This is a genomic window from Jiangella endophytica (assembly GCF_003427025.1).
Taxonomy (GTDB): Bacteria; Actinomycetota; Actinomycetes; order Jiangellales; family Jiangellaceae; genus Jiangella; species Jiangella endophytica.
This window is the reverse complement of record NZ_QVAI01000019.1, coordinates 1-57,671: the sequence shown is the minus strand read 5'-3', so window position 1 is coordinate 57,671 and position 57,671 is coordinate 1. Positions and strand designations below refer to the sequence as shown.

General features: G+C 72.6%; 52 protein-coding genes (1 of these 52 running past the window's edge). 20 read left to right on the top strand and 32 right to left on the bottom strand.

Translation table 11 applies throughout. The annotated features are described in order from the left end of the window. Window positions 1-1,015 carry the 3' portion of a PQQ-dependent sugar dehydrogenase gene (locus tag DZA62_RS28835; protein ID WP_198664309.1) on the top strand. Its footprint begins 140 nt before the window's first position, so the window shows 1,015 of its 1,155 coding nt (coding positions 141-1,155); its start codon lies beyond the left edge, outside the window; the stop codon is at window positions 1,013-1,015. A 127-nt stretch (window positions 1,016-1,142) separates the two neighbouring features. Next, window positions 1,143-1,979, top strand: coding sequence for a DUF4097 family beta strand repeat-containing protein (locus DZA62_RS28830; protein WP_116952407.1), 837 nt, complete (start codon window positions 1,143-1,145; stop codon window positions 1,977-1,979). Between the two features lie 79 nt (window positions 1,980-2,058). Here the strand turns inward: DZA62_RS28830 and DZA62_RS28825 are convergent, their stop codons facing one another. After that, window positions 2,059-2,565, bottom strand: a complete 507-nt coding sequence (locus tag DZA62_RS28825) for a hypothetical protein (RefSeq protein WP_116952406.1) — start codon at window positions 2,563-2,565, stop codon at window positions 2,059-2,061. A 446-nt stretch (window positions 2,566-3,011) separates the two neighbouring features. Further along, on the bottom strand, window positions 3,012-3,644 hold the full coding sequence (locus DZA62_RS28820; RefSeq protein WP_157987972.1) for a hypothetical protein: 633 nt from the start codon (window positions 3,642-3,644) through the stop codon (window positions 3,012-3,014). A gap of 201 nt (window positions 3,645-3,845) precedes the next feature. Here DZA62_RS28820 and DZA62_RS28815 point away from each other — a divergent pair, with 201 nt between their 5' ends. The 6 genes from DZA62_RS28815 (at window position 3,846) to DZA62_RS28790 (ending at window position 9,545) form a co-directional block, all read left to right on the top strand. After that, entirely contained in the window at window positions 3,846-4,073 is a 228-nt protein-coding gene (locus DZA62_RS28815; RefSeq protein ID WP_116952404.1) for a ribbon-helix-helix protein, CopG family, read from the top strand. Further along, on the top strand, window positions 4,070-4,354 hold the full coding sequence (locus DZA62_RS28810) for a hypothetical protein (protein ID WP_116952403.1): 285 nt from the start codon (window positions 4,070-4,072) through the stop codon (window positions 4,352-4,354). The genes DZA62_RS28815 and DZA62_RS28810 overlap by 4 nt, the downstream gene beginning before the upstream one ends. A 387-nt stretch (window positions 4,355-4,741) precedes the next feature. Beyond that, complete coding sequence (locus DZA62_RS28805) at window positions 4,742-6,319, top strand: TROVE domain-containing protein (protein ID WP_116952402.1); 1,578 nt, start codon at window positions 4,742-4,744, stop codon at window positions 6,317-6,319. A gap of 132 nt (window positions 6,320-6,451) precedes the next feature. Continuing rightward, window positions 6,452-6,994 (top strand): PadR family transcriptional regulator, encoded by a 543-nt coding sequence (locus DZA62_RS28800; protein ID WP_116952401.1) that lies wholly within the window; start codon window positions 6,452-6,454, stop codon window positions 6,992-6,994. Continuing rightward, the gene (locus DZA62_RS28795) at window positions 6,991-7,722 is read left to right on the top strand and encodes an ABC transporter ATP-binding protein (RefSeq protein ID WP_198664308.1); all 732 of its coding nucleotides are present in this window, start codon (window positions 6,991-6,993) and stop codon (window positions 7,720-7,722) included. The genes DZA62_RS28800 and DZA62_RS28795 overlap by 4 nt, the downstream gene beginning before the upstream one ends. Window positions 7,723-7,727: 5 nt before the next feature. Then, on the top strand, window positions 7,728-9,545 hold the full coding sequence (locus DZA62_RS28790; protein ID WP_116952400.1) for an FtsX-like permease family protein: 1,818 nt from the start codon (window positions 7,728-7,730) through the stop codon (window positions 9,543-9,545). An 8-nt stretch (window positions 9,546-9,553) separates the two neighbouring features. Here DZA62_RS28790 and DZA62_RS28785 read toward each other — a convergent pair whose 3' ends face one another. Then, entirely contained in the window at window positions 9,554-9,940 is a 387-nt protein-coding gene (locus DZA62_RS28785; protein WP_116952399.1) for a hypothetical protein, read from the bottom strand. 51 nt (window positions 9,941-9,991) lie between these two features. Further along, window positions 9,992-10,831: an LLM class F420-dependent oxidoreductase gene (locus tag DZA62_RS28780; RefSeq protein WP_198664307.1), complete on the bottom strand. Its 840-nt coding sequence runs from the start codon at window positions 10,829-10,831 to the stop codon at window positions 9,992-9,994. Window positions 10,832-11,183: 352 nt separating this feature from the next. Here DZA62_RS28780 and DZA62_RS28775 point away from each other — a divergent pair, with 352 nt between their 5' ends. Then, complete coding sequence (locus DZA62_RS28775; RefSeq protein ID WP_116952398.1) at window positions 11,184-12,659, top strand: HNH endonuclease signature motif containing protein; 1,476 nt, start codon at window positions 11,184-11,186, stop codon at window positions 12,657-12,659. Between the two features lie 18 nt (window positions 12,660-12,677). Here the strand turns inward: DZA62_RS28775 and DZA62_RS28770 are convergent, their stop codons facing one another. From DZA62_RS28770 to DZA62_RS28730, 9 genes are all read right to left on the bottom strand, one after another. Further along, complete coding sequence (locus DZA62_RS28770; RefSeq protein ID WP_116952397.1) at window positions 12,678-13,739, bottom strand: FAD-dependent oxidoreductase; 1,062 nt, start codon at window positions 13,737-13,739, stop codon at window positions 12,678-12,680. 7 nt (window positions 13,740-13,746) lie between these two features. Beyond that, a complete protein-coding gene (locus DZA62_RS36570) occupies window positions 13,747-14,610 on the bottom strand; it encodes an NAD-dependent epimerase/dehydratase family protein (RefSeq protein WP_198664306.1) in 864 nt (287 codons plus the stop codon). After that, a complete protein-coding gene (locus DZA62_RS28760) occupies window positions 14,607-16,817 on the bottom strand; it encodes an FAD-dependent oxidoreductase (RefSeq protein ID WP_116952396.1) in 2,211 nt (736 codons plus the stop codon). Before DZA62_RS28760 ends, DZA62_RS36570 begins: the two co-directional genes overlap by 4 nt. Next, entirely contained in the window at window positions 16,817-19,138 is a 2,322-nt protein-coding gene (locus DZA62_RS28755) for a hypothetical protein (RefSeq protein ID WP_116952395.1), read from the bottom strand. Before DZA62_RS28755 ends, DZA62_RS28760 begins: the two co-directional genes overlap by 1 nt. 11 nt (window positions 19,139-19,149) lie before the next feature. Then, a complete protein-coding gene (locus tag DZA62_RS28750) occupies window positions 19,150-21,459 on the bottom strand; it encodes a hypothetical protein (protein WP_157987971.1) in 2,310 nt (769 codons plus the stop codon). Window positions 21,460-21,531: 72 nt separating this feature from the next. After that, the gene (locus DZA62_RS28745; protein ID WP_116952393.1) at window positions 21,532-22,401 is read right to left on the bottom strand and encodes a carbohydrate ABC transporter permease; all 870 of its coding nucleotides are present in this window, start codon (window positions 22,399-22,401) and stop codon (window positions 21,532-21,534) included. Then, entirely contained in the window at window positions 22,398-23,345 is a 948-nt protein-coding gene (locus DZA62_RS28740; RefSeq protein ID WP_116952392.1) for a carbohydrate ABC transporter permease, read from the bottom strand. The genes DZA62_RS28745 and DZA62_RS28740 overlap by 4 nt, the downstream gene beginning before the upstream one ends. Before the next feature lie 17 nt (window positions 23,346-23,362). Next, a complete protein-coding gene (locus DZA62_RS28735) occupies window positions 23,363-24,754 on the bottom strand; it encodes an ABC transporter substrate-binding protein (protein WP_116952391.1) in 1,392 nt (463 codons plus the stop codon). A 69-nt stretch (window positions 24,755-24,823) separates the two neighbouring features. After that, window positions 24,824-25,816 carry a LacI family DNA-binding transcriptional regulator gene (locus DZA62_RS28730; RefSeq protein WP_116952390.1) on the bottom strand — a complete coding sequence of 331 codons (993 nt, stop codon included), beginning with the start codon at window positions 25,814-25,816 and terminating at the stop codon, window positions 24,824-24,826. Window positions 25,817-25,991: 175 nt separating this feature from the next. On the opposite strand from DZA62_RS28730, the gene DZA62_RS28725 reads away from it, so the two are divergent. The 4 genes from DZA62_RS28725 to DZA62_RS28710 are packed head-to-tail and all read left to right on the top strand — an operon-like array spanning window position 25,992 to window position 29,577. After that, window positions 25,992-27,131 (top strand): mandelate racemase/muconate lactonizing enzyme family protein, encoded by a 1,140-nt coding sequence (locus tag DZA62_RS28725; protein WP_116952389.1) that lies wholly within the window; start codon window positions 25,992-25,994, stop codon window positions 27,129-27,131. A gap of 34 nt (window positions 27,132-27,165) precedes the next feature. Continuing rightward, entirely contained in the window at window positions 27,166-27,708 is a 543-nt protein-coding gene (locus tag DZA62_RS28720; RefSeq protein ID WP_157987970.1) for a GNAT family N-acetyltransferase, read from the top strand. After that, window positions 27,656-28,288, top strand: coding sequence for an ABC transporter ATP-binding protein (locus DZA62_RS28715; RefSeq protein WP_157987969.1), 633 nt, complete (start codon window positions 27,656-27,658; stop codon window positions 28,286-28,288). The genes DZA62_RS28720 and DZA62_RS28715 overlap by 53 nt, the downstream gene beginning before the upstream one ends. Continuing rightward, complete coding sequence (locus DZA62_RS28710; protein WP_116952386.1) at window positions 28,285-29,577, top strand: hypothetical protein; 1,293 nt, start codon at window positions 28,285-28,287, stop codon at window positions 29,575-29,577. The genes DZA62_RS28715 and DZA62_RS28710 overlap by 4 nt, the downstream gene beginning before the upstream one ends. A gap of 132 nt (window positions 29,578-29,709) precedes the next feature. On the opposite strand, the gene DZA62_RS28705 is transcribed toward DZA62_RS28710, so the two are convergent. From DZA62_RS28705 to DZA62_RS28675, 7 genes are all read right to left on the bottom strand, one after another. Beyond that, window positions 29,710-30,453 (bottom strand): M50 family metallopeptidase, encoded by a 744-nt coding sequence (locus DZA62_RS28705; protein ID WP_116952385.1) that lies wholly within the window; start codon window positions 30,451-30,453, stop codon window positions 29,710-29,712. 155 nt (window positions 30,454-30,608) lie between these two features. Then, window positions 30,609-31,358, bottom strand: a complete 750-nt coding sequence (locus DZA62_RS28700; protein ID WP_198664305.1) for a sugar isomerase domain-containing protein — start codon at window positions 31,356-31,358, stop codon at window positions 30,609-30,611. Next, window positions 31,355-32,566 (bottom strand): hypothetical protein, encoded by a 1,212-nt coding sequence (locus DZA62_RS28695; protein ID WP_157987968.1) that lies wholly within the window; start codon window positions 32,564-32,566, stop codon window positions 31,355-31,357. The genes DZA62_RS28700 and DZA62_RS28695 overlap by 4 nt, the downstream gene beginning before the upstream one ends. Continuing rightward, on the bottom strand, window positions 32,563-33,513 hold the full coding sequence (locus tag DZA62_RS28690) for an N-acetylglucosamine kinase (RefSeq protein ID WP_116952383.1): 951 nt from the start codon (window positions 33,511-33,513) through the stop codon (window positions 32,563-32,565). The genes DZA62_RS28695 and DZA62_RS28690 overlap by 4 nt, the downstream gene beginning before the upstream one ends. Continuing rightward, the gene (locus DZA62_RS28685) at window positions 33,510-34,406 is read right to left on the bottom strand and encodes a carbohydrate ABC transporter permease (RefSeq protein WP_198664304.1); all 897 of its coding nucleotides are present in this window, start codon (window positions 34,404-34,406) and stop codon (window positions 33,510-33,512) included. The genes DZA62_RS28690 and DZA62_RS28685 overlap by 4 nt, the downstream gene beginning before the upstream one ends. Further along, on the bottom strand, window positions 34,403-35,347 hold the full coding sequence (locus DZA62_RS28680) for a carbohydrate ABC transporter permease (protein ID WP_198664303.1): 945 nt from the start codon (window positions 35,345-35,347) through the stop codon (window positions 34,403-34,405). Before DZA62_RS28680 ends, DZA62_RS28685 begins: the two co-directional genes overlap by 4 nt. Beyond that, complete coding sequence (locus tag DZA62_RS28675) at window positions 35,344-36,636, bottom strand: ABC transporter substrate-binding protein (protein WP_116952382.1); 1,293 nt, start codon at window positions 36,634-36,636, stop codon at window positions 35,344-35,346. The genes DZA62_RS28680 and DZA62_RS28675 overlap by 4 nt, the downstream gene beginning before the upstream one ends. 146 nt (window positions 36,637-36,782) lie before the next feature. On the opposite strand from DZA62_RS28675, the gene DZA62_RS28670 reads away from it, so the two are divergent. The 3 genes from DZA62_RS28670 (at window position 36,783) to DZA62_RS28660 (ending at window position 40,560) form a co-directional block, all read left to right on the top strand. Further along, a complete protein-coding gene (locus DZA62_RS28670) occupies window positions 36,783-37,550 on the top strand; it encodes a GntR family transcriptional regulator (RefSeq protein WP_116952381.1) in 768 nt (255 codons plus the stop codon). Window positions 37,551-37,714: 164 nt separating this feature from the next. Beyond that, window positions 37,715-38,752: an endonuclease/exonuclease/phosphatase family protein gene (locus tag DZA62_RS28665; RefSeq protein ID WP_116952380.1), complete on the top strand. Its 1,038-nt coding sequence runs from the start codon at window positions 37,715-37,717 to the stop codon at window positions 38,750-38,752. An 11-nt stretch (window positions 38,753-38,763) separates the two neighbouring features. After that, window positions 38,764-40,560: a metallophosphoesterase family protein gene (locus DZA62_RS28660; protein ID WP_116952379.1), complete on the top strand. Its 1,797-nt coding sequence runs from the start codon at window positions 38,764-38,766 to the stop codon at window positions 40,558-40,560. Window positions 40,561-40,668: 108 nt separating this feature from the next. On the opposite strand, the gene DZA62_RS28655 is transcribed toward DZA62_RS28660, so the two are convergent. From DZA62_RS28655 to gatC, 5 genes are all read right to left on the bottom strand, one after another. Next, window positions 40,669-41,817, bottom strand: coding sequence for a Fic family protein (locus tag DZA62_RS28655; RefSeq protein WP_116952378.1), 1,149 nt, complete (start codon window positions 41,815-41,817; stop codon window positions 40,669-40,671). A gap of 97 nt (window positions 41,818-41,914) precedes the next feature. After that, on the bottom strand, window positions 41,915-43,414 hold the full coding sequence (gene gatB / locus DZA62_RS28650; protein ID WP_116952377.1) for an Asp-tRNA(Asn)/Glu-tRNA(Gln) amidotransferase subunit GatB: 1,500 nt from the start codon (window positions 43,412-43,414) through the stop codon (window positions 41,915-41,917). Further along, window positions 43,411-43,632 carry a hypothetical protein gene (locus tag DZA62_RS28645; protein ID WP_116952376.1) on the bottom strand — a complete coding sequence of 74 codons (222 nt, stop codon included), beginning with the start codon at window positions 43,630-43,632 and terminating at the stop codon, window positions 43,411-43,413. Before DZA62_RS28645 ends, gatB begins: the two co-directional genes overlap by 4 nt. Further along, the gene (gene gatA, locus DZA62_RS28640) at window positions 43,629-45,158 is read right to left on the bottom strand and encodes an Asp-tRNA(Asn)/Glu-tRNA(Gln) amidotransferase subunit GatA (protein WP_116952486.1); all 1,530 of its coding nucleotides are present in this window, start codon (window positions 45,156-45,158) and stop codon (window positions 43,629-43,631) included. The genes DZA62_RS28645 and gatA overlap by 4 nt, the downstream gene beginning before the upstream one ends. 5 nt (window positions 45,159-45,163) lie before the next feature. Continuing rightward, window positions 45,164-45,463 (bottom strand): Asp-tRNA(Asn)/Glu-tRNA(Gln) amidotransferase subunit GatC, encoded by a 300-nt coding sequence (gene gatC / locus DZA62_RS28635; protein WP_116952487.1) that lies wholly within the window; start codon window positions 45,461-45,463, stop codon window positions 45,164-45,166. 184 nt (window positions 45,464-45,647) lie between these two features. Here gatC and DZA62_RS28630 point away from each other — a divergent pair, with 184 nt between their 5' ends. Continuing rightward, window positions 45,648-46,094: a hypothetical protein gene (locus tag DZA62_RS28630; RefSeq protein WP_116952375.1), complete on the top strand. Its 447-nt coding sequence runs from the start codon at window positions 45,648-45,650 to the stop codon at window positions 46,092-46,094. Window positions 46,095-46,099: 5 nt separating this feature from the next. Here the strand turns inward: DZA62_RS28630 and DZA62_RS28625 are convergent, their stop codons facing one another. Genes DZA62_RS28625 through DZA62_RS28595 form a run of 7 tightly spaced genes read right to left on the bottom strand, consistent with a single transcriptional unit; the run spans window position 46,100 to window position 53,929 of the window. Next, entirely contained in the window at window positions 46,100-46,786 is a 687-nt protein-coding gene (locus DZA62_RS28625) for a response regulator (RefSeq protein WP_116952374.1), read from the bottom strand. Next, entirely contained in the window at window positions 46,783-49,290 is a 2,508-nt protein-coding gene (locus tag DZA62_RS28620; protein ID WP_116952373.1) for a DUF4118 domain-containing protein, read from the bottom strand. Before DZA62_RS28620 ends, DZA62_RS28625 begins: the two co-directional genes overlap by 4 nt. Continuing rightward, window positions 49,287-49,877, bottom strand: coding sequence for a potassium-transporting ATPase subunit KdpC (gene kdpC / locus DZA62_RS28615; protein WP_116952372.1), 591 nt, complete (start codon window positions 49,875-49,877; stop codon window positions 49,287-49,289). Before kdpC ends, DZA62_RS28620 begins: the two co-directional genes overlap by 4 nt. Window positions 49,878-49,897: 20 nt before the next feature. After that, on the bottom strand, window positions 49,898-52,006 hold the full coding sequence (gene kdpB / locus DZA62_RS28610; RefSeq protein WP_116952371.1) for a potassium-transporting ATPase subunit KdpB: 2,109 nt from the start codon (window positions 52,004-52,006) through the stop codon (window positions 49,898-49,900). Beyond that, the gene (kdpA, locus tag DZA62_RS28605) at window positions 52,003-53,664 is read right to left on the bottom strand and encodes a potassium-transporting ATPase subunit KdpA (protein WP_116952370.1); all 1,662 of its coding nucleotides are present in this window, start codon (window positions 53,662-53,664) and stop codon (window positions 52,003-52,005) included. Before kdpA ends, kdpB begins: the two co-directional genes overlap by 4 nt. Next, window positions 53,664-53,753: a K(+)-transporting ATPase subunit F gene (gene kdpF, locus DZA62_RS28600; RefSeq protein WP_116952369.1), complete on the bottom strand. Its 90-nt coding sequence runs from the start codon at window positions 53,751-53,753 to the stop codon at window positions 53,664-53,666. Before kdpF ends, kdpA begins: the two co-directional genes overlap by 1 nt. Beyond that, entirely contained in the window at window positions 53,750-53,929 is a 180-nt protein-coding gene (locus DZA62_RS28595) for a hypothetical protein (RefSeq protein WP_116952368.1), read from the bottom strand. Before DZA62_RS28595 ends, kdpF begins: the two co-directional genes overlap by 4 nt. 218 nt (window positions 53,930-54,147) lie before the next feature. Here DZA62_RS28595 and DZA62_RS28590 point away from each other — a divergent pair, with 218 nt between their 5' ends. Genes DZA62_RS28590 through DZA62_RS28580 form a run of 3 tightly spaced genes read left to right on the top strand, consistent with a single transcriptional unit; the run spans window position 54,148 to window position 57,631 of the window. Continuing rightward, window positions 54,148-55,128, top strand: a complete 981-nt coding sequence (locus DZA62_RS28590) for a hypothetical protein (protein ID WP_116952367.1) — start codon at window positions 54,148-54,150, stop codon at window positions 55,126-55,128. Next, window positions 55,125-56,423, top strand: coding sequence for a sensor histidine kinase (locus DZA62_RS28585; protein WP_116952366.1), 1,299 nt, complete (start codon window positions 55,125-55,127; stop codon window positions 56,421-56,423). Before DZA62_RS28590 ends, DZA62_RS28585 begins: the two co-directional genes overlap by 4 nt. Beyond that, window positions 56,420-57,631, top strand: a complete 1,212-nt coding sequence (locus DZA62_RS28580; protein WP_116952365.1) for a sensor histidine kinase — start codon at window positions 56,420-56,422, stop codon at window positions 57,629-57,631. Before DZA62_RS28585 ends, DZA62_RS28580 begins: the two co-directional genes overlap by 4 nt. Window positions 57,632-57,671: the final 40 nt, after the last annotated feature.

Below are 57,671 nucleotides of genomic sequence, written 5' to 3'. Positions count from 1 at the left end.
GGTGACGCCGTCGCCGTCGACACCCGCCGCGCAGCCCGGACCCGTCACGCCGTCAGCGGCGGAGGAGATCGTGACCGGGCTGGCCGCCCCGTGGAGCATCGCGTTCGTGCCCGGCAGCGACGGGCAGGCCCTGGTGACGCAGCGCGACGAGGCGACGATCGTGCTGGTCGACGCGGCCGGGACGGTGACGCCGGTCGGGCCGGTGCCCGGGGTCGACGGGAGCGGCGAGGGCGGGCTGCTCGGCCTCGCGTTCGACCCCGCGTCGCCGACGGATCTCTACGTCTACGCGACGATGGGGTCGCAGAACGTCGTGCAGCGGACGACGTACTCCGATGGCGCGCTGGGCGAGTTATCGGTGGTCATCGACGGCATACCCGCGGGGACGCGGCACGACGGCGGGCGGCTGGCGTTCGGGCCTGACGGCATGCTGTACATCTCGACCGGCGAGAGCGGCGATCCGGACGACGCGCAGGACCTCGGGAGCCTGGGCGGGAAGATCCTGCGGATCACGCCCGGCGGCGACGTGCCCGGCGACAACCCGTTCGACGGATCGCCGATCTGGTCCTACGGGCACCGCAACGTCGAGGGTCTCGCGTTCGACGACGACGGCCGGCTGTGGGCGTCGGAGTTCGGCGACCGGTCGGCCGACGAGTTGAACCTCATCCAGGCCGGCGGCAACTACGGCTGGCCGTTCGTCGAGGGCATCGGCGGCGCGCCCGACTACATCGATCCCGTCGTCGAGTGGCGGCCGACGTCCGAGGCGTCGCCGAGCGGGATCGCGTACGTGCGCGACACGATCTTCGTCGCGGCGCTGCGGGGCGAGCGGCTATGGCAGGTGCCGGTCTCCGGCGAGACGGCGGGCGAGCCGGCGGCCTTCGTGACCGACGACGGGCGGCTGCGCGACGCCGTCGTCGCGCCCGACGGGACGCTGTGGGTGCTGACGAACAACACCGACGGCCGCGGCGACGCCCGTCCCGGCGATGACCGGATCCTCCGGCTGACGCTGACACCTTAGGGTTCTTTGGCCTGGTCGGGGGACGTTTCGGACGTTCGTGGTCAGGGTGGTCCCCGGTCCGGGAATCAGGGGACGATCGTCACCGAGTCGGAGCCTCAGGTGATCGATTCGGTTCTAGCGTTGAGCCATGGCCAACGAGACGACGCCGGCGGTGAGCGGGCCGGTGATGAGCGGGCCCGGCGTGGAAGCGCCCGAAGGGCCGGGCGTTCGTCGCCGTCCGGTGCGACGGGGTCTGTCGTTCGCCGGCATCGCCGCCGCGGCGTTCGCCGGGCTGACCGCGGTGTCGTGGATCACCCACTCGCAGGACTCGGTGACCGTCGCTGAGCGGGTCGACCGCGTCGAGATCGACGTCTCCTCGGGCCGCGTCGAGATCGTCGGGTCGCCGTCGGGAGAGACCCGGCTGGACTTCTCAGTGAAGTCCGGCTGGAGCCGCGACGGCGGGATCGAGCACTCGGTGGCGGGCGGCGTGCTCCGGGTGACCGGCGGCTGCGACTCCGGCCTGTTCGGCGTCTGGTGCGAGTCCGACGTCACGATCACCGTCCCGTCGTCGGCTTCCGTCTCGGCCGAAGCGTCCGCCGGGACGCTGGTCGTGTCGGGACTGTCCGGTGCGACGTGGCTCGACTCGGACGCCGGCTCGATCGAGGTGTCGGACCATCGCGGCCCGCTGACCGCCCACTCCGACGCCGGCTCCGTCCGGGTGAGCGGACTGGATGCCGACGTCGTCAAGGTGACGTCGAGCGCGGGTGAGGTGGAGATCGAGGCGGTGTCGCCGCCGCGCTCGTTGGACGCGGAGTCCAGCGCCGGCTCGGTACGGGTGTCTCTGCCCGGCGACGCCACCTACGACGTCGAGACCGATTCGGCGGTCGGCAGCGAGCTCGTCACTGTCGATTCGGTGCCGGGCGCGCGCCACGAGATCCGCGCCTTCTCCAGCGCCGGCTCCGTCGAGGTGGTGAGCGCTCGCTGAGCGTGGTCTTCGTCCCCGGGCCGAGCCGGTCCGGGCGGGTGGCGTCCGGCTGTCCGTCCGGCGCCTGCCGGCTCGCGGTTCAGCCGGTCTCGATGACCTGACGTTCTCCGATGCGGACGTGGGCGGTGCTGGCCGGCTGCGGCGCCTCGAGCGTCCCGCTCGCGCCCGTCGACGCATCCCAGGTCGCCGTCCAGTTCGCCGTCGCCGTGACGGCGTAGGCGGTGCCGGGCTGGTCGGCGCTGGTCCGTGCGTAGACATGCCCGCAACTCGGCGACGGCCGGACGCCCAAGCCCTGCCGGTACGCCTCTCCGGGCGTCTCGCACATCACCCTCCCGCCGTCGCCCATGTCCCAGCTGACGCCCTCGACCGCTGCCGTCACGGTCACCGTCACCCCGCCGACCGTGACCGACTCCTCCACCGGTCCCCACGTCGTCGGCCCAGCGTTCGTCACCCACATCCACACCGGCGCGCCGACCAGCCCGATGCTGGTGGACGCTTGCTCCAGCGGACGCGGCGCCAACCCGAGCTCCAGCGGCTCGAAGGCCATGCCCTCGAGGACCTGCCGCGCCACCTCCTCCGGATCCACGACAACCGGCGTTTGCTCCCCTGGCGCCTCAGCCGCCCAAAAGTCTCGATACGATCCCCACGTCGGCTGGCCGCCGTCTCCCACGGCAGTCAATTTGATGCATCGGTAGACAGAGCCATCGCCCGGCGTGTGCCCCTCCCATCGCGGATCATCGGCAGGAACGTCACTTGATATGTCTCCGATGTAGCAGTCGAACGGCGCGGCCAGGAACTGGTAGTCGCCGACCAAGCACGGCGCATTCAGAACGAGCGGATCGCTTTGATGGCAATCAGTCGCAATCTCGTCGCCCGAGCCATCCTCATCGGGCACGCAGAACACGCCGTTCCAGCTTGACCCGAGAGGACAACCAGCAACGGCCGCCAAAGGAGCCGCTTCACCCGCGACCGAATTGAGGCCCCAAGAGCAAGCAGCGAGAGCATACACAATGGAAAATGCGGAGGACGCGCTCACTGACACGCCTCGGTCACTTCTATGTCGATCATCGTCATGAACCAGCCATCACGACCTGGTAGCAGCCTGCTCACAAACGTCCATTCCTGATACGCGCTTGGTTCGGTCGGAAGATCAGCCGAAGCTCCGCTGTAATTCACGAATGTCAGTCCACTCAGATCCAGGCATGCGTAGCCTTGGGCGCTGGCAGAACCACCATCACTCAACTCGATGCTGCGGACATCAAGGGCCGCGACCACCGTCTGGCCAACCTGTTCAATTTCAGAACTCAGGAATGCGTTTGTGCTGTTGAGGAACGCGATCTGCGCATCATCCAGCATCCGCATCTTCAACTCGACAAGCGCAAAATTCCAGGCAGGGTCAGCCGCAGCATCATCACCGTAGTCGCTGGCGCTGGCTTTGAAGTCGTCCCAGGCGGCGATGAGCTGTTCGAAGGTGGCCTCGATGTCGGCCGCGGCCTGCTCCTCAGGGGTGAGCGCCGGCGGCGCGGTGAGGGCGGGTTCGGTCGTCGACGCAGTGGGAGGCGGGGGCTGGGGGTCTCCGTCCCCGCCGCAAGCAGCAGTCAGCAACACGGCAACCGCGACCGCCGCGGCCACCGCAGGGGCCGTCGCCCGTCGTGTGGTGAACAAGGTGCACTCCTTCTGGGCGCGGCCAGGAACCGAGCGGATGATCTTACGGCGAGCGGCGGCCGGGCACGGGAAGACCGGCAACCAAGCGACGCGCGGCCGAGCACTCGCCGCAAACCGTCCTGTCATCTATAGGTGCCTCCCGAAGCCCGAACGTGACAGCCGCCCTGGCGCCGACCGTAAGACGACGGATAAGATGCTGGTATGGCCAAGGAGAAGATGACCGTCACCCTCGATCCGTCCACCCTGGCCGACGTCGACGCGGACGCGCGGCAGGCGGGGCTGAACCGCTCGGAGTTCGTCGAGCGGGCGCTGCGCCGCGAGCACTACCGGAGGCTCCTCGAGCGGGCCGGCCGGCCGGTCCGGCCCAAGGCCGCCGAGAGCGACCAGCAACTGCGCGACCTACTCGCCTGGCAGCGCAACCCCTCGTGAACCCGGGCGAGATCTGGCGGCTCGAGGACGGGTCGCTGCGCATCGTGCTGAGCAACGCGATCTACAACTCCAGCCAGCTGAACCAGGTCGTCACGGCCGTCGTCGGGCCGGCGCCGGAGCAGTTCGAGCCGTTCGCGGTCACCACCGGTGCGGGGACGGTGTTCGCCGACCGGCTGGCGATGCACCCGCGGCACTGGCTCACCCAGCACGTCGCGACGCTGACGGCGGGGCAGCTCGCCGACGCCCGCCGCCATCTGACGTTCCTGCTGCACGACGACTGAACGAGGGCCCGGCGCCCGAATAAACCGTTGCGCCCGGACGACGCCACCAGCAGCATTGTCATCATGCAGCGCATCGTGAATCCCCCGCGGACACCAGGCGACACTCGCCTGGCGATGCGGCTGCCCCAAAGCGCCAGGGCGATGCGCAGGCGAGGGCTACTTCGGAATCGTGTGTTCCGGGTTCGAGTCCCGGCGGTCTGCGGGCCGTAGCTCAACCGGCAGAGCGACGAGCCTTCGCCGCCTCTGTTCTCGCCCTGGCCCCACGTTCGCCGATGCGACGAGCCGGGCTACTTCACCGATGAGAGGGACGGCCACGCGGCCGCGTCCCGGCTCACCTCGAGTTCTCGGCAGCGACCCCGAAAGACGGCCCGGAAGGAGGGCACTCCCATGAGCAAGTTCGACCGCATCAGCAAGGCCACCGGTGTCACCGCGATGCTCACGAGCCCCGTCCGGGCGCTGCGAAACGTCCGCACCCGCACCCACGAGGGCGCACCCGCGTACGTCCGCGACGTGAAGAGCGAGCTGTTCCTGCTCGCCGTCACGAACCTCGCCGGTGAGGACACCTTCTACGAGAGCGCCGCCGACCGGGACGAGCGGTTCCGCGACCTCGTGCACGCGGCCACCAGCGAGGACCCGGAGTGGGTCACCCGGCTGGTGCCGTGGCTGCGCGACACCGCGAACCTGCGGTCGGCGCCGGTCGTCGCGGCGGTGGAGTACGTGCACGCCGGCGGGCCGTTCGGACGGCGGGTCGTCGACAGCGCTCTGCAGCGGGCCGACGAGCCGGCCGAGGTGCTCGCGTACTACACGTCGCGGTACGGGCGGGCGCTGCCGCAGCCGATCAAGCGGGGCGTCGCCGACGCCGCGCGGCGGCTATACACCGAGCGGGCGGCGCTCAAGTACGACGGCGTCTCGCGGGCCTGGCGCATGGCCGACGTGCTCGAACTGTGCCACGTGCGGCCGCGCGACGAGGCGCAGTCGGCGTTGTTCCGCTGGCTGCTCGACCGCCGGCACGGCCGCGCGGCGACGGCGACGGCGACGGCGACGGCCCGACTTCCGGTCGTCACGGCGCACACCGCGCTGCAGGCGATCCCGCCCGGCGAGCGGCGTCAGCACCTCGACGCCGACACGCTCGCCGCGGCGGGCGTGACGTGGGAGTCGCTGGCGGGCTGGCTCGGCGGGCCACTGGGCCGGACGGCGTGGGAGGCGATCATCCCGTCGACGGGCTACATGGCGCTGCTGCGCAACCTGCGCAACTTCGACCACGCCGGCGTGAGCGACGCCGTCGCCGAGCGGGTGGCGGCGAAGCTGGCCGACCCGGGCGAGGTGCGCCGCTCGCGGCAGTTCCCGTTCCGGTTCGTCGCCGCCTACCGCAACGCGCCGTCGCTGCGGTGGGCCTACGCGCTGGACCGCGCCCTCGAGGCGGCGACGGCGAACGTGCCGGCGCTCGCGGGACGCACGCTCGTGCTCGTCGACACGTCCGCGTCGATGCGGCGGGCGCTGTCGGCCCGATCGTCCATGTCGGCGATCGAGGCCGCGGCCGTCTTCGGCGTCGCGCTGGCCAAGCGCGGCAACGACGTCGACCTGTACGGGTTCGCCGACGGCGTGTTCGCCCACCGCGTCCCGCCGGCCGCGTCGCTGCTGACGGAGGTCGGACGGCTGTGCGGGCGGGTCGGCGAGGCCGGTCACGGCACGCGCATCGCCGAGTCGCTGCGGACGACGTACCGGGCACACGACCGCGTGGTCATCGTGACCGACCTGCAGACGTTCCCGGACGCCGGCGGCAACGACGCGGTCGCCCGCGTCCCGGCGCAGGTCCCGGTCTACGGGTTCAACCTCGGCGGGTATCGGCCGACGGTGCTCGCGGCCGGACGGGCGAACCGGCACGAGTTCGGCGGCCTCGGCGACGGCACGTTCACGATGATCGGGCTGCTCGAGGAGGGTCGCTCCGCCGGCTGGCCGTTCTAGGACGGCCGACGACGGGTGGTGTCGCCGCGGCGGCACCACCCGTCGAGGAATCGAACCGCGCCCGGGCCACGCACCCCTTGACCTCACATGGCTAACGGTTATAGTCATGGCTAACGGTTATAGGGAGGGTGGATGCAGCAGGAAGTGGTCCTCGCGCTGCTCGCGAAGGAGCCGTCGCACGGATACCAGTTGCGGGCGAGGCTCCGGCAGGCGCTCGGCCCGATCGGCGAGGCGATGAACGCCGGACAGGTGTACGTGGTCCTGACCCGCCTGGAGAAGGCCGGCCTCGTCACCACCGAGCGGCCCGAGCTGGCGACCGGCCCAGCCGCCGCCCCCACGGCCGACCGCAAGACCTACGCCCTCACCCCGAAGGGCCAGCAGCGCGTCGCCGAGTGGATGACCGAGGTGAGCTGGCCCAAGCCGGACCTCACGGAGTTCCACCTCAAGCTCGTCGCGGCCGCTGCGGCGGGGCTGGCCGATCCGCTGAGCATCGTCGACACGCAGCGACGCGAACTGCTGCGCCGGCTGCGGGAGGCGCAGCGCGCCGCCATGGCCGAGCCCGACGGAGCGGAGGCGGGCCTGTTGCTGGAGGGCATCGTGCTCCGGCTGCAGGCCGATCTGCGCTGGCTGGAGGCCTGCGAACGCAGCTGGACGACCCGAAGGAGCACCTCGTGAGCAGCATCCTCAGCACCCGCGGGCTGACCAGGACCTACGGCGACGGCGAGAGCCTGGTCCGGGCGGTCGACGGGGTCGACCTCGACGTGGCGGCGGGCGAGACGGTCGCCGTGATGGGACCGAGCGGCTGCGGGAAGTCGACGCTGCTGCACCTGGTCGGCGGGCTCGACCGCGCGAGCGGCGGCGAGATCCACCTCGCCGGCCGCCGCGTCGACCAACTCACCGAACGCGCCCTGGCCCGGCTGCGCCGCACCGACGTCGGCTTCGTGTTCCAGGCCTTTCACCTGATGGACGAGCTCACCGTCATCGAGAACGTGGAACTGCCCGCCCTGCTCGCCGGCCGCTCGCCGCGGGCGGCCCGCGCCCGCGCCACCGAGTTGCTGCGCCGGGTCGGGCTCGACGCGAAGGGCGACGCGCTCCCGACGGCGCTCTCCGGCGGCCAGCGGCAGCGGGTCGCCGTCGCGCGTGCGCTGAGCAACGAGCCGGTCCTCGTCCTCGCCGACGAACCCACGGGCAATCTCGACAGCGCCGCCACCCTCGACGTGCTGCGGCTGTTCGAGGACCTGCACGAAGCCGGCCAGACCCTGGTCATCGTCACGCACGACGAGCGCATCGCGGCGACGGCGGACCGGCTGATCTCGATGCGCGACGGCGCGTTCGTCGACGAGACGCGGCTGACCGGCGGAACGACCGGACACCTCGGCGCGCTCGCCGGACTCGAGGGCTGACGACCATGGGACGATTCCTGCTCGTCGCCCGCCTTGCCGCCCGTGACCTTCGACGGCGTCCGGCGGAGGCTGTGCTGTTGCTGCTCGCCATCGCCGCCGCGACGACGACGCTGACGCTCGGACTGGCGATCCACGGCGTGGCCAGCGATCCGTTCCAGAGCAGCCGCGAGACCACCGCCGGGCCCGATGTGACCGCCGTGATCATGCCGGACCCCGAGGGCGGCGCCGTCGACCCTGCGGTCCTCGACGGACTCACCGGCGCCGACGGCGTCGTCGACCACAGCGGTCCGTATCCGGTCGCCGGCGCCACGCTGACGCACGGGGACCGGACGATGGACGTGCAGGCCGTCGGCCGCGACACCGAGCCGGCCGCCGTCGACCGGCCGGCGGTGACGGACGGCGACTGGGTGCGCGGCGGCGGCGTGGTCGTCGAGGCCGCGTTCGCCGAGGCCACCGGCCTCCAGGTCGGCGACCCGGTCACGCTGGCGGGCCGCTCGTTCGAGGTCGCCGGCATCGCCGTCACCACGGCCCTCGTGCCTTATCCGTGGACGACGTGCCTGGTCCACTGCGTCCTCGGTCAGCTGCCCGAGGGCATGCGGTCCGCGCCCGGCGCCGTGCGGGAACCCGGCACGGTCTGGCTCACCGTCACCGACGTCGAGGAGATCGCGTCCGGACCGCTGTCCTACGTCAGCTACCTGAAGCTCGCCGACCCGGACGACGCGCAGGCATTCGTCGACGCGCACAACCAGGACCAGCCGGGTGCGCCGCGCCTGGAGCCGTGGCAGCACACGTTCGAGCAGGTCACGCACCTGGAGCGGAACAGCCAGCGGGTGCTGACGACCGGCGGCTGGCTGCTCGGCATCCTGGCCGTCGCCAGCGTCGCGGTCCTCGTCGGCGGACGGATGGCCGACCAGACCCAGCGGGTCGGGCTGCTGAAGGCCGTCGGCGCCACGCCAGGCCTGGTGGCGGCCATTCTGCTGACCGCGCATGTCGCCGTCGCTCTCCTCGCGTCCGCGGCCGGGCTGGTCGCGGGTCGGCTGACGGCCCCGTTGCTCAGCGAGCGGACGCCGGGCCTGATCGGCGCGGCCGGCGACCCCGCGCTCACGCTTCGGACCATCGCCATCGTCACGGCGGTCGCGCTGGGCGTCGCCGTGACCGCGACGCTCGTCCCGGCGATCCGCTCCGCGCGGACCAGCACGGTCGACGCTCTCAACGACGCCGCGAGGCCACCGCGCCGCGTCGGCTGGCTGGTCGCGCTCTCCTCGCGCCTGCCGGTCGCCCTGCTCATCGCCCTGCGCGTGGCGGGGCGGCGGCCGCGGCGGGTCGCGCTGAGCATCGCCAGCATGACGGTCACCGTCAGCGGGGTGGTCGCCGCGATGGCGGCGAACGCACAGCTCGCCGCGCAGCCGATCCTGGACGCCGACACCGAGACGCAGCGGCTGGGCGAGCTGCTGCTGATCATCACCGTCACGCTGATCGCGCTCGCGGCGGTCAACACGATCGTCGTCACCTGGGCCACGGTGCTCGACGTCCGGCACGCGTCGGCGCTCACCCGGGCGCTCGGCGCCACGCCGGCCCAGCTCAGCGCTGGCCTCTCGTTCGCGCAGGTGCTGCCGGCCTTCGTCGGCGCGGTGCTGGGCGTCGGCGGCGGACTGGTGCTCTACACGGCCGTCGACCCCGACGAGGTCCCGCTGCCGCCGGTCTGGTGGCTGGCCGCGCTGGTCCCCGGTGTGATGCTGGCGGTCGCGGCGCTGACGGCGGTCCCGGCGCGACTCGCCGCCCGCCGTCCGGTCGCGCCGCTGCTGCAGGCCGAGCTGGCCTGAACGAGCCGTCAGACGACGGCGTTGCCCAGCACCGAGGCGGCGGCATCCTGGTCGTCGACGCACAGGACGGCGACGAACTGCGAGTCGGAGACCCGCACCGGCAGGAACACCTCGACGTTGACCCCGGCGTCGGCGAGCTTGCGGAACGTCGCGGCGCCGGCGCCGGGAGCGTTCTTCAGCCGCACCGTCAGCGCCTCGCGCTCGGTGGCGTCGAAGTCGGCGTCCTGCAGTGCCGACCGTGCCGCCGCCTCGTCGTCGGCGATGAACGCCACCGTGCCGGCATCGCCGTGTACCACCCCGCAGATGACCAGGTTGACGTCGCGCGCCGCCATCACCTCACACAGGTCGGCGAGCCGCCCGGGCTGGTTCTCGAACTCGACGGTGAAGGCGCTCATGGCGCTCACCTCCTACGACAGGAGTCATCACGGCCAACGTACCCCCGGACGTCAGCCGATCGACCGCAACCGCGGCAGCAACTCGGCCACCGCCGTGGCCTGCACCTCGGCCGTGCCCGCCTGGGTGATGAGGATGATGTCGTCGGCGCCGGCCCGCGCGTAGGCCTCGACCACCGGGAGGACGTCCTCGGGCCGGTCGCCCAGCCGCAGCTGGATCGTCCGCCGGATCTGCCCGGGGTCGCGCCCGACGTCGGCACAGTGGGCGTCGAGCACACCGGACAGCTCGGCGAACGTCTCCGGGTCGGCGTCGCCGGTGGCGTTCCAGACGTCGGCGTACTGCGCGGTGATGCGCAACGTCCGCTTGCGCCCGCTGCCGCCGATCCAGATCGGCGGGTACGGCGACTGGACCGGCTTCGGCTCGGCGACGGCGTCGTCGATGCGGTAGTGCTCGCCGGCGAACGTGGTGCGCTCCTGCGTCCACAGCGAGCGGATGATCTGGCAGGCCTCGTCGAGGCGGTCGAGCCGCTCGCCCGCGGTGCCGAACCGCAGCCCGAACATCGTGTGCTCGTACTCGGCCCACGCGGCGCCGAGGCCGAACTCGAGCCGGCCGCCGGAGAGGTGGTCGACGGTGACGGCCAGCTTGGCCAGCACGCCGGGGTGGCGGTACGTGTTGCCGGTGACCATGCAGCCGATGCGGACCCGGGTGGTGGTCTCGGCCATCGCCGCGAGCAGCGCCCACGCGTCGAAGATGTCGCCCGTGGTGTCGCCGCCGATGGTGGCGAAGTGGTCCATGTTCCAGACGTGGTCGAAGCCCGCGTCGTCGGCGACCCGCCACACCGCCCGGTACTCGTCGATGGGGGCATGCTGGCTCAGCTTCAGTCCGTAGCGCACCGCGATAGTCAACCACGTCCGGTCGCAGTGGAGCGACGTCTCCGCGGCCGGCGTCCGAGTGAACGTCCGGCAGGCCTGGAGGTCCCGACCGATGGCGACTGAGACTCAGCCCACCAGTTGCAAGCCGCACACATGTTCGATAAGATCAACTGCAGATCGGGCCGTCACCGGGAGCGGCAGCAGTGGGTTCCCGGACATCGAAGCAGGGCACCGCACCAGGTGTCCTCACCTCGTCCACGGTCGCAGCGAGTCCGTCTGCGGTCGTCCTCCCCAGCCCGACGGGCCAACGCGGGTGGCGCGCGTCCCGGACACAGGGACCGCAACCTCATCGTGGACGAGAAGGGGACGTGTGATGTCCGATCCGATCGACCGCCTGGCCACGGCGCCTCCGGGTGCCGAGCTGGCCTCCCTGCTCGCGTGCGTCGACGTCACGAGCCTGTCTCCGCACCACCTGATCGCGGTGGCGCTGGCGCGGCAGCGTCAGGTCGCACACGAAGAGGCCGCGCTGTTGCGGGTGTTCGCCGAGTTGGCGGCCCGGCCGCAGTACCAGCGGTGCGGCGCCCCGGACGACCTCGGCGCGGGGCACACCCACCGGGCGGTCGGGGCCGCAGGCGACGAGGTGTCGCTGGCCCTGCGCTGGAGCCCCGGCCGCGCGACCGCGCGGGTCGCGCTGGCGGTCGAGCTGCTCGAGGACCTCCCGGACACCTTCGCCGCACTCGCCGCCGGCCACATCGACGCGGACAAGGCGCGACTGATCGCCGATCGCACCCGCTGCCTCGCCGACCCCGCGGTGCGCCGCCGCGTGGAGGCCGTCGTGCTGCCCGATGCGCAGGCCCGCACCCGGTGGGTACTGGACCAGCGACTACGCCGCGAGGTCATCGCCGCCGACCCCGCCGGAGCCGAAGGCCGCCGCCGCCGGGCCGCCGAGCACCGCTACGTCAGCCGTCCCGAGCCCGCCGCGCCGGGCGGCGAGGACGGCATGGCCACCCTCACCCTCTGCGGACCGGCCGAAGACGTCACCGCACTGTGGGTGGCCACCGACGCCGCCGCGCGGCACGCCCGCACCACCGGAGACGACCGCACGCTCGACCAACTCCGCTTCGACCTCCTCACCGGCCTGGCCTGGACCGCGCTCGAATCCGGGCACCTCGGCTGCTGTCACCCCACCTGCACGACCCACCCGCCCACCAGCGATGCGGAAGCCAGGAGCGATCCGGCGCCCACCCAACCGGGCCACCCCGGCACGCCGGGCGCTACCGCAGGGCCGCTGGTGCTCGGGCGGCGCCGCGGCCGGGCGGCCACGGTGCACGTCACCGTGCCCATCAACGCGCTGGCAGGGACCGACGCGACACCGGGCGAGCTCGACGGGTACGGCCCCGTCACCGCCGCTGCCGCCTGCCACCTCGCCGCCGATGCCACCATGCGCCGGCTGCTCACCGACCCCGCCGACGGCCGACTGCTCGAGTACGGGCGCAACACCTATGCCCCACCCGCCCACCTCGCCGCCCACATCGTCACCCGCGACCGCACCTGCCGCTTCCCCACCTGCCACCGGCCGGCCACCGAGGCCGAGATCGACCACCAGGCGCCCTACGCACACGGCGGCACCACCGGCGCGGACAACACGTGGGCACTTCACAGCGGTCACCACCGGGCCAAGACCTGGCACGGGTTCGCCGTCACGACGGACTCCCACGGCGCCACATGGTGGATCACCCCCGCTGGGCGGTGTTACCCGGTCGACCCCGAAATCATCGGCCCGATCTGCGCCCGATCGCCCGGACGACGACCTGCTGGCGACACACACCCCGGATTCGTTCCGTTCTGATGCGTGATCGCCGTGAGATCACGCGGCCGGGCGGGTAGAGGCGGCCGTGACGAGGTCCTTGATCTCCAGCGCGGCGGCGCGACCGGCGCGGTTGGCGCCGACGGTGCTGGCGGAGGGGCCGTAGCCGACGAGGTGGATGCGGGCATCGCTGACGACGCGGGTGCCGTCCATGCGGACGCCGCCGCCGGGTTCGCGCAGGTGGAGCGGGGCGAGGTGGCCCAGGGCGGCACGGAAGCCGGTCGCCCACACGATGACGTCGGCGGGCTCGACGGCGCCGTCGGCGAACTCGACGCCGGACGGGACCAGCCGGGCGAACATCGGCCGCGGGTTGAGCACGCCCTTCTCCATCGCCTCGCGGACGACGGAGGTGTAGCCCAGCCCGGTGACGGCGACGACGCTCAGCGGCGGGAGGCCGGCCCGGACCCGGGCGTCGACGTCGGCGATGACGGAGCGGCCGTCGTCCGGGGTGAAATCGCCCCCGCGGAACTCCGGCGGCCGCCGGGTCACCCAGGTCACCGATGCGGCGACGTCCGCGACCTCGGAGAGGACGTGCGCGGCCGAGTGCCCGCCGCCGACGACCACCACGCGCAGCCCGGCGAAGGCCGAGGGTCCGCGGTAGTCCGACGAGTGCAGCTGCCACCCGCGAAACGACGACGCGCCCGGGTAGTACGGCCAGTGCGGGCGGGTCCAGGTGCCGGTCGCGTTGGCCACGGCCCGCGCGGTCCACGTCCGCCCGTCGGAGCCGGCGACCCGCAGGCGACCGTCGGGCAGGGACGACACCGAGGTCACCGACACGGGGCGCAGGACGGGGAGGGAGAACTGCCGCTCGTAGCCGGCGTAGTACCGGCCGACGATCTCGGAGGCGGGCAGCGCTGGGTCGTCTGGCGAGGCGGCACGGTGCGCGCCGGGAAGGTCGAACACTCCGTGCACCTTCGCCATCGTCAGCGTCGGCGGCCGCGACGCCCACGCGCCGCCGGGCCGGGCGGCGCCGTCGAGCACGACGAACGACAGGCCCGACCGGCGCAGGTGGTACGCCGTCGACAACCCCGCCTGGCCGGCTCCGATCACCACCACGTCCATACAGACGTCAACCAGGGCCGGCCGGGAAACCATCCTCGAAGGGGTGCCGTGCGGCGAAGCCGAACAGCCGCGAGGCCGCCGACGTGTCGATGGGGACGGCGCGGCCGGGCAGCGGGCGGCGCAGCTCGACCCCGGGCAGATACCGACGCAGCAGGTCAGCGGTCGGCATCGGCACCAGCGTCTCCGGCGCCGCCACCAGCACGACGTGCGCGGCGCCGTCGTCGACGGCCAGCGCGTCCAGCGCGGCCAGCGCCGCGTCGCGCACGTCGAGGTACGACCACAGGTCGCGCACCCCGCGCGCCGGATCCTCGCGCAGAGAACCCGCGTGCGCGGCCAGCCGCTCGTCCACGCCGCCGACGAACGGGTACCGGATCGCGACCACGGTGAGCCCGTGCCGCCGCGCCATCATCGCCGCGGTCAGCTCGTCGGCCTGCTTGGACAGCCCGTACGGATCCTCGACGACGGCCGGCAGCGCCTCGTCGACGGGCAGGTAGGCCGGCGGGATCAGCGCCCGCGACCACGGCAGCCCGGTCGCGCCGTACGAGCTCGCGATCACCGCCCGCCGCACCCCCGCCTCACCCGCCTCCTCCAGGACGGTGTACGTCGCGCGGGTGTTGCCGGCGAACACCTCGACGGGGGTGTCGTAGTGCGGCGCGGGGCGGGCAGCCAGGTGGATGACGGCGTCGACGTCAGTCACCGCGGCACGCACGGCTACGACGTCCTCGGCCGACCCCACGACGACCCGCTCCGCCGGCAGGTCGCCGGGGTCCTCCAGCACCAGCGCGGTGGCGGCGACCCCGCGCGAGGCCAGCAGATCCAGCACGGCCCGGCCGATGCGCCCGGCCGCGCCGGTCACCAGCACCTGCTTCACGGCGCGTACGCCCGCAACGCGACGACGTGCGCGGCCGGCGCGCCGTTGCTCGCCGTCACGGTCACCCGCAGCGCGGTGCACGTCACCGGCGACGCCAACTCGTGCACCCGCCGGCGTCGCCGGTTGTCGACGACCGACGCGACCGGCGCCCACGAGCCGGCGACCAGCGCCTCGACGACGTAGTCGCGAACCAGCGGCGGCGGCACCGGGTACGGCGTGCGGTGCCGATGCAGGTTGATCAGATCCTCGTCGACGTCGTCGTCGCCGATCAGTTCGACCCGGCCGATCGTCACCGGCGCCGGCCAGGTCAGCCGCAGCCAGGCCGGCAGCCCCGACGACACCCAGGTGTGCGGCCCGGCGTGCGGCCGCAGGAGCCCGTCGACGGCCTTCTCGGGCGTGAACGCCGAAGTGGCCCCGGCGCGGAAGCAGAACGTGCGCCGCAGCAGGTCCCGGTTGGTCCACTCGCGCAGCGGCTGCGGGCGCTCGTCCTGCGGCCGCAGCGGGCGCCGGGTGAAGCTCAGCACGCCCGGCGTGGGCCGGTCGGCGACGTACAGCGCGACCGACGACGACGCCTTCACCAGCACGAACGCGTTGCGTGGCGTCGTCGGCGACCAGTCGAGGTCGAGCCGCACCCATTGCTTCGACCCGGCCGGCACCGGCACCGTCGCCGACGTCACCAGCGTCCGCGGCACGTAGTTCTGCCCCGGCCCGGGGTCGTACAGCTCGACGGTGAGCGACGTGTCGCGCTCGGCGTCGGCCAGCAGCTCCAGCACCGGCAGCGCCGGGTCCACCGGCAGCACCAGCCCGGCGTCGGCCTCCAGCGGCCAGCGCGCCGACCCGTCCTCGACCTCCAGCGACGCCAGCGCCCCGGACGCCGTGACGGTCGCGGCGCCGGCGAGGTCCGCGGCATCGACCAGCGGCAGCCCGACGATCGACGCGTCCTGCCGCAGCAGCGTCCGCTGCAGCTCGCCGACGTCGACCGACCGCGGCGGCACACCGCCGGCGACGCTCAACGCCGCCGCCGTGCCGGCCGCCTCGCCCATGACCGCGGTGGTCGCCTGCACCCGCGTGGTCCCGAACGCGACGTGCGACGCGGACACGTTCCGGCCGGCCAGCAGCAGGTTCGTCACGTTCTTCGAGTACAGGATGCGGTACGGGATGTGGTAGATGCCGTCGGCGTAGCGCTGCTTGGCGCCCTCCTCCTGCGCGTACATGCCGCCGGGCGGGTGCAGGTCGATGGACCAGCCGCCGAACGCGACGCGGTCGTCGAACTCGGTCTGCCCGAGCACGTCGTGCTGCGTCAGCACGTAGTCGCCGATGAAGCGGCGGTACTCCCGCTTCCCGGGCACCGCTCCGACCCACTCCAGCGTGAGGGTGTCCGCGTCGTAGGCACCGGAGTTCTTGATGTGGTCCCAGATCCCGTAGACGACGGCCCACAGCTCGTCGCGGATCGCCTCGTTGTCATGGACGGTGTCCAGCTCGCCGCCGAACTCGATCCACCAGTAGGCGCACCCGTTGTCCTCGGCGCGGATGATCCGCCGCGCCGGTATCGACGTGGCGGTGATGTCCTTGGTGAAGTCCGGCGGCACGAACCGGACCGGCTCGCCGGCGTCCTTGGAGTAGAACAGCAGCGTGCTGCCGAGCGTGATGTCGTCGGCCACCTCCGGCGCCCACGGCTCGTCGTACTCCGACCGCGCCTCGCGCCCCAGACGGAACGAGGCGCCGGCCAGCGCGCCGACCAGGCCGTCGCCGGTGCAGTCGAGGAACACCGGCCCGGTGAACGTCGTCAGCAGCTCCGACCCCATGGTCCAGCCGGTCGCCGACTCGACCCGCCGTGCCTCCGGCGACCCGGACGCGGCCACCTCACGCACGTCGGTGTTGAGGTACAGCGAGATGTTCGGCTCGGCCCGGACGGCGTCGAGCACGACCGCGTCCCAGTAGTACGCGTTGCCCTCGGGGTTGCGGTACTGGTTCTCGACGAACAGCTCGCCCATGATGCCGGTCTCGCGGGCGTGGTGGTTGCGGCCGTGCGCCGTCGCGCCGACCACCCACACCCGGATCTCGCTGGAGGAGTTGCCGCCCAGCACCGGGCGGTTGTTGATCAGCGCGACGGAGCGCCCGAGGCGGGCGGCGGCGATGGCGGCGCACACGCCCGCCAGCCCGCCGCCCACCACGGTGACGTCGTGCCGGACCTGTTGTTCCCGCATCAGCCCTCCACTGGACGGTGAGTGATCGACGAGACCCGGCGCTCCGGCTGGTCGCCGAGGCCGTAGTAGACGCGCGGCGTGCCGTCCAGGACGACGTCGACGGTGCCGCGCGACCCGGTGACGCCGCGCTCGCGGCCGAGCACGTCGACCTCACGCAGCCGGGCACCGCGGAACGCGACGTCGGTCTTGGTCGGCCAGTCGTCCTCCCACGCCTCCGGGTGCGCGTAGTACGGGCTGGCGTCGTCGTGGTCGGCGTTGAGGAAGTAGCCGTCCTTGCGGGTCCACAGGACCGACATCGGCCCGTCCGGGGTGTCGAACTGCAACCCCTTGACGTCCGGATCGGAGAACGACAGCCAGCGGACGAACTCCGCGCCCTCGAGGACGCGGGTGGCGGTGGCGTACGCGAGCAGCGACGGCTTCACGCTGGTGTCGCGGTTCATCAGTCCGAAGTGGTACTCCGGGTTGGTCGGGTTGGCCTTCTGCGGCTGATGGATGATGCTGTCGTGCAGCTGGTACCAGTTGACGCCGTCGACCCCCTCTGACTTCGCCAGCGCGAGCGTGAGCAGGACGTTCTCGGCCGACTGGCGCATGGTGTCGTTCCACCAGTGGTTCGGCCGGGTGCACGAGTAGGCCTCGGTCAGCCACAGCTCCTTGTCGCCACCATACTCGTCGAGCCGCCGCCGGGCCTCGCGCAGGCCGCCGAGGAAGTTCCAGTAGCTGCCGTTGCTGCCCTGTTCCCACTCGTCCGGCGTCGGCGCGTAGTCGGGGGTGAAGTTGCCGCGCCCGGGGTGGAACGCGAACACGTCGATGAGGTCCCAGCCGCCGTTGGCGTGGAAGTTGTCCAGCCAGTTGACGTCCATGCCGCCGAGGCCGGTGTTCATCACCTTGACGTCGTAGCCGACCTCGGCCAGCCGCTCGACGACGGGACGCAGGCCGTCGCGGATGTACTCCTCGGTGAAGCGGCCGGACATCCACGGCTGGTTGCGCTCGTTGTCGACCTCGAAGTAGTGCGCGCCGGCGTCGACGACGACGTCCACGAGTTCGGCCGCCCAGGCCTTCACCTCCTCCGGCGACGCGTCGAACACGACGTCGCCGTGCTGGATGTTCGGCATGATGCCCATGGCCTCCAGCTCGGCCGGCGCGATGCCGGGCGCGCCGTTGTAGGCGATGCGCACCGACGCGACGCCGATGCGCTTCAGCAGCGCGGCGACGTCGTCCTTGCTCGGCTGCAGCAGCCACGGGTAGTTCGCGATGCCGAACATCCCGCCCGGCTGGTACTGGTACTGGCGCAGCGACGCCAGCGTGGTGCGGGCGAACGCCTCGTCGTCACCGGCGGCGACGCGGACCTCGACGAACACGATGCCCTGCTGCGGCGACGGGAACTCGACGCTGCGCTGGGCGACCCCGCCGGCGTCCAGCCGCAGCGTCTCCTGCCCGCTGGCGACGACGGCGCCGTCGAAGTCGCGGCCCCACCAGCTCAGCTCGACGTCGCGCGCGGCGGCGCCGCCGTTGACGGCCTGCGCGTGCACCGTCATGCGGTGGCCGGCGCCGTCCCACAGGTTGAACGGCTGGTCGGTCCAGATGTCGATGCCGAGCGGACGGGCCTGGGCCAGCGCGTTCGCCGCGGCCGGGCGCAGGTCGCCGATCACCACGTCGACGTCGTGCACCAGCACGTTGCCGTCGTACTTCCCGGCGACGTGCACCCAGTCGCCGGCGCTCCAGGCCGGGTTGCTGTCGGCGATGCGCAGGAACCCGGCGGTGTCGGGCCAGCTGCGCGCGTAGATGACGCCGTCGTTGGTCTCGTACGGCACGCCGCCGCCGCCGTCGCGGTTCCACCGGGTCAGCGCACGGGTGCTCTCCGGCCCGGCAGAGCCGATCGCGACGCGGTGGAACTGCGAGTTCAGGTACATCTCGTTGCCGCTGGTGGCCTCCCAGCGCGCGTGCAGCCGGCGCGCGGTGACGTCGAACGTGCCGCGGACGGCGATGCCGACGCCGGTGCTGCCCATCCGGTAGTCGACGCGGATCGCCGGGCGCCCGTCCGGCAGCGTGATCGCCGACGGCGTCCCGCTGAAGGTGCGCTGCTGCCCGAGCACGGTGTCCTTGACCATGAAGTGCGCCAGCCGCAGCCGCTGCGCGCCCGTGCCGTCGGCGACGACCACGGCGCCGTCCGTCCCTGCGGTGACGACGATGCCGTCGGCGCTGATCGTGACCGGCTCGGCGGCGGCCGCGCGGGTGGCCACGGCGGGCAGCAGCCCGGCGCCGACGGCCACCGATCCCGCGGCGCCGACGAACGTCCGGCGGGTCAGGTGGTGCTCAGCCATGTCAGGTCCCTTCAGTTCACGGGGTAGGTGTCGGTGGTGGTGAGGTCGAGGCCGACGAAGATGCGCGGCGCGCCGTCGAGGGTGACGGTCACCCGGCTGCCGGCGGCGGTGTGCAGGGTCTCCTGGCCGATGCTGTTCAGCTCGCGGACGGTGGTCGTCGCCGCAGGGGTGGGCAGCGACACCGGGGTCTTGGTCGGCCAGGGGTCCAGCCACGGCTCCGGCGTCCGGTAGTACGCCGCGTTGCCGGGGTCGCGGCGGGCCGGGTCGTTGTTGAGGACGTAGCCGTCGCGCCGCGTCCACAGCACCGAGAACCGCCCGGTCGGCGTCGTGAACAGCAGCCCCTTGACCTCGGGGTCGGAGAACGTGACCCGCCCGAGGTAATCGGCCTGGTCGAGGAACCGGGCCGCAGTGGCGAACGCCAGCAGCGACGGCTTCGGGCTGCGGTCGCGGACCAGCAGGCCGAAGTGGTACTCGATGTCGCCGGGGTCGGCCTCCCTCGGCTGCTGCTCGATGCCGTCCTCGAGCGTGTACCAGGTGACGCAGCGCACCCCGTGCGCCTTGGCGAACATCAGCTGGAGCAGCACGTTCTCCGCCGCGTGCCGGTAGGTGTCGGTCCACCAGCGGTTCGGCTGCGTCGAGGCGTACGCCTCGGTCAGCCACAGCTCCTTGCCGCCGTCGGCCGCCCGGGCCGCGTCGGCCTTGCGCAGCGAGCCGATGAAGTTCCAGAACTCCGGCTTGCGGGTGCCGTCGGGCCGCAGCCACGGCTCCGGCGGGCTGTAGTCGGCGACGTAGTTGCCCCGGCCCGGGTGGTACGCGAGCACGTCCACCTCGCTCCACCCGCCGGCCGCGCCGAACCCGTCCAGCCAGACCGAGTCGAGGCCGGCCAGCCCGCAGGTCATGACCTTGAACGTGGCGTCCGGCCGGGCCGCCATGGCGGCCCGCAGCGGGCGCAGCCCCGCGGTGACGTACTCAGCCGGCGTGCGTTCGGTCTCGATGAGGTTCAGCTCGTTGCCGCACTCGTAGTAGCGGGCGCCGGCGGTGACGCAGCGGGCGACCATGGCGTCGGCCCATGCGCGCTGGTCGGTGGCGGTCTTGCCGTACGGGATGCCACCGAGCTGGACGTTGTGCAGCAGCCCGTGGCGGTCGAGGTCGGTGGGCGGGATGCCGGGCGCGCCGTCGTAGGCGGTGCGGACCCACGTCATCCCGATCAGCTTCATCAGCGCGGCGGTCTCGTCCGGCCCCGGCCCGCTGAGCAGCCACGGGTAGTTCGACACGCCGAACCCGCTGGTCTCGCCGGCCTGGTAGGTGTGAGACGACAGCACGGCGAGGTTGGTCCGCGAGAACGCCATGACGCTCGCGTCGGCGGTGTCGGTGACCACGGCCTCGACGAACGCGATGTCGCGGCCGCCCAGGGTCACCTGGAACGTCGGGTTCCACACCGACCGCGCGGCCACGGACACCGGACCGGCCGACCCGCTCTGCACCGCGCCGTCCCAGGTCCGGGCGGTCCAGGCGAGGCGCACCTGCCGGGCCGTGGTCTCGGCGTTCACCACCTCCGCGCGCACCGTCTTCGCCCCGCCGGCAGGCCACACGTGGAACGGCTGGTCGGTCCAGAGCTCGACGCCCAGCGGGGTGACGATGTCGCGGGCGATGACGCCGGCCGCGTGCGGCCGCATCGAGCCGGGCACCAGCACCGCCTCGGTGACCCAGCCGCCGCCGGTCGCCGCCACCCCCGGCGCGTGCAGCCAGGTGTCGTCGCCGAACCCCTCCGTGCTGTCGCGCAGCCGCAGCAGCAGCCGGTTGTCGGCGTACGTCATCGCGTACCCGGCGCCGTGCGTGGTCTCGTACGGGATCCCGCCGCCGGCGTCGCGGTTCCACAGCGCGACCGGCCGGTACGTCTCGGTGCCGTCGACGATGGCGCGGGCGATCGCGAACTGGTCCGGCACCGCCTCGGCCCCGCTGACATCCCAGCGGATCCGCGCCTTGCGCAGCCCGGCGACGATCGACGCCGTCACCGTCACCCCCGGATGCTGGGTGACGTACTGGATCACCAGCTCGGTCGCGCTGGGTTGGCTCACCAGCGACGCGCCGAACGTTCGGGCGGTGTTCGAGTACTTGAGGTGCGTGATCGTCAGCCGGTGCACGCCGCCGGCGTCGAGCACCCGGATGGTGCCGGTGGCGGTGTCCGCGGCCACCCGGACGGTGCCGGCGGGGTCGGCGGCGGTGAGTTCCGCCGCCTGAGCGGTCGCCGGCAGCGTCGTCGCCAGCAGGCCGGTGCCGCCGGCCGCCAGCGAGCCGCGGACGAAGGTGCGTCTGGACAACTCGGGCATGGTGCGTCCCTCCTTCTTCGTCGAAGTGCGGAACGTGCGTCAGAGCACGGGCTCGGGCTGCCCCTAGCCCTTCACCCCCGTGAAACCGAGTCCGGCGACGATCTGGCGCTGGAAGGCCAGGAAGACGATCACCGGCGGGACCAGTGCGAGCACCATCGCGGCGATCAGCTGGTCCTGCGGCGCCTGGCCGGCCAGCACCGTCAGCGCGACGGCGATCGGCTGCTTCTGCGGGTCGGCGATCGCGACCAGCGGCCAGATGAAGTCCTTCCACGAGTGCATGACGGCGAGGAGGCTGATGACGGCGAGGATCGGCCGGCTCATCGGCAGCACGATGCTCCACAGCAGCCGCCAGGTGCCGGCGCCGTCGACCTTCGCGGCATCGAACAGCTCCCCCGGCAGCGCGTCGAAGAACCCCTTCGCCAGCAGCACGTTGAACGCGTTGGCGCCGGCCGGCAGCCAGATCGCCCAGTACGTGTTGGCGATGTTGATGCCCAGGAACGGCAGGTCGATGATCGTCAGGAACAGGCTGACCATCGACACCGTGTAGGGCACGAACATCGTCGCCAGGATCGCGCCGTACACGTACGGCCCGATCCTCGGCCGCAGCACCGACAGCGCGAACCCGGCGGTGGCGGCGACGAACAGCTGCACGGCCCACGAGCCGAGCACGATCCAGAAGCTGTTCAGCACGTACCGGCCGACCTGCAGGTCGTCCCACGCGAGCGAGAAGTTGCCCCACCGCGCGTCGCCCGGCCACAGCGCCAGCGGGTTCGTCACCAGCTCGGTCGGCGACGAGACCGCGCCCTTGGCCGCCCAGTACAGCGGCCCGAGGCCGATCAGGACCAGCGCGATCAGCGTGAGGGCGTGGACGGTGAACAGCGCGCCGCGGGTGCGCTGCCGGCGCCGGCTGGTCTCGGAGACGAATCCGCTCATGACTTGCTCCAGCTCCGGGTGGCCCGCAGGTACACCGCCGACATCAGGGCCAGCGCGAGGGCGAGCAGGAACGCCAGCGCCGCGGCCTGGCCGTAGTTGCCCTGCTGGAACCCGTACCTGAAGATCAGCAGAAGGACGGTCGTGGTGGCGTTCTGCGGCCCGCCGCCGGTGAAGACGTACGGCTCGGTGAACACCTGCACGGTGTTGATCAGCTGCCAGAGCAGCAGCAGGGCGATCACGGTGCGCAGCTGCGGCAGCATGACGTGCCAGATGCGCTGCCAGAGGTTCGCGCCGTCGATCTCGGCCGCCTCGTACAGCTCCTGCGGGATGCCGACCATCGCCGCCAGGTAGATGAGGACGGTGCCGCCCATGCCCGCCCACGTCGACTCGAGGACGAGGCTGAGCATCGCGGTGTCCGGCGACTCCAGCCATGGGTACGGGCCCAGCCCGACCTTGCCGAGCAGCTCGTTGAACAGGCCGGCGCCCGGGTCGTAGAACCACTTCCACAGCAGCACCGACACCACCGGCGGGATCACCACCGGCAGGTAGACGAGGAACCGGTACACCCCGCCGAGCCGGCGCACCGTCGACAGGACCGACGCCAGGATCAGCGGCGCCGGGAACCCGATCAGCACGCCCAGCCCGACGAACAGCAGCGTGTTCTGCACCGCCGTGCCCAGCAGCGGGTCGGCGAACAGCGCCTGGAAGTTGTCCAGGCCGACCCACTCGCTGGTGCCCATCAGGTCGGTCCGCTGGAAGCTGATGATCAGCCCGCGGACGATCGGCCACCACGCGAACAGACCGAAGATCACGATCGCGGGGAGCAGGAACAGCAGCCCGGCGAGCTCCCTGCGCCCGCCGGCCCGCCACCGGCGGGAGCGGGCGGCCCGGCCCTGCTGGGCCGCCTGCTCCTCGGTGGGACGGGTGACCGTCGCCGTCGTCACTGGATCGAACCTCCGGATTACTGTGCGGCCGCGAGCTGGCGGTTGGCCTCGTCCTCGGCCGACGCCAGCAGCGCGTCGATGTCGGCGTCGGCGTCGGTCAGCACGGCCTGCACGACCGGGTCGAGCACCTGGTAGAGCGCCTGCGCGTTGAGCGGCGGCTCCGGCTTCAGCTCCAGCTCCGGCGTGCCGGTCAGGTACGGCTGGAAGTTCTCCAGCTCGACGTTCACGAACGGCGCGATGGCATCGTTGATCAGCTGCTGCTGCGCGTCGTCGAACATCGGCAGCACCGGGACGCCGACGGCGGCGGCCGGGTCCTGCGCCAGCGCCTCGGCCTCGGCGGCCGCGGTCTCCGGGTCGTACTGCGGCTCGGCGTAGTAGAACACCATCCACTTCACCGCGGCCGCGGCACGGTCCTCCGGCACCGACGCCGGGACCATGAAGATCTCGCCGCCGCTCATCGTGGCGTCGCCGCCGGCCTGCGGCATCGACGTGACGCCGTAGTTCGCGGTCTCCTCCATGCCGAAGTTCTGCTTGGCCACCCGGTAGGTGCCCGGCGTGCCCATGAACATGCCGACCTGCCCGGCGGCGAACTGGCGGATGACGTCGTCCTGGTTGAGCAGCTGCGTCTCGCCCATCGACTGGTCGGTCCAGCGCATCTCGCGCAGCAGTTCCAGCGAGTCGCGGACGGCGTCGTTCTGGAAGTCCGCGACGTAGGTGTCGCCGTCGGGCTTCTCGAGGTCGCCGCCGTGCGCGTACGCCAGCATGGTCAGCTGCCAGCCGCCGGTGCCGTCCTTGGACTCGTGCACGAAGCCGGCCGCACCGGTGGCGGCGCTGATCGCCTGCGCGGCCGTACGGACGTCGTCCCACGTCGCCGGCGGGGCGTCGGGGTCGAGGCCGGCCTGCTCGAACAGCGCCCGGTTGTAGACCAGGCCCAGCGCGAACGGCGAGCGCGGGATGCCGTAGACCTCGCCGTCGGCGTCGGAGATCGGCTCCAGCACCTGCGGGTTGATCTCGTCGGCGTGCTCCCACTCGTCGAGGTATTGCGTGATCGGCTGCACCTGCCCACGCTGGATCAGGCCCTGCGGCTCGGTCAGCGGGACCCGGATGACGTCCTCGACGCCACCGCCGGCCAGCAGCGCGGAGAACGTCTGCGGGTCGTACTCGTTGGTGGACGCCTCGATCGTGATGTCCGGGTTCTGCTCCTCGAACTCGGCGATCTTCGCGTTGAACTGGTCCTGCCCGGCCTGGTCGGTGCCCGGCGGCAGGCCCTGGACGCGGATGGTGACGGTGCCGCCGTCGCCGCCGCTCCCGCCGGCGTTGTCGTCGCTGCCGCAGGCGGTCAGCAGGCCGGCGCCGGCGATGCCGCTGAGCAGCAGCGCGGCGACGCGCGACAGGCGTGGTGTGGCCATGGATGTCATGTGCGCTCCCAAGGACTTCCTCGTACCTGGAGGTGGAGGGTGCCGACGATGCGTCGGCGGCTACTGCTGCGGATCGCGCCGGACCGGCCCGGTCGTGCCGCGGGGTATCAGCCGCGACCCGATCTGGACCACCGGCGTGGCAGGCGGACGTTCGTGGACCAGGCCGATCAACAGGTCGACCGCGCGGCTGGCGATCTCGTCCGGGTCGATGCGGATGGTGGTCAGGGACGGCGTGGACACCGACGCCAGCAACGTGTCGTCGATGCCGACCACGCTGATGTCGCCGGGCACCGAGGCGCCGAGTGCGGCGAGCTGGTGCAGCACGCCCATCGCGACGAGGTCGTTGTGCGCCAGCACCGCGGTCGCCTGGTGGGCGAGGACGAGCGGCGCGGCGTGCACCCCGGTCTCGAACCGGGGCTCGTACGGGCCGATCTCGACCAGCGACATGCCGTGCGCGTCGAACGCCTCGCGGATCGACTTCGACCGCGACTGGTCGGGCCGGTTGCCGTTGCCGTCGACGAAGACGCACCGCTGGTGGCCGTACGCCTTGAGGTGCTCGGTGGCCTGGGCGATGCCGTCGGTGAGCGAGACGTGCACCTCGCTGACGCCCGGGACCTGGCGGTTGACCAGCACGACGGGCATCCGCTCGGCCAGCTCGGCGAGCCGGTTCTCCGGCAGCATCGACGCCCAGAGGACGAGGCCGTCCACCTTCTTCGACACCGCGGCGATGGTCTCGAGCTCGTCCGCCTCGCGCTCGTCGCTGTCGGCGACCAGGAGGGTGTAGCCCTGCCGCTTCGCCCGCTCCTGCATCGCCTTGAAGATCGGCGGGAAGAACGGGTTGGTGATATCGGGGATCAGCAGCCCGAGCGACTCGGTGCGACCTTCACGCAGCGACCGCGCCGCCGGGTTGGGCGTGTAGCCCAGGCGTTCGGCGGCGGCCACGACCCGCTGCCGGGTGGCGGCGTTGACGAGGTCCGGTGTGTTCAGCGCGCGGGACACGGTCGAGACGGACACCCCGGCGGCCTTGGCGACCGAGCCGATCGTGACGGCCATGTGGCTCCTCCTCGACACTGCGGTGGACTGATGACGCGGCGGCAGCATTGCAAACGTTTCTGATGTGTGTCAAGAGGTATCTATGCAGTGAACTCGGACGTACGCTACGGTACTGACCGCCGCGATGAGTGATTTGCGGGATCGTTTTCACAGCAGCGAAGGGACGCCGTAGCCCATGAAGATCACCGGGTGCGAAGTGCTCACCCTCCCCGACCACGGCGACAGCATGATGCTGGTCGTGGTCGACACCGACGAGGGCATCCACGGCCTGGGCGAGGTCGGCATCCGGACCCGGCAGGGTGCTGTCGCAGGCGGCATCGAGCACCTGGCGGAGCTGATCGTCGGCGAGGACCCCACCCGCATCGAGCACCTGTGGCAGGTCATGTTCCGGCGCGGCTTCTTCCCGTCCGACCGGTTCCTCTCCGCCGCGATCGCCGCCATCGACGTCGCGCTGTGGGACATCCGCGGCAAGGCGCTCGGCGTCCCGGTGTACGAGCTGCTCGGCGGGCAGGTCCGCGACGCCGTGCCGTGCTACGTCCACGTCGGCGACCAGTACCGGGAGTTGCCGGCGTTCCTCGACCGGTGCCGGCAACTGGTCGAGGAGGGCTGGCGGCACCTGCGCTTCGCCGCGCCGCACGACGACGGCGTCCTGGACCAGCGGGCCAGCATGCGCGCGTCGATCGCCATGATGCACGCCGCCCGCGAGGCGCTGGGTGATGAGATCGAGCTGATCCTCGACGTCCACACCCGGCTGGACCCGCCGGAGGCGGTCACGCTGTGCCGCGAGATCGAGGCGACCCGGCCGTACTTCGTCGAGGACCCGCTGCGGGCGGAGTCGCTGGACAGCTACGAGATGCTGCGCCTGCGCACCGGGGTGCCGCTGGCCACCGGCGAGGTGTACGGCTCGAAGTGGGAGTTCCAGCGGCTGATCGAGCGCGACCTCATCGACTACGCGCGGGTCGACGTCGCGGTGGCGGCCGGGCTGACGGAGGCGAAGAAGATCGCCGCGCTGGCCGAGACGCACTACGTCAAGCTGGCCACCCACAACCCGCTCGGCCCGGTCACGGCCGCCGCGTCGTTGCACCTCAACCTGGCCTGCCCGAACGTCGGCGTCCAGGAGCACCAGGTGGCGCCGGAGCCGGCCACGGCCGCGCTGTTCACCGTCCGCCCGACGGTGCGCCCCGGCTGGGTGGAGCGCAGCGAGGCGCCCGGCCTCGGCGTCGACATCGACCGCGCGGCGGCCCGTGAGCTGCGCGCCACCCCGGCCGAACGGCCGCACCTGCGCACCCCGGACGGCGCCTACACGAACTGGTGAGCCGGGGGCGCCATGGCTCTGGCAGGATCGTGACGTGGAGATCGGCGCGGTGACGGGCGAACGGACGACTCTGCGGCCGTGGCGCGCCGACGACGCCGCCTGGTACGTCGCGGCCCGCGACGACCAGGTCCTCGCCTTCACCACCGAACGGGCCGACCTCACGGTCGCCGAGGTCGTCGCGGCCATCGAGGCCGCACACGCGAGCGACTCGACCGCGGCGTTCGCCATCGAGGACGAGCACCACCGCCTGGTCGGCAACCTCGCCGCCGAGATCACCGGCGACACCGCAGAGATCTCCTACTTCCTCGCCCCCGACGGCCGCGGCCGCGGCCTGATGATCGACGCCATCCGCACGTGGTCGGCTGGCTCCGGTCGCAGCCGGTCACCACGGTCCGGGCCGTCACCGCCCGCGGCAACGACGCGTCGGCGGCCGCGCTCGTCCGCGCCGGCTTCCAGCCGGCCGGTGAGACCGAGCATCCGCGCCTCGGGCCGTCGACACGATGGGAGCTCGGGTTGGCGCCCGCATGAGCCCGGCTCCGGTGCTGAGCGCCGCCGGGCTGCGCAAGACCTACGGTGAGCTGGTGGTCGTCGACGACCTCACGTTCGACGTCCCGGGCGGCGGCGTCGTCGCGTTGGTCGGCCCCAACGGCGCGGGCAAGTCGACCCTGCTGGAGTGCCTGGCCGGCGCCGCGCCACTCGACGCCGGGGCCATCGCCGTCGGCGGCGTGCGGTCGGACCCGTCGTCGGCGGCGCACTGGCGCCAGGTGTTCGGCATCCTCGACGACTTCACGTGGCTGCCGGACCTCACCGTGGCCGACCACCTCGTCCTCATGTCCGGCGACCGTGGCGCCGAGGCGGTCGACGCTGCGCTGGAGCGCTTCGGCGTGGCCGGCCAGCGCGACCGGCTGCCGGAGTCGCTGAGCGCGGGCCAGCGGCGCCGGGCGGCGCTGGCGGCCGCCCGGGTGCGGCCGTGGCGGGTCCTGCTGCTGGACGAGCCCGAACAGCACCTCGACGCCGACGGCATCGACCTGCTCGCCGACGAACTGGTGTCGATGGCGACGCCCGATCGCTGCATCCTGCTGTCCAGTCACGCCGCCGGCCTCGTCGACCGCCTCGGCTGCCCCGTCCTCGACCTGACCCGGTCGGGCCGGACGTGAGGCCACGCACCGCCACCGGCTGGTACGAGCTCGCCATCGGCGCCGCCCTCACCGCCATGGTGCTGTACGCCGTCGGCGCCGGCGGCGTCCCGCAGGTCCTGGCCCGGGCCGAGGACCGCGGGCACTCCCCCGGCTGGGTCGCCGCGTCGCTGCTGTGCTTCGTCGTCGGCGCCTGGATCGCCGGCTGGTACTTCGCCGGTCCGCTCGCCGTCCCCGCGGCACGCCTGCACTGGCTGATCGGGCGCGAGCACCCGGCGCGGCTGCTGCGCCGCGCGGCGGTCCAGGTCCTGCTGGTGTCGGCCGCGCTCGCGACCGTCGTCGCCGTCGTGGCCGGCCTCGCGCTCGCCTCCGTCGGGCTGCCCTCCGTCGTCCCGGCGCTGGCCGTCTGGGTGGCGCTCGTCGTCCTGGTCCTCGTGACGATGCACCTGCAGCGCCGCGACCTGGACGGGCCGGCCCGGTGGACGGCGTTCGCGGCCGGCGCGGCCGGGGTGGTCGTCGCGGCCGGGGAGGCCTGGGGACCGGCCGGGGTGGCGGCCGCCGGGGCGATCGCCGGTGGCGGCGCCCTCGGCAGCGCCGTCAGGCGCGGTGCCCGCAGCCGGCGCGGAGTGACCGCCGAGCTGACGCCGCGCTGGCAGCTGCAGCGTGGCGCCCGGCACCGCTGGGCGGTGAGCGCCGGCTTCACCCTCATGGAGGGCGAGGTCGTGCGCCTGGCCCGGCAGCGCGACCAGAAGTCGCGCAGGCGGCCGGTTCCGGCCGCGGTGTACCGCCTGCCGCGACCGCTCGCGCTGGGCGCGGTGGCTCTGCTGCGCAGCGCCCGGCCGGTGGCGGCCATCGGCGTCCTCGCGGTGCCGCTCGCCTTCGCCACCTACGACGTCCTCGGCGCCACCCCGGCCGTCGTGGTCGTGGCGCTGGCACAGTTCGCCCTCGTCATGACGACGGCGCGGGCCGCGGAGGCCTGGCTCGCCACCGAGCAGCTGCCGCGCGTCTGGGGCATCGGCACGCACGAGGCGGCGGCCGCGCTGGCCGCGCCGTGCGTCGTCGTGGGCCTCGTCCTCGCCGCCACCGCCGTCGCCGGGTTCTCGCTGCCGCCGGTCGCGGGAGTGGCGCTCGCGACGCTACCGGTCGCGATCCTGCTACGGCGGCGGTCCGCACGGCGGCCCGTCGCCGGCCTCACGCTGGTCTCGACCCCGATGGGCGCCGTGTCGGTGCAGTCGCTCAACAAGGTCGCCGCCGGACCGGACGTCGTCCTGCTCACGATCCTGCTCGCGGACGGACTCGGCGAGAAGTAGTTCGTCCGATTGAGGCTCTCCGCTCCGGTTCGGGATGCGTACAACACCAGGCGTTCTCCCGCTCTACCAGGCATGCATGCCTCGTGATGCACCAGAACGCCTCATGATGGCCCGACTCAGCGGTGCCTGGTGCTAGTCCAGCGCGGTGATCACGGCGTCGACGTTGAACCAGGCGCAGGCCCCGATGACGACGGCGAACGTGAACAGCCAGATGCCGCCGGGCACCACCGACCGGCGGCCCATGAGGTAGGCGTCGGACTGCTGGACGCCGCGGCCGCTGGTGTGCGCCCGGACGACGGCCCACAGGCCGCGCACCGCGCCCACCGTCAGCAGCCACGCGAACGCGTAGACGACCACCGTGCACAGCCATGCCGACCCGTACCAGCCGACCAGCCCGAACGCGGCCCCCGTCGTGAGCACGACGGCCACCGTCAGCCAGCTGCGCGACAGGAGGAACACCAGCGCGAGGCAGGCCACCAGGATGCCCAGCGCCAGCCGGGCCCACCCGTGCGCCGCCGCCCACACCAGCGCCCACCCGACGACGGCCGGCGCCGGGTAGCCCCACCACGTCGTCCAGAGTGTTCCCGCCGTGCTGTGCGACCAGAAGTTCGTCGCGCCGGACAGGTCGCCGCGCACCGTGACGCCACGCAGCCGGAACCCGGCGGTCAGCGCGGCGACGACGTGACCCAGCTCGTGCACGATCGTGACCGGGTAGCCGGCCAGCCGCCAGGCCGGCCCGTACACCGCCAGCACGACGCCGGCCAGTGCGAACCCCAGCACGACGGACGGCGGCATGGTCGCCAGCGTCTCGTCGACCCGCACGTTCGCGAACCAGTCACGCACGCCGCCGGTCATCCCGCCACTCGCCTCTGCCATCACCGCCCGACCCTACCCACGCCCTCCCAGAGGTCGTCGAACCCGTGGCAGACCTGCGGCCGGAAGGCCGGCAGCGCCGCCCGGAGCGCGCCGGTGCGGCCCGCTCGTCCGGCCCGGCGGCCCCCGGTGGTGCGGCGTCGCGCCTACGACCTCTCCTAGGGCTCGATCGGGCGCACCCGCTCGTGGTAGCGCTCCAGGATCATTCGGTTGTGCTCGTCGCCCGCCGCCAGGTTGGCGGAGAGGTAGACCGGCGGCCGTTCCCCCAGCTCCAGCAGCTCCCGGCAGACCAGCTCGGTGAGGATCTGCGCCGCCAGCACCCCGGTCAGCGACGACACCGCGCCGATCCGCACTCCCGGCGTCAGCTCGATGGCGGCATCGCCCTCCGGTGCGCCGTTGTCGATCACGACGTCGGCCAGATCGGCGAGGCGCGGCCCGTCCGTGCTCCGGGCCGCCGCCGACCGGGTGTGCGCCAGCGACGTGATGGCCACCAACCCGTGCCCGCGATCGCGCACCAGGTGCGCCATCTCGACGACGGCCGCGTTGATGCCGGAGTTCGACACGATGAGGAACACGTCCTGGGGCCGCGGCCGGGCCAGCGCGTAAATCCGGCCGGCCAGACCGGACTCGCGCTCGTAGGTCGGGTCGAGGATCGCTGCGGGATCCTCGCCCCCGAACATCACCAGGTCCTTCACGGCGAGCATGCCGACGGGCACCAGCCCGCCCGCCCGGCCGGCCAGCTCGAGCGTGACGATGCGCGAGTGGCCGGTCCCGAACGCCTGCAGCACGCCGCCGCCGGCGATCGAGGCCGCCACCATCGACGCGGCCTCCCGCAACGCGGGCAGCTGCGTCTCGACGACGTGCTCGACCAGCCCGGCGGCCCGGGCGGCGTACTCCGATGCGATCACGTGTTCTCCTCACCGTGTATGACGGACCGCGCCACCTCGACGGCGGCGTCGACGACCTGCTCGCCGCTGCCCGGCCGGACCGGGCTGACCAGCGTCTCGTACGTGGGCGACGTGCTCAGGCTGGGCAGGTAGCCGAGGTAGCCGTTGGCGTAGCCGAGGACGACGACGTCCGGCCCGGCGCCCGCGCGGATCGCCTCGCCCAGCTCCAGGAACAGCTCACCGGGGATCGCCACCAGTGTCACGCCGCCGAGCCGGACCGCCTGGAGGTCGACGTCGTACGGCTCACCACGGCGGCGGGCCGCGAGGTCCCGGGCGATGCGCCGGCCCTGCTCGAACACCTGCCGGGTGCGCGCGTCGACGGCGTCCGCGGCACTCGCCCGGGTCGCCGCGGTCACCTCCGCCGCGGTCTTCGGCGCCAGCCGCACCGGGTGCGACACCGGGGGCCGGACCGCGTCCGGGCCGGACTCGCGGGCCGGCTCGAGCCGCAGGTCGCCGGCCACCAGGCCCGCGAGCCGGTCCAGCTCCGCGGTGCCGCGGCCGCGGCGCGTGTGCCGGGTGCTGATGTCGCCGGCGGCGCCGGTCGCCGCGACCACCCATCGCCCCGGCGCCGCGAGGGCCCGGCGGATCGCCCCGGTCAGGTCGGCGCTGACGTCGCTGTTGCCGGCGGGCAGCACGGTGGGGTGCACCGGCGAGACGGTGACGACGCCGGCGATGCCCTGCGCGGTCGAGACCACCAGCGCGTCGACGGGGACGTCGAGCCGTTCCGAATCGCCGGCGGTACGCCGGCCGGCGAGACCCGCGACGTGCGCCCGCGTGCTGGTCAGCGTGGCCTCACGTTCGTCCGCGACGGCCGCCTTCGCCGCGCCGGCGGCGGCCGCGAGCAACCGCCGTCCGACGTCCGGCGGGGTCGCCTCGCCGCCCGGTGTGCAGCCGGCCTCCGGGCTCGCGTGCGTGTGCGTGGCGGCGACCCAGCACGAGTCGATCCCCAGCTCGCGCAGCGCGACCCGGATCCGTACCGCGATGTCGGCGTTCACGCAGATCAGGTCGGCCACGACCAGCGCGAACCGGTGCCCGCCGGCGGCGAACGTCACGGCGTGGACCTCCAGCGGGTCCAGCACGCCACCGACGCCGTGCGCCCGGTCGGCATAGCCGCCCATCGGCTCCCCCGGCAGCACGTCGAGCAGCACTGCCCCGTGCCCGATCCTCACCCGTCGTCCCCCGTCCGTCCTGGGTATCCGTGCTCGCGCAGGCGCTCCAGCACCCCCGCGTACGGCGCCTCGCCGCGCAGCAGCCGCAGGCCGCCGTCCAGCGACGAGCCGGCCGGCGCGACCAGCTCCAGCCCGCGCTCGCGCAGCCCGTCGCCCAGCCTCCGCCGCAGCGGCTCGCCGGCGTCGAGCAGCCGGCCGGACCAGGAGACCCGCGGGCCCGCGTCGGGTTGCCGGCCGGCGACCGACGCCGCGAGCGCGACCAGGTCGTCCACCGCCGTGCGGCAGATCGCCAGCGCGACGGCGTCGTGCTCGGCCGCCTCGACGACGACCGGCGCGAAACCGGCGATCCGCGCGACCAGCTCCGGGTCGCGGTAGAAGCGCTGCAGCGCGGCCAGGCCGGCGCCGCCCACGGCGTCCGGGAACGGCTCGGTGAGCGCGGTCGGCGGGCCGACGCCGTCGAGCGCCGCGGTCGCCGCCCGCAGCCCGGCCAGGCCGATCGCGTACCCGCTGCCGCGGTCGCCGAGCGCCGGGCCCCAGCCCTCGACCGTGCGGTACGTGCCGCCGGCGCCCATGGTCAGGACGTTCGTGCCGGTGCCGATGCACAGCACGGTGCCCGGTCCGGCCAGCGCCCCGGCGTGCGCCAGGTGCACGTCCTCGGCGACCAGCGCCGGGCCGCCGAACAGCTCGCCCAGCCGCCGCGCCAGCTCCCGCCGCGGGCCGGCGTCGCCGGGCACCGCCGTCAGCCCGGCGATCACGCCGGCCACGCGCTCCGGCAGGTCGACCCCGGCGGCCGCGGCGCGGACGGCGTCCGCCGTGCGCTCGACGCCGTCCTCGCCCGGCCGGTAGCTCATGCCCGGGCCGATCCCGGTCCGGCGCCGGTCGCCGGTCACCGCGAGCAGCCGGAGCGCCGACTTCCCCCCGTCGATGCTGATGAAGGTGTCCGTCACCGCGACATCCCCGCCGTGAGCCCGGTGATGATGTGCTTCGTCGCCAGCGCGAACACGATCGCCAGCGGCACCAGCGCGATGACCAGCCCGGCGAACAGCGTCGCCCGGTCGGCCGCGAACTCGCCGAAGAACCGGGTCAGCCCGACCGGCACCGTGTACTTCTCGTCGCTGCGCATGAGCACCAGCGGGTAGAAGAAGTCGTTCCACGTCGGCGCGAACTGGAACACGGTGACGACGGCGAGCGCCGGCCGCATGAGCGGCACCACGATCGAGACGAACATCCGCCCCTCGTTGGCGCCGTCGAGCCGGGCCGCCTCCTCCAGTTCCGTCGGGAGCCCGCGCATGAAGCCCATGATGACGAAGACGGAGAACGGGATGCCGCTGGCCGCGTAGAGCAGCACCAGGCCGAGGCGGCTGTCGATCAGCCCCAGCGACTGGTACATGTAGAAGACCGGCAGCAGCCCCAGCTTCGCCGGGATCATCAGCCCGGAGATGAACAGCGCGGCCAGCACCGCCCGGCCGCGGAACCGCCAGCGCGACAACGCGTAGGCGGCCATCGCCGACACCGTGACGCACAGCGTCACCGACGCGACCGTGACGAACAGCGAGTTCACGAAGTACGTTCCCAGCGACGCGGTCTCCCACGCCCGCTGGTAGTTCTCCAGGCCCAGCGACGTCGGCAGCCCGACCGGCTGGCGCAGGATGTCGGCGTTCGATCGGAACGAGCCGATCAGCACCAGCACCAGCGGGCCGAACGCGAGCGCGGCGTAGAGCCACAGCAGCAGCTGGACGCCGGCCCGGCGCAGGCCGCCGCCCGGCTGCGCCGCCCGCGGCCCCGGCCGCGCCGGCTCCGGCCGCGAGCGCCGTTTCGCGGGAGACAGCGTCGACGTCACGAGGTCACCTCCCGGCGGCGCAGGAACCGCTCGAGCACGATCGCGACGCCGAAGATCAGCACGAAGATCATCATGGCCAGCGCCGACGACTCCCCGATCGCGTTGGTGCCGCCCTCGAACGCGGTGCGGTAGTAGAGCAGGCCGAGCACGTCCATCGCGCCTCCGGGGCCGCCGTCGGAGCCGCCCAGCGCGTAGACCAGGTCGAAGATGTTGAAGCAGCCGATGAAGGTGAGCACCGTGATCACACCGACGGCCGGCCTCAGCAGCGGGAAGCGGACGCTCCAGAACGCGCGCGCCGACGAGGCGCCGTCCAGCGCCGCGGCCTCCTCCAGTTCCCGCGGGATCCCGCCGAGCGCGGCCAGGAAGATCAGCATCGGGCCGCCGATCCACTGCCACGCGTTGACGAGGATCAGCACCGGCAGCGCGGTGCCGGGGTCGCCGAGCCACGGCCGCGCCCACGAGTCCAGCCCGACCGACTGCAGCACGTAGTTGACCGGCCCGAACGACGGGCTCAGCAGCAGCGACCACAGGTAGCCGACGATCAGCGGGCTGATCAGGTACGGCAGCGAGAAGACCGTCTGGAAGAAGCGCTTGAACCGCGGGTTGCGGTACAGCAGCACCGCCAGGCCCAGGCCGACGGTGTTCTGGATCGCCATCGTCCCGACGAAGAACAGCACGTTGTGCCAGAGCGCGACCGGGATCTCGTCGCCCAGCGGGTAGCGGGTCAGCACCTCCTGGTAGTTGCCCAGGCCCGCGAAGCCGGCCCGCTGGGTGCCCTCCCAGTGGAAGAAGCCGTAGTAGAACGCGGTCACCAGCGGGACCACGATGAGCAGGCCGTACAGCGTCAGCGCTGGCAGCGTGAACCCGGCGATCCAGCCCAGGCCCGTGCGGCCGGCGCGGTACCGAGAGGCCCGCGCCGGCCGCCGTGGCCCGGACGTCACGACTGCGGCTCGAACCACTGGTCGACGCCCTGCTGGATGTGGCCCGCGGCCTCCTCGGCGGTGGCGCCGCCGAGGACGAAGTCGGACAGGGCCTCCGAGGCGAGGTCCCACGCCGTCGGCTGGTCGCTGGAGAAGTACGCGTAGGTGACGTACGGGCTCGGGTTGGCCAGATGCGCCTCGAGCGCCTGGGCGAGCAGCTCGTCGGCCGGCTCGATGCCGGGCACCGCGCTGATCTGGCGCAGCTCGTCGGTGAACGCCTGCCCGAACTCCTCGCCGGCCATCCACCGCACGAGGTCCAGCGCCGCCTCCTGGTCCGGCGACGCCGCCGACACGCCGAACGAGCCGTCGACGTAGCCGGGCACGAGCGTCTCCTGGACGGCCGCGCCGGGCGGCGGCGGGACGTTGAAGATGCCCAGCTCGAGGTCGGGGTTGGCCTGCGCGAACACGGCCAGCTCCCAGATGCCGCCCGGGAACATCGCCGCCTGGCCGGACGTGAACAACGCCTGCGCGTCGGCGTACGTCACGCCCTGGTACTGCGGCGCCCAGAACTCGCTGGTGCTCTGCCAGGTGGTCAGCGAGTCGAGCCACGGCTGGTCGGTGAAGCCGGCGGCGCCGGCGAGCATCTGGTCGAGATAGTCGTAGCCGCCGTACGTGCTCGCGCCGAAGATCTCGTGCTGGATCGGCAGCATCCAGGTGTCGGCGACGGTCGCCGCCAGCGGCGTGACGCCGGCCGACTGCAACGTGCCGAACGCCGCGATCATGTCGTCCCACGTCTGCGGTGCCGTGATGCCGTGCTCGTCGAAGATCGCCTGGTTGTAGATGACGTGCAGCGTCTGCAAGGCGAACGGCACGCCGTAGACCTGGCCGTCGGCGACGCCGCGGGCGCCGTCCATCACCGAGTCGGGGAAGTCGGCCAGCGCGTCGACCTCGTCGTCCAGCGGGACCAGGCTGTCCGCGGCGACCAGCGGCTGGAGCAGGCCGTACGACCGCAGCTGCGCGACGTCCGGCCCGCTGGCGTCACCGAGACCGGTGCGCAGGATGGTGTCGTACTCGTCGGCCTTGTACGGGACGTACTCGACGGTCACGCCCGGGTTCGCGTCCTCGTACAGCTGGAAGATCTTCTCGTAGGCGGCGACGTCCTCCTGCCGCCACCCCCAGACCTCCAGCGTGACCTCGTCGCCGTCCCCCGTCGTGCCGGAGTCGCCCTCCGACGCACTGGGACTGCATGCCACGAGGCCGAGCGTCAGCGTCCCGAGGATGGCGAGCGCGCCGCATCGTCTGCCGATCATGTGGGTCTCCTGGTCGGATGGGTGAGACTGTGAGACGCAGACCGTAATACCGGTCTATACCGCTGTCAATCCCCGGCGCGTCCACCTGCGCCGGAGGAAGCGGTCCGTAGGATGACGTCAACCTGGTCGAGCAAGGGAGCCGCACCGTGCCAAGGCCGCGACATGAGCCGAACGACGTCGCGCCGGACGTGTTCACGACCGGAGACCGCGCGAAGGGCGCACACATCAAGGACGTGCTGGCGTCGCTGGTGCAACGCTCGCGCGACGGGTCGCTGCTGCCGTCCGAGCGCGTGCTGGCCGAGCGGTTCGGGGTGGCCCGCATGACCGTGCGCGGCGCCATCAACGACCTGGAGGCACGCGGGCTGGTCCGCCGGGTCTCCGGGCGCGGAACGTTCGTGCAGCGGCCGACGCTGACGCACTCCGAGATCTTCCGGTCGTTCAGTCAGGACATGCGCAACCGCGGCATGAACCCCGGTTCGCGCAGCTACCGGGCCCGGACCCGCCCCGCGACCCGCGACATCGCCGACCGGCTGGGCGTCGAGACCGGCGCGCCGGTGCACTCCATCGAGCGCATCCGCACCGCCGACGGCACCCCCATGGCGCTGGAGCGGACCAACCTGTCGGCCGCCCGGTTCGGCAACCTGCTCGCGGTGATGAACCGGGACGAGTCGCTGTACGACGTGCTGGCCAGGGCGTTCGGCGTGCGACTGGAGTCGGCCGAGCAGACCGTGTCGATCGCGCGGCTCAGCCCGGCCGAGGCCAAGCGGCTGGAGGTCCCGGAGTACGACCCCGCGTTCCTCATCGAGCGCGTGTCGGTCGACAACATGGGCAACGTCGTCGAGTTCGGCCGCTCCCTCTACCGCGGCGACCGCTACGCCATCCAGATGCACGTCAGCCGCCCCGCCGGCAGCTGAGCGGCCGGCGAGCGAGCTCGCCCGCACGTCCTCGGATCGGCGCCGCCGATCGCGCCGCGAGTTCCCGCCCGCCCGCTCCCGGACCTCTGGTCAACTCCTTCACCGCCTGTTACGCTCCGCCGAAAATACCGGTCTAGACAGGAATCGAGACCCCTGGAGGCGGAGTGAGGATCACGCTCGTAGCGCTGGCGGCAACTGCCTGCGCAGCCCTGGTCGCCCCGATCGCGGCCACGGCCACGGAGGCGCCGGCGGCCGCGAGGCAGCAGGAGACGAACGTCCGCATGCTCGACTTCAACTTCGCCGGCAACGGGTTCAACGGCGGCAGCACCGGCGCCCCGGTGACCGACGCGGTGCGGAAGGTCGTCGACGAGCAGGCGGAGATCGTCGGCCTCAACGAGATGTGTTACACGCAGTGGGTCGCGATGCGCGACCAGCTGAAGGCCGAGCCCGGGTACGAGGGCCTGACCGAGCACGTCGTCGTCACCAACTACAACATCCCCAACTGCTACGACCCGGTCGTCAACCCCGGCGGCTGGTACGTGATGGGCCTGTTCAGCAAGTACGACTCCGACGAGGTCATGTTCGGCGACACCCCGTACCTCGACCTCGGGTACCACTACCGGCAGCGGTACCGGAAGCTGGTCTGCGGCGACGTCGACATCCCCGGCGCGACCGTCGTCCGCGCCTGCGTCACGCACACCGAGGTGCCGCTGCCGCTGATCAACGAGACGTCGTTCCCGAACGACCCGGACATCGCCGACGACCCGCTCTACGGACGGTCGATCAACTACGCACAGGCGAAGGTCATCGCCGAGGCGATCACGCCGATGGCGGACGAGCTGCCCGTCGCGCTGATGGGCGACCTCAACGAGCTGCCGTTCCTGCCGTCGCTGGACTTCTTCTACCGCCGCTGCGGCGGCAGGGGCGTCTTCGAGGAGGTCGACGGCCGCGACCCGCGCTGGCCGGTGATCCGCCGGTTCAACCTCGGCACCGAGGCCTGCCCGCACCGGCAGGGCGAGTGGACGATGGGCGCGGAAGGCCGTCCGGACGTCTACGACAAGCCGTACGAGAGCAACCGGAAGATCGACTATATCTTCGTCGACACCCGGCACTTCGTGGTCGGCCCGGAGTCCGGCCGAGTGATCTCGACGCCGTTCTCCGACCACCGCATCGTCGTCGGCGACGTCACGTTGAAGCACTGAGAGGAGCGACCATGCGGCAGAGCGGACGACTTCTGGCCGCGGGCGTCACGACCCTGGTCCTGCTGGCCGGCGCGGCGGCGCCGGCCGGCGGGACGGGGGCGCACGACGACTTCCGCGTCCTGCCCTACCTGCAGAGTCCCAGCAGCGAAGGCATCCGCATCACCTGGTTCACCGAGACCGACGAGCCCGGACGGCTCACCGTCCGCGGCCCCGGCATCCGCGGCAGCCTGACCGTCGACGTCGGCGGGACACCGCAGCCGGAGCTGGCCTACACCGCCGCCGAGCGGGCGCAGCGGATCCCGGGGCTGGAGCCGGGCTCGTGGCTGCTCGGCGAGGAGAACTACAAGCACACCGAGCTGGTCGGCGGGCTGCGGCCGGGCACCCGGTACACGTACACCGTCGAGCAGGGCGGCTCGACGTTCCGCGGCCGGTTCGAGACGGCGCCCACCGCCGACGACTGGCGGCAGGTCCGGCTGATCGCGCTGTCGGACTCCGAGACCGAGCCGCTGGGCCGGGTGCAGAAGCGCGAGTGGGCACCCGGCGCGGGCGCCGCCGGCCGTCCGTCGGCCGAGGCGGGGTCGGCCTGGGACCAGGTGCACGGGACGACGACGCTGTCCGGCACCCGAGTGCTGCGCTACCCGCTCACCGAGGACGAAGGGCTGCGCCGCAACCTCGCCGCCATCGAGCAGCGCTCGCCCGACGCCGTGCTGTTCACCGGCGACCTCGTCCAGGGCGGCGGCTACCAGCCCGGCTGGGACGAGTTCTTCCGCAGCACCGCCGGCGACGGCGGTGACCTGCTGACGTCGGTGCCGATCCTGCCCGCGTTCGGGAACTGGGAGAGCTTCGGCGCGCTCAACGGCGGATACGGCACGCCGGACGACCGCAGCCCGGTCGTGCGGTCGCGGGCGAAGTTCCACGCCTACTTCGACGCGCCCGCCAACGGCACCCCGGAGCACCAGGACAACTACTACCGGGTCGACTACGGTCCGGTCACCGTCCTCACGCTGGACAGCAACAACGGGCAGCCGGACGACCTCGCGGCGAACCACCCGGCCGAGGACAAGTTGACCGGCCGCGAGTACACCGGGCCGGGCACCGACACGCAGGAGAACTTCACCCGCGAGCAGTACGAGGCGGCCGGCGGCACCGACCTGTCCGACTTCGGCCCCGGCAGCGTGCAGTGGACCTGGGCGGAGCGGCAGCTCGCCGACGCGCGGGCGGCCGGGCAGATCGTCCTCGTCCAGTTCCACCACGTCCCGTACAGCTCCGGCGAGCACGGACTGCCGATGAACCACGCGCTCACGTCCGGCCAGGGCGGCACGCCGATGCGGGTGTACCACCCGCTGTTCGAGGAGTACGGCGTCGCGGCGGTCATCTCCGGGCACAGCGAGATGTTCGAGCGCAGCTTCGTCGACGAGGACGGCGACGGCACCGGCGTGCACTACTACGACGTCGGCGTGGCCGGCGACGGCCTGCGCGGCGTGCGTCGCGAGGGCACGACGCTGGACACCCCGCCGCTGCGCTACAACGCGTTCAGCCGGTGGACCGCCGACCAGAGCGAGACCGAGCAGTGGGTCGTCCGCGACGGCGCCCCGCGGCTCCAGGCGGGCGGCAAGCACTACGGCCACCTGGAGATCGACGTCGAGCGGGTCCGCGGCGACGACGGCCGGATCGCCCGGATCACCCTCACGCCGGTCCACCTGTTCCCCGTCCTCGACGACGAGCTGACGGTGACGCGGACCGAGCGGCGCACCTACGGCGACGAGATCGTCATCGACATCGGTCCCGACGGCCGGCCCCTCGACTGACCACGATCGCCGCGGTGTTCGCTCTGGGCACCGCGGCGGGTCAATACGTCATAGCCAGGAGGAACCTGACGTCCCGATGTCTCTGTCATTGAGACATCGGGACACAGGTCATGATCCGACGGTCAGCTCTGCCCGGAGACCCGGATAGGGGTCATACAGCGGCTCGCGGGACGCCCGGGCTTCCGCCCGCACGTCCTGCAGCGGGCCGGCCGCGATGTAGTAGCGCCCTCGGGTGGCCCCGCGCGCCTCCAGCAAGCCGATGTCGACGAGTCGGCCGAGGTCACGGGTGGCGGTGCGTTCCTCGAGTTCTGCCTGTTTGAGGTAGGTGGAGCGACGGACCCGATAGCCCAGAACCGCCTCGTACAGCACCTCGGTCACCCGCTCGTGGAGCCCATGCTCGGCCACGATCCGGTCGAGCATCACCCAGATCGCTGCGGCCTCATGGAGGCGGCGTTCGACTGTCTGCGCCTGCATGTGGTGCGCGCGCAGCATGAAGCGCACCCAAAGGGCGGTGTCACCTTCGGGGCGCCACGCACCCTGGCCGGTCTGAGCAAGCACGCGGTAGTAGTCCTCGGTGTTGCCTCCGAGCCACTCCTCGACGCTGGAGAACGGCGGCTCGACGATCTCCTCGCGCGATAACACCAAGGTCTGCAGGGCTCTGGCCATCCGGCCGTTTCCGTCCCGGAAGGGATGGATCATGACCAGGTTCAAGTGGGCCATGGCCGCTCGCACGATCGGATCCGCCCCGTTACTCTCGCGCAGATCGTCGACCAGCTCATCCACCAGCGCAGGCACGAGTGTCGCATCCGGTCCCTCGTAGACGATCCGCTCCTCATGGTCGTCGCGGACGTAGATGGGACCGGAACGGTACTGGCCCGGGCTCTTGGAGAGCGCATGCGACAGCATCATGAAGTGCATGCCCCGGAGAGCCGACACATCGATGGCGAAGTGCGGATCGCTGGCCATCTGGAGGACGTAGCCCAGCGCCTGACGGTAACCACGGATCTCGGCGAACGTCTGCTGGTCGGCGCTCAGCGGCTCCTCGTCATCCAGCGCCGCGGCAGCGTCGTCGATCTCGACGTTGTAGCCCTCGATGCTGTTCGAGCCGCGAATCGCCCGGGCGAGCATGGTCCGGCGCAGTCCGCCCTGCCAACGTCGGGGAGTCCGCAGCACATCGGCGAGACGGCCACGTGAGGCGTGAATCTCCTCGAGGACGACTGTGTCTTCGCGGCTGGGTTCCGGTGGTCGAAAGATCATGTCAATGTCCCGTTGTCTCTATCATTCGGACATCGACTATAACAGCGGCCGAATGATAGAGACAACGGGACATTGACATGGGTCAATGCCCTGCGGGTCAGCTCTGCAGCCGCTCCAGGATGAGCTCGCGGGCGCGCTTGGCGTCGGCCTGGCCCTTGGTGGCCTTCATGATCGCGCCGATCAGCGCGCCGACGGCGCCCAGGTTGCCGCCGCGGATCTTCTCGGCGACGTCGGGCTGGGCGGCGATGGCCTCGTCGACGGCGGCGCCCAGCGCGGCGTCGTCGTTGACGAGGACCAGGCCGCGCGCGGCGACGACCTCGTCGGGCGTGCCCTCACCGGCCAGCACGCCCTCGACCACCTGGCGGGCCAGCTTGTCGTTGAGCGCGCCCTCGGCGATCAGCGCCTCGACCCGCGCGACGTCGCCGGGGGCGATGCCGGCGTCGTCGAGCGCGACGCCGCGCTCGTTGGCGACCCGGGCGACCTCGCCCAGCCACCACTTCTTCGCGCCGCCCGCGGACGCTCCCGCGGCCACCGTCGCGTCGACCAGGGCCACGGCCCCGGCGTTGACGACGTCGCGCATCTCGAGGTCGGTGAAGCCCCAGTCGGCCTGCAGCCGGGCGCGGCGCTCCGACGGCGGCTCGGGCAGCGTGCCGCGCAGCTCGTCGACCCATTCGCGCGACGGCGCGACCGGAACGAGATCGGGCTCCGGGAAGTACCGGTAGTCCTCGGCCTCCTCCTTGACCCGCCCGGCGGTGGTCTCGCCGGTGTCCTCGTGCCAGTGCCGGGTCTCCTGGACGATCGTGCCGCCGGACGAGATGACAGCGGCCTGGCGGCGGATCTCGTAGGTGACCGCCCGCTCGACCGACCGCAGCGAGTTGACGTTCTTCGTCTCGGTGCGGGTGCCGTACGGGTCGCCGGGCAGCCGCAGCGACACGTTGGCGTCGCAACGCAGCTGGCCCAGCTCCATGCGCGCCTCGGAGACGCCGAGCGCCCGGATCAGCTCGCGCAGCTCGGTGACGTACGCCCGCGCCACGGCCGGCGCGACGGCGGCCGGCACCTCGATCGGCTTGGTGACGATCTCGATCAGCGGAATGCCGGAGCGGTTGTAGTCGAGCAGCGAGTGGCTGGCGCCGTGGATGCGGCCGGTGGCGCCGCCGACGTGCAGCGACTTGCCGGTGTCCTCCTCCATGTGCGCCCGCTCGATGCCGATCCGATAGGTCTCGCCGTCGACGGTGATGTCGAGATAGCCGTCGAACGCGATGGGCTCGTCGTACTGCGAGGTCTGGAAGTTCTTCGGCATGTCCGGGTAGAAGTAGTTCTTCCGGGCGAACCGGCACCACTCGGCGATGCTGCAGTTCAGCGCCAGGCCGATGCGGATGGCCGACTCGACGGCCGTGCGGTTGACCACCGGCAGCGACCCGGGCAGGCCCAGGCAGACCGGGCAGACCTGGGAGTTCGGCTCGCCGCCGAACGCCGTCGAGCAGCCGCAGAACATCTTCGTGGCGGTGCCGAGCTCGACGTGCACCTCCATGCCCATGACGGGCTCGTACGTCGCGATGGCCTCGTCGAACGAGGGCAGCGCCGTGGTGACGGTCATTCGTCGTCCTTCAACTCGACCAGGGGTTTGTCGGCGGCCTGCGCCTCGCGGATCTCGCGCACGACGATCGCGACGGTGATGGCGACCGACAGGATGCTGAGGACGGCGTCGACCATGCGCAGCTTGTCGCCCTCGCGGCGGGCCTTGGTGAGGCTGCGCGCGGCGCCCACCGCGCCCAGCGCCGAGCCCCCGAACTTGGCCAGGTACTTGACGTTCACGGTGCGATCCCCTCCAACGCGGGTGCCTGTTCCAGCAACGTTCCCCCCCACTGCGCGGCGTATGCGGCCTCGACGGCAGCGCCGACCAGATAGAGGCGGTCGTCGGCCATGACCGGCGCCATGACGTGCAGGCCGACCGGCAGGCCGTCCTCGTCGGCCAGCCCGGCCGGGAACGACGCCGACGCGTTGCCGGCGAGGTTGCTCGGGATGGTGCACAGGTCGTTCATGTACATGGCCAGGGGGTCGTCGACCTTCTCGCCGATGGGGAACGCCGTGGTGGGCGTCGTGGGCGAGACGAGGACGTCGACCTGCGCGAACGCGGCCTCGAAGTCGCGCGCGATGAGCGTGCGGACCTTCTGCGCCTGCCCGTAGTAGGCGTCGTAGTAGCCCGACGAGAGCGCGTAGGTGCCGAGCATGATGCGCCGCTTCGCCTCGGCTCCGAAGCCCTGGCCGCGGGTGAGGCTCATGACCTCCTCGGCGCTGCGGGTGCCGTCGTCGCCGACGCGCAGGCCGTAGCGCATGGCGTCGAAGCGGGCCAGGTTGGACGACACCTCGCTCGGCAGGATCAGGTAGTAGGCGGCCAGGCCGTAGGCGAAGTGCGGGCAGGACACCTCGACGACCTCGGCGCCCAGCTTCGACAGCAGCGCGACGGCGTCGTTGAACCGGGCCTCGACGCCGGCCTGGTAGCCCTCGCCGCCGAGCTCCTTCACCACGCCGACCCGCAGGCCGGTGAGGTCGCCCTCGGCCCCGCGCCGCGCCGCGGCCACGACGTCGGGCACCTGCTGGGCGATGCTGGTGGAGTCGAGTGGGTCGTGGCCCGCGATGACGGTGTGCAGCAGCGCGGCGTCGAGCACCGTCCGGGCGCACGGACCGGCCTGGTCGAGGCTGGACGCGCAGGCGATGAGGCCGTAGCGGCTGACCCCGCCGTAGGTCGGCTTCACGCCGACGGTGCCGGTGACGGCGGCCGGCTGGCGGATCGAGCCGCCGGTGTCGGTGCCGATGGCCAGCGGCGCCTCGAACGCGGCCAGCGCGGCGGCGGACCCGCCGCCGGAGCCGCCCGGGATGCGGGTGAGGTCCCACGGGTTGCGGGTGACGCCGAACGCCGAGTTCTCCGTCGACGAGCCCATGGCGAACTCGTCGAGGTTGGTCTTGCCGAGGATGACGATGCCGGCCTCGCGCATGCGCTGGGTGATGGTGGCGTCGTACGGCGGCCGCCAGCCCTCGAGGATCTTCGAGCCGGCCGTGGTCGGCATGTCGGAGGTGGTGATGACGTCCTTGAGCGCCAGTGGGACGCCGGCCAGCGGGCCCAGCTCCTCGCCGTCGGCGCGCCTGCGGTCGACGGCGGCGGCCGCGGCCAGCGCGCCGTCGGTGTCGACGTGCAGGAACGCGTGCACGCCGGCCTCGGCGGTGCCGTCGACCTCGGCGATGCGGTCGAGGTGGGCCTGCGCGACCTCGACGGCGCTGACCTCGCCGCCCTTGATGGCGGCGGCGAGCTCGGTTGCTTTCGCGCGGGTCAGACGGTTCATCTCGGTCACGCCTCCTCCCCCAGGATCTGCGGCACCCGGAACCGGCCGTCCTCGGCGGCGGGCGCGGCGGCCAGGACGGCCTCGGCGGTCAGGCAGGGACGCGGCTCGTCGGCGCGGAACACGTTGGTCAGCGGCAGCGCGTGCGACGTCGGCGGGATGTCGTCGGCCGCGACCTCGGTGACCTGCGCGACCGCACCGAGGATCTGGTCGAGCTGGCCGGCCAGATGGTCCAGCTCGTCGGGGGCGAGGTCGAGGCGAGCGAGGTGCGCCAGGTGCGCGACCTCCTCGCGGCTGATCGAGGGCATGGCGGACTCCATGGTCGGGAACGGGTCCGATCCTATGGCGACCGGCGGCGGCCGCGCTTGCCAGGTTCGATGTTGCCTCCACGGCACCGGTGAAAGCGCGGTGAAGCAGTCCTGAAGCGGCTCCCGAGCACGATCGTGACCATCGCCCCGGCACGAGGGCGACCATCGATCACGGGGAGAGCTCATGTCCGTCAAGGACGTCATCCGCAACCGCGCGCTGTCCGGCCTCGCGGCCGTCGTCGTCGCCACGGCTACGCTGGCCGCGGCACCGGCGGCGACCGCCACGGCCGCCGCGACCGCCACGACCGCCGCTGCCGCCGAGACGGCCGCCGGCGCGGCCCAGACCGCGGCGACGAAGGCCGGCTGCTACACGAAGCAGAACTACACCGGTGGCCGCTGGCTCAGCGTGCACTTCTGCGCCGGCCTCGTGGACGGGGCGTCCGGCTTCGTCGAGAGGCAGATCTGGCTCGACCGCGCCCGCAGCTCGCGGCCGTCCACGTGGACCCCCCGGCTCGGCCTGCGCAACAGCAGCTACTACACCTCCGACGTCAGGAACTCGGCCGGCTCGTACTGGCGCACCTGCATCAAGGACAACAAGAACCGCATCTACTGCACCGCCTGGCACCGCTGACGGCGTCACGGCTCGAAGCGGTAGCCCATGCTCGGCTCGGTGATGAGGTGCACCGGGTGCGCCGGGTCCGGTTCGAGCTTGCGCCGCAGCTGGGCCGTGTAGACCCGCAGGTACCCGGTCTCCTTCGAGTAGGCCGGACCCCAGACCTCCTGCAGCAGCTGCTGCCGCGACACCAGCGTGCCGGCGTTGCGGACCAGCACCTCCAGCAGGTGCCACTCGGTCGGGGTCAGACGGACGTCGGCGCCGGCCCGGGAGACCTTCTTCCGGGCCAGGTCGATCGACAGCTCGCCGGCGGTCACGACGGCGTCGCCGCCGGCGGGAACCGGCAGCGAACGGCGCCAGGCGGCCCGTAGCCGAGCCAGCAGCTCCTCCATGTCGAACGGCTTGGTGACGTAATCGTCGGCGCCGGCGTCGAGGGCGCGCACCTTGTCGGCGGAGTCCTGCCGGGCGGACAGCACGATGATCGGCACGCTGGTCCAGCCGCGCAGCCCGGCGATCACCTCGATGCCGCTCATGTCCGGCAGGCCGAGGTCGAGCACGACGACGTCGGGGTGACGGTGGGCGGCGGCCTCCAGCGCGCCCCGTCCGTCGGCGGCGGTGACGACGTCCCAGCCGCGGGCCTTGAGGTTGATCGCCAACGCCCGGGTCAGCGCCGCGACGTCGTCGACGACGAGGACGCACGGCCCGGTCACGACCCGGCCTCCGGGTCCAGCGGCAGCCGCAGCACCATCGTCAGCCCGCCGCCGGGGGTGTCGTCGGCGGTGAGCGTGCCGCCGAGCGCCTCGACGAAGCCGCGCGCCACCGCCAGTCCCAGCCCGACCGAGCCGCCCATCCCGGTGGAGCTGTCGCCCAGCCGCTGGAACGGGCGGAACATCGTCGCCTTGCCCACCTCGCCCACCCCCGGCCCGCGGTCGACGACGCGGATGTCGACGGCTCCAGGGACGACCGCCGCGGACACCGTCACCGGCGCGCCCTCCGGCGAGTACCGCACCGCGTTCTCGACGACGTTGGCCAGCGCGCGCTCCAGCAGCCCGGCGTCGGTCGCCAGCAGCGGCAGCGACTCGGACACGTCCAGCACGACCGTCCCCGGCGGCACCGACGCGACCGCCCGCGGCACCACCTCGTCCAGCGCCGTCTCCCCCACGACCGGCCGGACGGTGTCCGTCTCCAGCCGCGACAGGTCGAGCAGGTTGTCGATCAGCCGCTCCAGCGAGTCCGTCGCGGTACCCACGGTGGCCAGCAGCTCGGCCTGGTCGCCGGCGTCGAACACGACGTCGTCCTGGCGCAGGCTGGTGACGCCGGCCTTGATCGCCGCCAGCGGGGTGCGCAGGTCGTGCGAGACGGCGGCCAGCAGCGCCGTGCGGATCGCGTCGCCCTCCTCGAACCGGCGCGCCTCCTCGGCCCGCTCGCTCAGCCGCTCCCGCTCCAGCACGACGGTGGCCTGGGCGGCGAACGCCTCCAGCATGCGGCGGTCGCCTGCCTCGAGCACGGGCCCGCGCAGCGCGAGCGCCAGGGTGTCGGAGATCATCACCTCCGACGAGCCCTCCTCGGGCGACGCGCACGGCCGACCGCCCGCGCACTCCACCGTCGTCCACCGCTCGTGCGCGTCGTGCCGCTCGAGCAGCGTCACCGACTCCATACCGAACCGTTCGCGCAGCCGCTCCAGGATCGCCAGGACGGTGTTCTCGCCGCGCAGCACGCTGCCCGCCAGCGCGCTCAGCGTCTCGGCCTCGGAGCCGGCCCGAGCCGCCTGGATCGTCCGCCGGGCGGCGAGGTCGACGACGGACGCCACCCCGACCGCGACCAGCACGAACACCAGCAGAGCGAACGCGTTCTGCGGGTCGGCGATGGTCCACTCGTAGTAAGGCGGGGTCAGGAACCAGTTGAGCAGCAGGCTGCCGAAGACGGCCGCCGTGACCGCCGGCCACAGCCCGCCGACCAGAGCGACGCCGACGGTCAGCGACAGGAACATCATGATGTCGATCGGCAGCTCGTGGATCTCGCGCAGCGCCACCAGCATCGCCGTCAGCGCGATCGGCCCGAGCGACGCCGCCACCCAGGCCAGCACCCGCCGGTTGCGGCTGAGCACCTCCGCCCGCTGCGGCAGCGTGCCCTGGCCGGCCCGCTCGTGCGTGACGACGTGCACGTCGATCGGGCCGGACTCGCGGACGACGCGGGCGCCGACGCCCTCGCGCAGCGAGAGCTGCCAGCGCGGCCGCCGGCTCACGCCGACGACGACCAGCGCGGCGTTGACGCCGCGGGCGAAGTCGAGGATCGCCTCGGCGACGTCCTCGCCGACGACCTGGTGGAACGTCCCGCCGAGCGTCTCGGCCAGCGTGCGCTGGCTCTCCAGCGCCCCCGGTGGCGCGCCGGTGAGGCCGTCGCTGCGGGAGACGTGGACGGCGACCAGCTCACCCCCGGCGCCCCGGTTGACGATGCGGGCGGCGCGGCGCAGCAGCGTCTCGCCCTCCGGGCCGCCGGTGAGCGCGACGACGACCCGCTCGCGGGTGTGCCACGGCGCCTCGATGCCCTCGTCGACGCGGTACTTCTCCAGCGCGTCGTCGACCCGGTCGGCCAGCCAGAGCAGCGCCAGCTCGCGCAGCGCCGTCAGGTTGCCGACCCGGAAGTAGTTCCCCAGCGCCGCGTCGACCTTCTCCGCCGCGTACACGTTGCCGTGCGCGAGCCGTCGCCGCAGCGCCTCCGGCGACATGTCGACCAGCTCGATCTGGTCGGCCCGCCGGACCACCTCGTCCGGGATCGTCTCGCGCTGCGTCACGCCCGTGATCGACGCGACGACGTCGTTGAGCGATTCCAGGTGCTGGATGTTGACGGTCGTGATGACGTCGATCCCGGCGGCCAGCAGGTCGTCGACGTCCTGCCAGCGCTTGGCGTTCGCCGAGCCGGGCACGTTGGTGTGCGCCAGCTCGTCGACGAGGGCGACCTCGGGGCGGCGGTGCAGGATCGCCCCGAGGTCCATCTCCTCGAACTCGGTGCCGCGGTAGGTCGCCGTCCGCCGCGGGATCACCTCGATCCCGTCGAGCAGGTCCGCGGTGTGCGGCCGCCCGTGCGTCTCGACCAGCCCGGCGACCACGTCGGTGCCGCGCGAGCGCCGCCGGTGGCCCTCCGAGAGCATGTCGAACGTCTTCCCGACGCCGGGAGCGGCACCGAGGTAGACCCGCAGCCGTCCTCGCGTCATGAGCTGCCGAGATCCTCCAGCGCGAGGTTCAACTCGAGCACGTTGACCCGCTCGCCGCCCAGGAAGCCGAGGGTCCGGCCCTGCGTGTGCTCGTCGACCAGCCGCTGTACCTCCGCCGGGTCCAGCCCGCGTGCCCGCGCCACCCGGTTCACCTGGATGTCGGCGTAGGCCGGGGAGATGTGCGGATCCAGGCCGCTGCCCGACGCGGTGACGGCGTCCGGCGGCACGTCGGCGGGGTCGACGCCGTTCTCCTCGGCGACCGCGGCGCGCCGCTCCTCGACGGTGGCCAGCAGCTGCGTGCTCTCCGGCCCGAGGTTGGAGCCACCGCTGGCGAGCGTGTCGTACCCGTCGCCCGCCACCGACGGGCGCGGGTGGAACCACTGCTCGCCGTCGAACGGCTGCCCGATCAGCGACGACCCGACGACCTCGCCGTCGTGCGAGACCAGCGAGCCGTCGGCCTGGTCGCCGAAGGCCAGCTGCGAGACGCCGGTGACGGCCAGCGGATACGCCACGCCCAGGATCACGGTGAACAGCAGCAGGACGCGCAGCCCCGCCCAGCTCTGCCGGATCAGTCCACTCAGGTTCATGGAAGGTTCACACTCCGCACTCAGAGTCCAGGGATCGCCGACACCACGAGGTCGACGAGTTTGATGCCGATGAACGGGACGACGATGCCGCCCAGGCCGTAGACCAGCGCGTTGCGTTGGAGCATCGCCGCGGCGGACAGCGGCCGGTAGCGGACGCCGCGCAGCGCCAGCGGGATCAGCGCCACGATGATCAGGGCGTTGAAGATGACCGCCGACAGGATCGCCGACTGCGGTGTCGACAGCCGCATGATGTTCAGCGTGTCCAGCTGCGGGTAGACCACCGCGAACATCGCCGGGATGATCGCGAAGTACTTCGCGACGTCGTTGGCGATCGAGAAGGTCGTCAGCGCGCCCCGCGTGATGAGCAGCTGTTTGCCGATCTCGACGATCTCGATGAGCTTCGTCGGGTCGGAGTCGAGGTCGACCATGTTGCCGGCCTCTTTGGCCGCCGACGTGCCGGTGTTCATCGCGACGCCGACGTCGGCCTGGGCCAGCGCGGGCGCGTCGTTGGTGCCGTCGCCGGTCATCGCGACGAGCCGCCCGCCGCCCTGCTCACGCTTGATCAGCGCCATCTTGTCCTCGGGCTTGGCCTCGGCGAGGAAGTCGTCGACGCCGGCCTGGTCCGCGATCGCCTTGGCCGTGACCGGGTTGTCGCCGGTGACCATGACGGTGCGGATGCCCATCGCGCGCAGCTCGTCGAACCGCTCGCGCATGCCGTGCTTCACGACGTCGGCGAGGTGGATGACGCCGAGGATCCGCGCCTCACCGTCCAGCAGCTCGGCCACCACCAGCGGGGTGCCGCCGGCCGCGGCGACGCCGTCGACCACGTTGTCGACGCCGAGGTCCGGCTTGCCGCCGTGCTCGCGAACCCAGGCCAGGACGGCGCCGGCGGCGCCCTTGCGGACCTGGTGGCCGTCGGCGAGGTCGACGCCGGACATCCGGGTCTGCGCGGTGAACTCGACGAACGTCGCGCCCGGCAGCTCGCCGGTGTGCCGTTCGCGCAGTCCGTACCGCTGCTTGGCCAGGACGACGACGGAGCGGCCCTCCGGCGTCTGGTCGGCCATGCTGGCCAGCTGCGCGGCGTCGGCGAGGGCGTCCTCGTCGACACCGGCGACGGGCAGCAGTTCGATCGCCTGCCGGTTGCCGAAGGTGATCGTGCCGGTCTTGTCCAGCAGGAGCACGTTGACGTCGCCGGCGGCCTCGACCGCGCGGCCGGACATCGCCAGCACGTTGCGCTGCACCAGCCGGTCCATGCCGGCGATGCCGATGGCCGACAGCAGCGCGCCGATCGTCGTCGGGATCAGGCAGACCAGCAGCGCGACCAGCACGATCATCGACTGCAGCTGGCCGGAGTAGCCGGCGAACGGCTGCAGCGTCACGACCGCGAGCAGGAAGACGATGGTCAGGCTGGCGAGCAGGACGTTCAGCGCGATCTCGTTCGGCGTCTTCTGCCGCGCCGCGCCCTCGACCATCGCGATCATCCGGTCGACGAAGCTCTCGCCCGGCTTCGCGGTGATCTTGACGACGATGCGGTCGGACAACACCTTGGTGCCGCCGGTGACGGCGCTGCGGTCGCCGCCGGACTCGCGGATGACCGGGGCCGACTCGCCCGTGATGGCGGACTCGTCGACACTGGCCACACCCTCGACGACGTCGCCGTCACCGGGGATCACCTCGCCCGCCTCGACGACCACGAGGTCGCCCAGGGTGAGGTCGGAGCTGCTGACCACCTGCTCGGTGCCGTCGAGCCCGCCGGCCAGCCTCCGGGCCGGTGTCTCCTGCTTGGTCGCCCGCAGTGTCGCCGCCTGGGCCCGTCCGCGCCCCTCGGCGACGGCCTCGGCCAGGTTGGCGAAGAGCACGGTGATCCACAGCCAGACGGCGATCCACCACGAGAACGCGCTCGGATCGGTGATCGCCAGCACGGTGGTGAACACCGCGCCGATCTCGACCACGAACATGACCGGTGACTTGATCATCCGCCGCGGGTCGAGCTTGCGGACGGCGTCCGGCAGCGAGGACACCAACTGACGGGGGTCGAAGAGACCGGCGCCGACCCGTGGCGCGCTCCCGGCCGGCGGGGCCTGGACGGTCGTCACTGTGTGCTTCCTTTCGGATCCGAGGTCGCTCATGCGAGCGCCACCGCGATCGGTCCCAGCGCCAGCGCCGGGAAGAACGTCAGGCCGGCCACGATGATCACCGTGACGGAGTGCAGCCCGACGAAGAGCGGACGGTGCGTGGGCAGCGTCCCGGCGGTCACCGGGGTGGGCCGCTGCCGGGCCAGTGCGCCGGCCAGCGCGAGCACCAGCACCATCGTCGTGAACCGGCCGATCAGCATCGCCAGGCCGAGCGCGGTGTTGTAGTACTCGGTGTTCGCGGAGAGCCCGGCGAACGCGCTGCCGTTGTTGTTCGCGCCGGAGGCGAACGCGTACAGGATCTCCGACAGGCCCTGCGGGCCGTCGTTCAGCAGCGACGCCCTGGTGGTGTCGAACGACGCCGCGACGGCCGCGCCGATGAGCAGCGCGAACGGCATCGCCAGGATGTACAGGGCGACCAGCGAGATCTCGTACCGGCCGATCTTCTTGCCCAGGTACTCCGGCGTCCGCCCGACCATCAGCCCGGCCAGGAAGACGGCCAGGATGGCCAGGACGACCATGCCGTAGAGGCCGCTGCCCACGCCTCCGGGCGAGACCTCGCCCAGCATCATGTTGAGCATCACCACGCCGCCGCCGGCGCCGGTGTAGCTGGCGTGCATCGAGTTGACGGCGCCGGTGGACGTGCCGGTGGTCGAGTTCGCGAACAGCGCCGACGCCCAGACGTCGAAGCGGACCTCCTTGCCCTCGGTGGCCGCGCCGACCGCCTGCGGCACCGTGCCGGCGTGGTGCACCTCGGCTGCGGTGACGGCGACCAGTGCGGCGCCCCAGAGCACGGCCATCGCGGCCAGCACCGCGTAACCCTGCCGCTTGTCCTTGACCATGACGCCGTACGTGCGGGCCAGGGCCACCGGGATCACCAGCAGCAGGAAGATCTCCAGCAGGTTGGTGAGCGCGTTCGGGTTCTCGAACGGGTGCGCCGAGTTGGCGTTGAAGAAGCCGCCGCCGTTGGTGCCGAGCAGCTTGATGACCTCCTGCGAGGCCACCGGCCCGCCCAGCACCGATTGGGCGGCGCCGCCCAGCGTGGTGACCTCGTAGGGCGCGGTGAAGTTCTGCACCACCCCGCCGGCCACCAGCACCAGCGCGAACACGAACGCGATCGGCAGCAGGATGCGGACGGTGCCGCGGGTGAGGTCGACCCAGAAGTTGCCGAGCCGGTCGGTGCGGTGCCGGGTCAGCCCGCGGATCAGCGCGATGGCCACCGCGAGGCCGACCGCCGCGGACAGGAAGTTCTGGACGGCGAGACCGGCCATCTGGGCGGTGTAGCCGAGCGTGGACTCACCCGCGTACGACTGCCAGTTGGTGTTCGCGACGAACGAGGTCGCCGTGTTGAAGGCCAGGTCCGGCGGCATGCCGTCGAAGCCGAGCGACATCGGCAGCAGGTCCTGCACCCGCAGCATCGCGTACAGCAGCAGCACGGAGACCGCGGAGAAGCCCAGCACCGAGAGCAGGTACGTGCTCCAGCGCTGGTCCGCCTCCGGGTCCACCCGGACGATCCGGTAGAAGGCGCGTTCGACGGCGAGGTGGCGCGTCGACGTGAACACCCGCGCCATGTAGTCGCCCAGCGGCCGGAACGCCACGGCCAGCAGGACGAGGAGCAGGGCGATCTGCAGCAGGCCCGCCGCGGTGGCGCTCATCAGAAACGCTCCGGGAAGAGCAGGGCCACCAGCAGGTAGCCGACCAGCAGCACGGCCACGATGAGGCCGACGACGTTCTCGGCGGTCACGGGCGGACCTCCGGACGGGCCGGCGCCTCGACGGCGGCGTCGGCCGAAGCGGCGTCGGCCGAAGCGGCGTCGGCGTCGACGCCGTACCGCCGCCCGAGCCGGTCAACGCCCGCACCGAGGAGGGCCATCGCGATGAAGAAGATCACCGTGAGGCCGATGAAGGCGACGTCTTGCATGGACACCCCTGAGGGAAGCTCAGGCCCCGCCGATCGGGGCCAGCGTTGGTACACAACCACCTGAAGGCGCTGGTCGCGGCGTGGTTAGCGGCCTCTTAGCGGCTCCGGGCGGGTGTCTTGACGCCGCGTTAGCGGCGCACGGGGGTGGGGCTGTCCCCACCATCGAGAGTGGAGTGGGCCTCGCTGTGCCGGCGGCCGTGGCGGACCAGGCTTGACCCGTGCCCTCCACCGCCCCGCCGGCCCGGTTCGCGACCGTGCTCGGCCTCGCCGCGGTGGCGCTCGTCGTCGCCCTGCACTGGGTACTGCCGGTCACCGATCCGCAGTCCGGCCGGGTGACGGCGGCGAGCGCCGCGGCCGTCGTGCTCGCGGCGCCGCTCGCACTGCTCGCGGCCGGCATCGCGGGCTCCGGCGGGCTGCCGCTGCTGGCCCGGGCGGCGGTGCCGTTCGCCGTCGTCGCGGTGCCGCTGATCGACGGCGCGGCCCGGCTGCTGTGGCTTCCGGCCGCACTGGCGGTACTGACGACGGCCCGACCGGCGCTGGTCCGGCTGCACGCGCGCGGACGCGGCGCCGAACTGGCGGCGACGGCCGCGGCGGCGATGCTGGCCGACCTCGCGGGGTCGCCGGTGGCGGTGGTCGCGGCGGTGTGGCTGGCGGCGTACCAGACCGGCGTCCTGGTCCGCGCCGGCACGCTGGACCGGCTGCGTCCGGGGCACGCGCTGACGGTCGCCGCCGCGGGCGCCACGGTCGGCGCGGCCGGGGTACTGGCGGCGGCGCTGGGCGGGTCGGGGTGGGGTGGCGGAGGCGCCGGGCCGGTGCCGTCGGCCACGGTGCTGCTCGGCTGCACGGCGGCGCAGCTGGGGCTGGCGCTGGCCGCGCGGCCGCTCCTGGACCGGTGGACGGCCGGTGCGCCGGTGACCGCCGGGCTGGCCTGGCTGGGGCCGCGGCTGGTCGCCGTCTACCTGTGGCAGCTGCCCGCGGTCGCGCTGGTGGCCGCCGTCGCGGTCCGGGTGGCCGGGTACGCGCCGCCGACGGCGTTCGACGCGCGGTGGCGCTCGGACCTGCCCTGGTGGCTGCTCTGCGCGGCCGTCGCGCTGACGACGGCGGTACACCTCATCGGCCGGGTGGGGACAGCCCCACCTCGCACTCACCGGGTGACCGGCTCGTCTACCCTGCAATCACACGGAAGGCTGGAGGCATGAACACGCAGATCACCGACCGGCCGCGGGCCGGCTGGCGGCAGGTCCCCCGGGACCTCGCCTACCTGCTGCCGGGGCTCCCCATCGCGATCGCCTCCTTCACCATCATGGTGACCGGGTTCTTCCTCGGCGCCGGGTTGTTCGTCCTGGCGTTCCTCGGCCTGATCGTGTGGATCGCCATGCTCGGCACCGCGCGCGGGTTCGGCGTCGCCGAGCGGGCCCGGGTCGCCCTCATGGAGGACCGGCCGGTGGGCCCGGCCTACCACCGGCCCGCGTCCGGCAAGGGCCTGGGCCGGCTGTTCAGCTACCTGCGCGACCCGCTGGCCTGGCGCGAGTGGGGCTTCGGCATCCTCATCCTGCCGATCCGCTGCTTCACCTGGAGCATGACCATCGCGTGGACGTCCGCCGCGCTGGGCGGCACCACGTACGTCCTGTGGGAGTGGTCGCTGCCGCGCGACGACCCGGGCAACGAGACGCTGGCCGAGCTGATCGGCCTCGGCGACGGCCGGCTCGCCGACGTCGCGCTGAACACCGCCATCGGCCTGGTCTTCCTGGTCACGTTGCCGTACGTGCTGCGTGCCTTCGCGCTCACGGAGTCCTCGCTGGTCTGGGCCATGCTGACGAACGAGAACGCGGCGCTGCGGGCCCGTGCCGACGAACTGAGCCGCAGCCGCCAGGCGGTCGTGCAGGCCGAGGCCGACACCCTGCGCCGGGTCGAGCGCGACATCCACGACGGCCCGCAGCAGCGCCTCGTCCGGCTCACCATGGACCTCGAGTCCGCGCAGCGCCGCTTCGAGGACGACCCGGAGGCCGCGCGGCCGCTGCTCGAGGGCGCCGTCACGCAGACCAAGGAGGCGCTGGCCGAGTTGCGCGCCGTCTCCCGCGGCATCGCCCCGCCGATCCTCACCGACCGCGGGCTGCCGGCCGCCCTGGCCGCCGCGACCGCCCGGTGCCCCGTCCCGACCACGCTCGACGTCGGGCCCGACCTCGCTGAGCGGCTGCCGTCGGCCATCGAGAACGCGGCCTACTTCGTGGTCACCGAGTCGCTGACCAACGTCGCCAAGCACTCGCAGGCGTCGGCCTGCGCGGTGTCGGTGGTCCGGGTCGACGACGTCCTGCACGTCCAGATCGCCGACGACGGCCGAGGCGGCGCGCACCTGGGCAAGGGGCACGGCCTGGCCGGGCTCGCCGACCGGCTGGCCGGCGTCGACGGCCGGCTCGACATCGTCAGCCCGCCCGCCGGCGGCACCACCGTCACCGCCGAACTGCCCATCCCGGCCGCGAGCACCACACGATGAGCGACGACGCCCCCCGGCCCCGGGTGACCTGGCGGCAGATCGGCCGTGACCTCGGCTATCTGCTGCCGGGCCTGCCCATCGCCATCGCCTCCTTCACGCTGATGGTCACCGGGTTCTTCCTCGGCATCGGCCTGGTCGTGCTGGCCTTCGTCGGCCTGCTCATCCTGATGGCGACGCTGCTGACGGCGCGCGGGTTCGCCCGGGCCGAGCGGGCCCGCGTCGGGCTCATGGAGCGGCGCGAGGTCGGGCCGGTGTACTACCAGCCGGCCCGCGAGCGCGGCCTGTCCGGCGTGCTGGAGGTCCTGCGGGACCGGCAGTCGTGGCGCGACTGGCTGTACTGCGTGCTGATCCTGCCCGTGCGGGTCTTCACCTGGTCGGTCACGATGGTCTGGCTGGGGCTGACCATCGGGCTGTCGCCACTGATCGCGCTCGCCTGGGCCATCGCCGGTGGCGGCGGGTTCCGTGGGCTGCCGCTGGCGCTGGCGCACATCCTGCGCGGCATCGCGGTGCTGGAGTCGTCGCTGGTGTGGGGGCTGCTGACGAACGAGACGGCGGCGCTGCGGGTGCGCACCGAGCAGCTGAGCCGCAGCCGTCAGTCCGTCGTCGCCGCCGAGGCCGAGATGCTGCGCCGGGTCGAGCGCGACATCCACGACGGCCCGCAGCAGCGCCTCGTCCGGCTCACCATGGACCTCGAGTCCGCGCAGCGCCGCTTCGACGACGACCCGCAGGCCGCACGGCCGCTCGTCGAGGAGGCGGTGCAGCAGACCAAGGAGGCGCTGGCCGAGCTGCGCGCCGTCTCCCGCGGCATCGCGCCGCCGATCCTCACCGACCGCGGCCTGCCCGCGGCGCTGGCCGCGGCCACGGCCCGCTGCCCCGTCCCCACCACCCTCGACGTCGACCTCGCCGACGGCGAGCGGCTGCCGGCGGCGGTGGAGAACGCGGCCTACTTCGTGGTCACGGAGTCGCTGACCAACGTCGCGAAGCACGCCGACGCGTCGGCCTGCGCGGTGTCGGTGCTCCGGGTCGGCGACGCGTTGCACGTCCAGGTCTCCGACGACGGCCGGGGCGGTGCCCACCTGGGCAAGGGACACGGTCTCGCCGGCCTGGCGGACCGCCTCGCCGGCGTCGACGGCCGGCTGGACCTCGCCAGCCCGCCCGGCGCCGGGACCACAGTGTCGGCCGAGCTCCCCCTTCCCGTCGCCGGCTGACGCCGGTCCGGGACACCGTTCGGGGCCCTCAGTCGAGGTC

Coding starts and splice junctions, on each gene's coding strand:
- DZA62_RS28585 (WP_116952366.1), top strand. CDS start 55,125: ATGAACACGCAGATCACCGACCGGCCGCGGGCCGGCTGGCGGCAGGTC.
- DZA62_RS28630 (WP_116952375.1), top strand. CDS start 45,648: ATGTCCGTCAAGGACGTCATCCGCAACCGCGCGCTGTCCGGCCTCGCG.
- DZA62_RS28830 (WP_116952407.1), top strand. CDS start 1,143: ATGGCCAACGAGACGACGCCGGCGGTGAGCGGGCCGGTGATGAGCGGG.
- DZA62_RS28815 (WP_116952404.1), top strand. CDS start 3,846: ATGGCCAAGGAGAAGATGACCGTCACCCTCGATCCGTCCACCCTGGCC.
- DZA62_RS28725 (WP_116952389.1), top strand. CDS start 25,992: ATGAAGATCACCGGGTGCGAAGTGCTCACCCTCCCCGACCACGGCGAC.
- DZA62_RS28730 (WP_116952390.1), bottom strand. CDS start 25,816: ATGGCCGTCACGATCGGCTCGGTCGCCAAGGCCGCCGGGGTGTCCGTC.
- DZA62_RS28705 (WP_116952385.1), bottom strand. CDS start 30,453: ATGGCAGAGGCGAGTGGCGGGATGACCGGCGGCGTGCGTGACTGGTTC.
- DZA62_RS28775 (WP_116952398.1), top strand. CDS start 11,184: ATGTCCGATCCGATCGACCGCCTGGCCACGGCGCCTCCGGGTGCCGAG.
- DZA62_RS28790 (WP_116952400.1), top strand. CDS start 7,728: ATGGGACGATTCCTGCTCGTCGCCCGCCTTGCCGCCCGTGACCTTCGA.
- DZA62_RS28660 (WP_116952379.1), top strand. CDS start 38,764: ATGCGGCAGAGCGGACGACTTCTGGCCGCGGGCGTCACGACCCTGGTC.
- DZA62_RS28735 (WP_116952391.1), bottom strand. CDS start 24,754: ATGGCCACACCACGCCTGTCGCGCGTCGCCGCGCTGCTGCTCAGCGGC.
- DZA62_RS28800 (WP_116952401.1), top strand. CDS start 6,452: ATGCAGCAGGAAGTGGTCCTCGCGCTGCTCGCGAAGGAGCCGTCGCAC.
- DZA62_RS28655 (WP_116952378.1), bottom strand. CDS start 41,817: ATGATCTTTCGACCACCGGAACCCAGCCGCGAAGACACAGTCGTCCTC.
- DZA62_RS28805 (WP_116952402.1), top strand. CDS start 4,742: ATGAGCAAGTTCGACCGCATCAGCAAGGCCACCGGTGTCACCGCGATG.
- gatC (WP_116952487.1), bottom strand. CDS start 45,463: ATGCCCTCGATCAGCCGCGAGGAGGTCGCGCACCTGGCGCACCTCGCT.
- DZA62_RS28770 (WP_116952397.1), bottom strand. CDS start 13,739: ATGGACGTGGTGGTGATCGGAGCCGGCCAGGCGGGGTTGTCGACGGCG.
- DZA62_RS28755 (WP_116952395.1), bottom strand. CDS start 19,138: ATGGCTGAGCACCACCTGACCCGCCGGACGTTCGTCGGCGCCGCGGGA.
- DZA62_RS28595 (WP_116952368.1), bottom strand. CDS start 53,929: ATGCAAGACGTCGCCTTCATCGGCCTCACGGTGATCTTCTTCATCGCG.
- DZA62_RS28620 (WP_116952373.1), bottom strand. CDS start 49,290: ATGACGCGAGGACGGCTGCGGGTCTACCTCGGTGCCGCTCCCGGCGTC.
- kdpA (WP_116952370.1), bottom strand. CDS start 53,664: ATGAGCGCCACCGCGGCGGGCCTGCTGCAGATCGCCCTGCTCCTCGTC.
- DZA62_RS28760 (WP_116952396.1), bottom strand. CDS start 16,817: ATGCGGGAACAACAGGTCCGGCACGACGTCACCGTGGTGGGCGGCGGG.
- kdpC (WP_116952372.1), bottom strand. CDS start 49,877: ATGAACCTGAGTGGACTGATCCGGCAGAGCTGGGCGGGGCTGCGCGTC.
- DZA62_RS28785 (WP_116952399.1), bottom strand. CDS start 9,940: ATGAGCGCCTTCACCGTCGAGTTCGAGAACCAGCCCGGGCGGCTCGCC.
- gatB (WP_116952377.1), bottom strand. CDS start 43,414: ATGACCGTCACCACGGCGCTGCCCTCGTTCGACGAGGCCATCGCGACG.
- kdpB (WP_116952371.1), bottom strand. CDS start 52,006: ATGAGCGACCTCGGATCCGAAAGGAAGCACACAGTGACGACCGTCCAG.
- DZA62_RS28675 (WP_116952382.1), bottom strand. CDS start 36,636: ATGATCGGCAGACGATGCGGCGCGCTCGCCATCCTCGGGACGCTGACG.
- DZA62_RS28745 (WP_116952393.1), bottom strand. CDS start 22,401: ATGAGCGGATTCGTCTCCGAGACCAGCCGGCGCCGGCAGCGCACCCGC.
- DZA62_RS28715 (WP_157987969.1), top strand. CDS start 27,656: ATGAGCCCGGCTCCGGTGCTGAGCGCCGCCGGGCTGCGCAAGACCTAC.
- DZA62_RS28580 (WP_116952365.1), top strand. CDS start 56,420: ATGAGCGACGACGCCCCCCGGCCCCGGGTGACCTGGCGGCAGATCGGC.
- gatA (WP_116952486.1), bottom strand. CDS start 45,158: ATGAACCGTCTGACCCGCGCGAAAGCAACCGAGCTCGCCGCCGCCATC.